This window comes from Bacteroidota bacterium (assembly GCA_008933805.1).
Classification (GTDB): Bacteria; Bacteroidota; Bacteroidia; order UBA8524; family UBA8524; genus SB11.
Map to the genome: position 1 here is coordinate 1 of WBUH01000005.1, position 57,671 is coordinate 57,671.

General features: G+C 43.3%; 63 protein-coding genes (1 of these 63 running past the window's edge). 38 read left to right on the forward strand and 25 right to left on the reverse strand.

Annotated elements, in window-relative coordinates:
- A partial coding sequence (locus F9K23_06205; protein ID KAB2916788.1) for an aminotransferase class V-fold PLP-dependent enzyme occupies nt 1-1,287 on the forward strand: 1,287 nt, incomplete at its 5' end.
- A gap of 143 nt (nt 1,288-1,430) precedes the next feature.
- Here the strand turns inward: F9K23_06205 and F9K23_06210 are convergent.
- A complete protein-coding gene (locus tag F9K23_06210; GenBank protein ID KAB2916789.1) occupies nt 1,431-2,657 on the reverse strand; it encodes an NAD(P)/FAD-dependent oxidoreductase in 1,227 nt (408 codons plus the stop codon).
- Between the two features lie 40 nt (nt 2,658-2,697).
- Here F9K23_06210 and F9K23_06215 point away from each other — a divergent pair, with 40 nt between their 5' ends.
- A complete protein-coding gene (locus tag F9K23_06215) occupies nt 2,698-4,281 on the forward strand; it encodes an OmpA family protein (protein KAB2916790.1) in 1,584 nt (527 codons plus the stop codon).
- Nucleotides 4,282-4,412: 131 nt separating this feature from the next.
- Here the strand turns inward: F9K23_06215 and F9K23_06220 are convergent, their stop codons facing one another.
- The gene (locus tag F9K23_06220; GenBank protein ID KAB2916791.1) at nt 4,413-5,369 is read right to left on the reverse strand and encodes an isopenicillin N synthase family oxygenase; all 957 of its coding nucleotides are present in this window, start codon (nt 5,367-5,369) and stop codon (nt 4,413-4,415) included.
- A gap of 115 nt (nt 5,370-5,484) precedes the next feature.
- On the opposite strand from F9K23_06220, the gene lptB reads away from it, so the two are divergent.
- On the forward strand, nt 5,485-6,210 hold the full coding sequence (gene lptB, locus F9K23_06225; GenBank protein ID KAB2916792.1) for an LPS export ABC transporter ATP-binding protein: 726 nt from the start codon (nt 5,485-5,487) through the stop codon (nt 6,208-6,210).
- A gap of 145 nt (nt 6,211-6,355) precedes the next feature.
- On the opposite strand, the gene F9K23_06230 is transcribed toward lptB, so the two are convergent.
- The 4 genes from F9K23_06230 to F9K23_06245 form a co-directional block, all read right to left on the reverse strand.
- Nucleotides 6,356-8,365 (reverse strand): PKD domain-containing protein, encoded by a 2,010-nt coding sequence (locus F9K23_06230; protein KAB2916793.1) that lies wholly within the window; start codon nt 8,363-8,365, stop codon nt 6,356-6,358.
- A 33-nt stretch (nt 8,366-8,398) separates the two neighbouring features.
- Entirely contained in the window at nt 8,399-10,156 is a 1,758-nt protein-coding gene (locus tag F9K23_06235) for a hypothetical protein (protein KAB2916794.1), read from the reverse strand.
- Between the two features lie 97 nt (nt 10,157-10,253).
- Nucleotides 10,254-11,225 carry a phosphoribosylaminoimidazolesuccinocarboxamide synthase gene (locus tag F9K23_06240; protein ID KAB2916795.1) on the reverse strand — a complete coding sequence of 324 codons (972 nt, stop codon included), beginning with the start codon at nt 11,223-11,225 and terminating at the stop codon, nt 10,254-10,256.
- A gap of 112 nt (nt 11,226-11,337) precedes the next feature.
- Nucleotides 11,338-12,309: a PhoH family protein gene (locus tag F9K23_06245; protein ID KAB2916796.1), complete on the reverse strand. Its 972-nt coding sequence runs from the start codon at nt 12,307-12,309 to the stop codon at nt 11,338-11,340.
- Nucleotides 12,310-12,357: 48 nt separating this feature from the next.
- Between F9K23_06245 and F9K23_06250 the strand changes: the two genes are divergently transcribed.
- The 7 genes from F9K23_06250 to F9K23_06280 all read left to right on the forward strand — a co-directional run bounded on the left by F9K23_06250 (nt 12,358) and on the right by F9K23_06280 (nt 16,776).
- The gene (locus tag F9K23_06250) at nt 12,358-13,185 is read left to right on the forward strand and encodes an SAM-dependent chlorinase/fluorinase (protein ID KAB2916797.1); all 828 of its coding nucleotides are present in this window, start codon (nt 12,358-12,360) and stop codon (nt 13,183-13,185) included.
- Nucleotides 13,186-13,208: 23 nt separating this feature from the next.
- Nucleotides 13,209-13,505: an antibiotic biosynthesis monooxygenase gene (locus F9K23_06255; GenBank protein KAB2916798.1), complete on the forward strand. Its 297-nt coding sequence runs from the start codon at nt 13,209-13,211 to the stop codon at nt 13,503-13,505.
- The gene (locus F9K23_06260) at nt 13,472-14,401 is read left to right on the forward strand and encodes an RluA family pseudouridine synthase (protein KAB2916799.1); all 930 of its coding nucleotides are present in this window, start codon (nt 13,472-13,474) and stop codon (nt 14,399-14,401) included. Before F9K23_06255 ends, F9K23_06260 begins: the two co-directional genes overlap by 34 nt.
- Before the next feature lie 157 nt (nt 14,402-14,558).
- Entirely contained in the window at nt 14,559-14,738 is a 180-nt protein-coding gene (locus tag F9K23_06265) for a hypothetical protein (GenBank protein ID KAB2916800.1), read from the forward strand.
- A 19-nt stretch (nt 14,739-14,757) separates the two neighbouring features.
- Nucleotides 14,758-15,402: a tRNA (guanosine(46)-N7)-methyltransferase TrmB gene (gene trmB, locus F9K23_06270; protein ID KAB2916801.1), complete on the forward strand. Its 645-nt coding sequence runs from the start codon at nt 14,758-14,760 to the stop codon at nt 15,400-15,402.
- Nucleotides 15,403-15,414: 12 nt separating this feature from the next.
- The gene (locus F9K23_06275; protein KAB2916802.1) at nt 15,415-16,137 is read left to right on the forward strand and encodes a class I SAM-dependent methyltransferase; all 723 of its coding nucleotides are present in this window, start codon (nt 15,415-15,417) and stop codon (nt 16,135-16,137) included.
- 192 nt (nt 16,138-16,329) lie between these two features.
- On the forward strand, nt 16,330-16,776 hold the full coding sequence (locus tag F9K23_06280; GenBank protein KAB2916803.1) for a DUF559 domain-containing protein: 447 nt from the start codon (nt 16,330-16,332) through the stop codon (nt 16,774-16,776).
- Nucleotides 16,777-17,396: 620 nt separating this feature from the next.
- Here F9K23_06280 and F9K23_06285 read toward each other — a convergent pair.
- Nucleotides 17,397-17,771, reverse strand: a complete 375-nt coding sequence (locus tag F9K23_06285) for a DUF1304 domain-containing protein (GenBank protein ID KAB2916804.1) — start codon at nt 17,769-17,771, stop codon at nt 17,397-17,399.
- Between the two features lie 228 nt (nt 17,772-17,999).
- Nucleotides 18,000-18,419, reverse strand: coding sequence for a nucleoside-diphosphate kinase (locus F9K23_06290; GenBank protein KAB2916805.1), 420 nt, complete (start codon nt 18,417-18,419; stop codon nt 18,000-18,002).
- Between the two features lie 72 nt (nt 18,420-18,491).
- Here F9K23_06290 and F9K23_06295 point away from each other — a divergent pair, with 72 nt between their 5' ends.
- The 6 genes from F9K23_06295 to F9K23_06320 all read left to right on the forward strand — a co-directional run bounded on the left by F9K23_06295 (nt 18,492) and on the right by F9K23_06320 (nt 23,846).
- Nucleotides 18,492-19,502, forward strand: a complete 1,011-nt coding sequence (locus F9K23_06295) for a bifunctional oligoribonuclease/PAP phosphatase NrnA (protein KAB2916806.1) — start codon at nt 18,492-18,494, stop codon at nt 19,500-19,502.
- Between the two features lie 9 nt (nt 19,503-19,511).
- Nucleotides 19,512-20,882 (forward strand): hypothetical protein, encoded by a 1,371-nt coding sequence (locus F9K23_06300; protein KAB2916807.1) that lies wholly within the window; start codon nt 19,512-19,514, stop codon nt 20,880-20,882.
- A gap of 11 nt (nt 20,883-20,893) precedes the next feature.
- A complete protein-coding gene (locus F9K23_06305) occupies nt 20,894-21,730 on the forward strand; it encodes a hypothetical protein (protein ID KAB2916808.1) in 837 nt (278 codons plus the stop codon).
- 8 nt (nt 21,731-21,738) lie between these two features.
- Complete coding sequence (gene rfbB / locus F9K23_06310; GenBank protein KAB2916809.1) at nt 21,739-22,800, forward strand: dTDP-glucose 4,6-dehydratase; 1,062 nt, start codon at nt 21,739-21,741, stop codon at nt 22,798-22,800.
- A 192-nt stretch (nt 22,801-22,992) separates the two neighbouring features.
- Complete coding sequence (locus F9K23_06315) at nt 22,993-23,295, forward strand: GIY-YIG nuclease family protein (GenBank protein KAB2916810.1); 303 nt, start codon at nt 22,993-22,995, stop codon at nt 23,293-23,295.
- 284 nt (nt 23,296-23,579) lie between these two features.
- Entirely contained in the window at nt 23,580-23,846 is a 267-nt protein-coding gene (locus F9K23_06320) for a hypothetical protein (GenBank protein ID KAB2916811.1), read from the forward strand.
- Nucleotides 23,847-24,040: 194 nt separating this feature from the next.
- Here the strand turns inward: F9K23_06320 and gyrB are convergent, their stop codons facing one another.
- Nucleotides 24,041-25,996: a DNA topoisomerase (ATP-hydrolyzing) subunit B gene (gene gyrB, locus F9K23_06325; protein ID KAB2916812.1), complete on the reverse strand. Its 1,956-nt coding sequence runs from the start codon at nt 25,994-25,996 to the stop codon at nt 24,041-24,043.
- A 264-nt stretch (nt 25,997-26,260) separates the two neighbouring features.
- Between gyrB and F9K23_06330 the strand changes: the two genes are divergently transcribed.
- Nucleotides 26,261-27,688, forward strand: a complete 1,428-nt coding sequence (locus F9K23_06330; GenBank protein ID KAB2916813.1) for a hypothetical protein — start codon at nt 26,261-26,263, stop codon at nt 27,686-27,688.
- Between the two features lie 7 nt (nt 27,689-27,695).
- On the opposite strand, the gene F9K23_06335 is transcribed toward F9K23_06330, so the two are convergent.
- The 5 genes from F9K23_06335 to F9K23_06355 are packed head-to-tail and all read right to left on the reverse strand — an operon-like array spanning nt 27,696 to nt 30,831.
- Nucleotides 27,696-27,926, reverse strand: coding sequence for a hypothetical protein (locus F9K23_06335; protein KAB2916814.1), 231 nt, complete (start codon nt 27,924-27,926; stop codon nt 27,696-27,698).
- A 6-nt stretch (nt 27,927-27,932) separates the two neighbouring features.
- The gene (locus F9K23_06340; protein ID KAB2916815.1) at nt 27,933-28,688 is read right to left on the reverse strand and encodes a hypothetical protein; all 756 of its coding nucleotides are present in this window, start codon (nt 28,686-28,688) and stop codon (nt 27,933-27,935) included.
- Complete coding sequence (locus tag F9K23_06345; protein KAB2916816.1) at nt 28,685-29,449, reverse strand: guanylyltransferase; 765 nt, start codon at nt 29,447-29,449, stop codon at nt 28,685-28,687. Before F9K23_06345 ends, F9K23_06340 begins: the two co-directional genes overlap by 4 nt.
- On the reverse strand, nt 29,439-29,885 hold the full coding sequence (locus F9K23_06350; GenBank protein KAB2916817.1) for an ATP-binding protein: 447 nt from the start codon (nt 29,883-29,885) through the stop codon (nt 29,439-29,441). Before F9K23_06350 ends, F9K23_06345 begins: the two co-directional genes overlap by 11 nt.
- 1 nt (nt 29,886) lies before the next feature.
- Complete coding sequence (locus F9K23_06355; protein KAB2916818.1) at nt 29,887-30,831, reverse strand: hypothetical protein; 945 nt, start codon at nt 30,829-30,831, stop codon at nt 29,887-29,889.
- Nucleotides 30,832-30,863: 32 nt separating this feature from the next.
- Here F9K23_06355 and F9K23_06360 point away from each other — a divergent pair, with 32 nt between their 5' ends.
- The 7 genes from F9K23_06360 (at nt 30,864) to guaB (ending at nt 38,231) form a co-directional block, all read left to right on the forward strand.
- Nucleotides 30,864-31,181: a hypothetical protein gene (locus tag F9K23_06360; protein ID KAB2916819.1), complete on the forward strand. Its 318-nt coding sequence runs from the start codon at nt 30,864-30,866 to the stop codon at nt 31,179-31,181.
- Between the two features lie 829 nt (nt 31,182-32,010).
- Nucleotides 32,011-32,889: an ACP S-malonyltransferase gene (gene fabD, locus F9K23_06365; protein ID KAB2916820.1), complete on the forward strand. Its 879-nt coding sequence runs from the start codon at nt 32,011-32,013 to the stop codon at nt 32,887-32,889.
- A 227-nt stretch (nt 32,890-33,116) separates the two neighbouring features.
- Nucleotides 33,117-33,689 (forward strand): hypothetical protein, encoded by a 573-nt coding sequence (locus F9K23_06370; GenBank protein ID KAB2916821.1) that lies wholly within the window; start codon nt 33,117-33,119, stop codon nt 33,687-33,689.
- A gap of 3 nt (nt 33,690-33,692) precedes the next feature.
- Nucleotides 33,693-34,121 carry a GNAT family N-acetyltransferase gene (locus F9K23_06375; protein ID KAB2916822.1) on the forward strand — a complete coding sequence of 143 codons (429 nt, stop codon included), beginning with the start codon at nt 33,693-33,695 and terminating at the stop codon, nt 34,119-34,121.
- Nucleotides 34,122-34,843: 722 nt separating this feature from the next.
- Nucleotides 34,844-35,653, forward strand: a complete 810-nt coding sequence (locus F9K23_06380) for a DMT family transporter (protein KAB2916823.1) — start codon at nt 34,844-34,846, stop codon at nt 35,651-35,653.
- A complete protein-coding gene (locus F9K23_06385; protein ID KAB2916824.1) occupies nt 35,650-36,531 on the forward strand; it encodes a YicC family protein in 882 nt (293 codons plus the stop codon). The genes F9K23_06380 and F9K23_06385 overlap by 4 nt, the downstream gene beginning before the upstream one ends.
- Nucleotides 36,532-36,761: 230 nt before the next feature.
- Entirely contained in the window at nt 36,762-38,231 is a 1,470-nt protein-coding gene (gene guaB, locus F9K23_06390) for an IMP dehydrogenase (GenBank protein ID KAB2916825.1), read from the forward strand.
- A gap of 83 nt (nt 38,232-38,314) precedes the next feature.
- On the opposite strand, the gene lnt is transcribed toward guaB, so the two are convergent.
- From lnt to F9K23_06430, 8 genes are all read right to left on the reverse strand, one after another.
- Entirely contained in the window at nt 38,315-39,901 is a 1,587-nt protein-coding gene (gene lnt / locus F9K23_06395; protein ID KAB2916826.1) for an apolipoprotein N-acyltransferase, read from the reverse strand.
- Entirely contained in the window at nt 39,882-40,604 is a 723-nt protein-coding gene (rsmI, locus tag F9K23_06400; GenBank protein KAB2916827.1) for a 16S rRNA (cytidine(1402)-2'-O)-methyltransferase, read from the reverse strand. Before rsmI ends, lnt begins: the two co-directional genes overlap by 20 nt.
- Before the next feature lie 53 nt (nt 40,605-40,657).
- Nucleotides 40,658-41,191 carry a hypothetical protein gene (locus F9K23_06405; protein ID KAB2916828.1) on the reverse strand — a complete coding sequence of 178 codons (534 nt, stop codon included), beginning with the start codon at nt 41,189-41,191 and terminating at the stop codon, nt 40,658-40,660.
- A gap of 207 nt (nt 41,192-41,398) precedes the next feature.
- Nucleotides 41,399-42,481 carry an asparaginase gene (locus F9K23_06410; GenBank protein ID KAB2916829.1) on the reverse strand — a complete coding sequence of 361 codons (1,083 nt, stop codon included), beginning with the start codon at nt 42,479-42,481 and terminating at the stop codon, nt 41,399-41,401.
- Entirely contained in the window at nt 42,429-43,529 is a 1,101-nt protein-coding gene (locus F9K23_06415) for a DnaJ domain-containing protein (GenBank protein KAB2916830.1), read from the reverse strand. The genes F9K23_06410 and F9K23_06415 overlap by 53 nt, the downstream gene beginning before the upstream one ends.
- On the reverse strand, nt 43,526-44,047 hold the full coding sequence (locus tag F9K23_06420; GenBank protein KAB2916831.1) for an acetyltransferase: 522 nt from the start codon (nt 44,045-44,047) through the stop codon (nt 43,526-43,528). The genes F9K23_06415 and F9K23_06420 overlap by 4 nt, the downstream gene beginning before the upstream one ends.
- Nucleotides 44,044-44,616 (reverse strand): non-canonical purine NTP diphosphatase, encoded by a 573-nt coding sequence (locus F9K23_06425; protein KAB2917020.1) that lies wholly within the window; start codon nt 44,614-44,616, stop codon nt 44,044-44,046. The genes F9K23_06420 and F9K23_06425 overlap by 4 nt, the downstream gene beginning before the upstream one ends.
- Nucleotides 44,616-45,083, reverse strand: a complete 468-nt coding sequence (locus tag F9K23_06430) for a hypothetical protein (protein KAB2916832.1) — start codon at nt 45,081-45,083, stop codon at nt 44,616-44,618. The genes F9K23_06425 and F9K23_06430 overlap by 1 nt, the downstream gene beginning before the upstream one ends.
- 140 nt (nt 45,084-45,223) lie before the next feature.
- On the opposite strand from F9K23_06430, the gene F9K23_06435 reads away from it, so the two are divergent.
- From F9K23_06435 to F9K23_06445, 3 genes are all read left to right on the forward strand, one after another.
- The gene (locus F9K23_06435) at nt 45,224-46,297 is read left to right on the forward strand and encodes a branched-chain amino acid aminotransferase (GenBank protein KAB2916833.1); all 1,074 of its coding nucleotides are present in this window, start codon (nt 45,224-45,226) and stop codon (nt 46,295-46,297) included.
- A 143-nt stretch (nt 46,298-46,440) separates the two neighbouring features.
- Nucleotides 46,441-47,046 (forward strand): N-acetyltransferase, encoded by a 606-nt coding sequence (locus F9K23_06440; GenBank protein ID KAB2916834.1) that lies wholly within the window; start codon nt 46,441-46,443, stop codon nt 47,044-47,046.
- 2 nt (nt 47,047-47,048) lie between these two features.
- Entirely contained in the window at nt 47,049-47,507 is a 459-nt protein-coding gene (locus tag F9K23_06445; GenBank protein KAB2916835.1) for a RidA family protein, read from the forward strand.
- On the opposite strand, the gene F9K23_06450 is transcribed toward F9K23_06445, so the two are convergent.
- Nucleotides 47,504-48,172 carry a helix-turn-helix domain-containing protein gene (locus F9K23_06450; protein ID KAB2916836.1) on the reverse strand — a complete coding sequence of 223 codons (669 nt, stop codon included), beginning with the start codon at nt 48,170-48,172 and terminating at the stop codon, nt 47,504-47,506. The genes F9K23_06445 and F9K23_06450 overlap by 4 nt on opposite strands.
- 274 nt (nt 48,173-48,446) lie before the next feature.
- Here F9K23_06450 and F9K23_06455 point away from each other — a divergent pair, with 274 nt between their 5' ends.
- Complete coding sequence (locus F9K23_06455; protein KAB2916837.1) at nt 48,447-49,058, forward strand: class I SAM-dependent methyltransferase; 612 nt, start codon at nt 48,447-48,449, stop codon at nt 49,056-49,058.
- 17 nt (nt 49,059-49,075) lie between these two features.
- On the opposite strand, the gene F9K23_06460 is transcribed toward F9K23_06455, so the two are convergent.
- Entirely contained in the window at nt 49,076-49,453 is a 378-nt protein-coding gene (locus tag F9K23_06460) for a hypothetical protein (protein ID KAB2916838.1), read from the reverse strand.
- 128 nt (nt 49,454-49,581) lie between these two features.
- Here F9K23_06460 and purK point away from each other — a divergent pair, with 128 nt between their 5' ends.
- The 10 genes from purK to F9K23_06510 all read left to right on the forward strand — a co-directional run bounded on the left by purK (nt 49,582) and on the right by F9K23_06510 (nt 57,379).
- Nucleotides 49,582-50,742, forward strand: coding sequence for a 5-(carboxyamino)imidazole ribonucleotide synthase (gene purK, locus F9K23_06465; protein KAB2916839.1), 1,161 nt, complete (start codon nt 49,582-49,584; stop codon nt 50,740-50,742).
- 2 nt (nt 50,743-50,744) lie between these two features.
- Entirely contained in the window at nt 50,745-51,263 is a 519-nt protein-coding gene (gene purE / locus F9K23_06470; GenBank protein KAB2916840.1) for a 5-(carboxyamino)imidazole ribonucleotide mutase, read from the forward strand.
- Nucleotides 51,264-51,315: 52 nt separating this feature from the next.
- Nucleotides 51,316-51,696: a glycine cleavage system protein GcvH gene (gene gcvH, locus F9K23_06475; GenBank protein ID KAB2916841.1), complete on the forward strand. Its 381-nt coding sequence runs from the start codon at nt 51,316-51,318 to the stop codon at nt 51,694-51,696.
- The gene (locus F9K23_06480) at nt 51,696-52,091 is read left to right on the forward strand and encodes a VanZ family protein (protein ID KAB2916842.1); all 396 of its coding nucleotides are present in this window, start codon (nt 51,696-51,698) and stop codon (nt 52,089-52,091) included. The genes gcvH and F9K23_06480 overlap by 1 nt, the downstream gene beginning before the upstream one ends.
- Before the next feature lie 86 nt (nt 52,092-52,177).
- Nucleotides 52,178-52,858, forward strand: a complete 681-nt coding sequence (locus F9K23_06485) for an energy transducer TonB (protein KAB2916843.1) — start codon at nt 52,178-52,180, stop codon at nt 52,856-52,858.
- Between the two features lie 142 nt (nt 52,859-53,000).
- Nucleotides 53,001-53,663 (forward strand): energy transducer TonB, encoded by a 663-nt coding sequence (locus tag F9K23_06490; GenBank protein ID KAB2916844.1) that lies wholly within the window; start codon nt 53,001-53,003, stop codon nt 53,661-53,663.
- A 107-nt stretch (nt 53,664-53,770) separates the two neighbouring features.
- Entirely contained in the window at nt 53,771-54,520 is a 750-nt protein-coding gene (gene fabG / locus F9K23_06495) for a 3-oxoacyl-[acyl-carrier-protein] reductase (protein ID KAB2916845.1), read from the forward strand.
- A gap of 17 nt (nt 54,521-54,537) precedes the next feature.
- Entirely contained in the window at nt 54,538-55,182 is a 645-nt protein-coding gene (locus tag F9K23_06500) for an O-methyltransferase (protein KAB2916846.1), read from the forward strand.
- 303 nt (nt 55,183-55,485) lie between these two features.
- Nucleotides 55,486-56,763: an aminodeoxychorismate synthase component I gene (locus F9K23_06505; protein ID KAB2917021.1), complete on the forward strand. Its 1,278-nt coding sequence runs from the start codon at nt 55,486-55,488 to the stop codon at nt 56,761-56,763.
- A gap of 58 nt (nt 56,764-56,821) precedes the next feature.
- Nucleotides 56,822-57,379, forward strand: a complete 558-nt coding sequence (locus F9K23_06510) for a hypothetical protein (protein ID KAB2916847.1) — start codon at nt 56,822-56,824, stop codon at nt 57,377-57,379.
- 76 nt (nt 57,380-57,455) lie between these two features.
- Here F9K23_06510 and F9K23_06515 read toward each other — a convergent pair whose 3' ends face one another.
- Nucleotides 57,456-57,671, reverse strand: partial view of a peptidoglycan DD-metalloendopeptidase family protein gene (locus F9K23_06515; protein ID KAB2916848.1) — the final stretch only. 783 nt of this gene lie beyond the right edge of the window; the window shows 216 of its 999 coding nt (coding positions 784-999); its start codon lies off the right edge, out of view; the stop codon is at nt 57,456-57,458.

The window sequence follows — 57,671 nt, forward strand, 5'->3', positions numbered from 1 at the left end:
CAAGCACAGGGCTATGCACAGGTATTTACTGAATTAGAAAACTACTTGGCAGAGATTACCGGCTTTGCAGCCACATCATTACAACCAAACGCAGGTGCGCAAGGTGAGTATGCAGGTTTGTTGGTTATCCGCGAATACCTTATCAATAAAGGCGAAAGCCACCGTAACATCGCGTTGATTCCTGCTTCGGCACACGGTACTAACCCTGCCAGTGCTGTAATGGCCGGTATGAAGGTGATTGTAACCAAAACCGATGAAAACGGTAACATTGATGTACAAGACCTTCGTGAGAAAGCTGAAGCCAATAAAGACAACCTTGCTTGTTTGATGGTTACCTACCCAAGTACACACGGTGTGTTTGAAGAGACCATTAAAGAAATTACTGCCATTATCCACGGATTTGGCGGACAGGTATATATGGACGGTGCAAACATGAACGCCCAAGTGGGACTAACCAGCCCCGGTATGATTGGCGCGGACGTTTGTCACTTGAACTTGCACAAAACCTTCTGTATCCCTCACGGTGGCGGTGGCCCCGGTATGGGACCTATTTGTGTGGCCGAACACTTGAAACCATTTTTACCCGGCCATGCTGTGGTGAAAACCGGCGGTGATAAAGCCATTACAGCTGTTTCAGCAGCACCTTGGGGTAGTGCCAGCATTTTGTTGATTTCGTATTCTTATATCCGCATGATGGGCGGCGATGGCTTAACCAACGCTACCAAATGGGCGATATTTAACGCCAACTACATTGCCAAACGTTTGGAAGGCCACTACGATGTGCTTTACAAAGGCAAAAACGGACGTTGCGCCCACGAAATGATTTTGGATACCCGTCACTTTAAACAAACTTCAGGTGTTGAAGCAACTGATATTGCTAAACGTTTGATGGACTACGGCTACCACGCCCCTACCATGTCGTTCCCTGTGGCAAATACCATTATGGTTGAGCCTACTGAGAGCGAAACCAAAGCTGAGTTGGATAAATTTATCGACGCGATGATTCACATACGTCGCGAGATTATTGAAATTGAGGAAGGCACTGCCGACCGTAACGACAACGTATTGCACAACTCGCCACACACTGCCGAAGTAGTGATGGCCGATACTTGGAGCCATGCTTACACTCGCGAGAAGGCCGCATTCCCTACCTCGTGGGTGCGTCACGCTAAATTCTGGCCTGCGGTAAGCCGCGTAGATAATACCTACGGCGACCGTAACCTAATTTGCGCTTGTCCTCCGTTGGAAGACTACATGGCTGAGCCTGAAGCAGTGAGCATGAACTAAACCACGACAGGTTAAAACCTGCCGCTATTATTATTACCCTTTCAGTAAAGACTTAAGTCCTTACCGAAAGGGTAATTTGTTTTAGCACGGGGTTTCAACCCCGTACCTTACTAAGGAAATTACATTGTATTATCAGTTGGAAATCACCCCAACATACCCGCCACAAAGCCGGTACTCCATGCTGCCTGAAAATTAAACCCGCCCGTAATACCGTCAACGTCCAGCACCTCACCTGCAAAATATAAATTGGGTATTACGCGGCTTTGCAAGGTTTTCATATCCACATCGTCAAGACTGATGCCGCCTGCCGTTACAAACTCTTCTTTGAAGGTGGTTTTGCCTTGCACCGCATACTCATCGTTAAACAAGGTATTTACCAAACGGTTAAAATCCTGCTTACCCATATTGGCCCATTGCAACGTAGGGGCTATACCCAACCTATGCAAAAAGAAATCCCACAGACGGCGCGGCAATTCATAAGGTGCTAATGTGCCCACCTGTTTCAGCTTGTGTGTTGTTCTAAACTCAGTGAGGTAATTCCGTACCTCGTCCTCGTTCTTCGCCTCGTGCCAGTTTACCGATAGCGTGCATTTGTAGTCCTGCTCAGCCATCCAACGTGCCCCCCACGCCGAAAGTTTAAGCACCGCCGGGCCGCTCATGCCCCAATGGGTAATTAATAAAGGGCCTGTATAACTAAACTTAGTCGCATTTATACGCACCCTTGCATTAGGCACGCTCACCCCCATTAGCTGTGTAACGGGGTTTTTAGGCATATTAAACGTAAACAACGAGGGGACAGGCGTTTCTACCCTGTGCCCTAACTCCTTCAACCATTGCAGGCCGCTTTCTTTAGGGCTTCCACCCGTGGCTACAATCAGCTTTTCAGTGATTAGGTGGTCGTTATTAGTGGTTAACGTGAATCCGTTTTCTATCGGGGTTATTTTATCAATACCCGTATTGGTGAGTATCTCAATTTTTAGTCGGCGGGTTTCAGCCATCAGGCAATCAATAATTGTTTGCGAGTCATCCGTTACCGGGAACATCCTGCCGTCGGCCTCCGCTTTCAGTTTCACTCCGCGTACCTCGTACCACTCAATCGTATCTTTCACGGCAAAGCGGCTAAACACCTGCCGCAGCTCCTTCTCTCCGCGCGGGTAATGGCTGCTTAATTTCTTCGTATCAAAACAGTGGTGGGTAACGTTGCACCTGCCCCCGCCCGATATTTTCACCTTGGCCAGCAGCTTATTGGTTTTTTCTACAATGGCAACCTTGGCATCGGGATGGTGGTATTTTGCAGAAATAGCTGCAAAAAAACCTGCCGCACCACCGCCTATCACAATTACATCGTATTTTGTACCCTGAACTGCCACGTTAAAATTTTTTACAAATGTGCACGTTTACCCATAAAGCATGAAATTAGTTTTATCCCTGTTCTCCTTATTTTTATCGGCAGCACTGTTTGGGCAACTCTCAGAGCAACATTACCCCAACGGAAACCTGCAATGGCGAGGACAGTATAAAACGTACAGGGTAAAAATTACATTTGGTTACGACATCACAAAAGTGAAAAACGGTACTTGGGAGTATTTTTATGAAGACGGTAACCCCGCCCTTACCTCCCACTACAAAGCAAAAAAGAAGGGGGCTATACCCAAGGGAGTTTGGGAATACTACAGCACCGACGGTGAGTTGCTGAAAAAAGAAACCTACAAACACGGCGACCTTACCCACGAGGAGTTTTTTACCACAGGATTATACAAATACACCACCGACAGTTTTAGGCTGGTGCAGTTGCGACCCGATACCATGCTGGTAATAAAATACCTGCGTGGCGACCCCTACAGCGATTTGCTGGTGAACAACGGCAAAGGAGTTTATACCTTCCCTAAACGACTGAACGATGAACGCTTGGCGTATGAAACGCCTGCCCTTGCCGACGATGGTTTTACGTTAAAAGATACGGGCGCAAACATTATTGGCAACTACAGCTTTGAGCTTTGCAAAGACGACGGGTATTTTGATAATGAAATTCGCGGGGTGGCCGATACTTTCATTCATCATTGGTATGTGGCTACGGGCACACCGGATTATTTCAGGGGGATGAAAAATGCAGCCCGCACGGGCGATAAGTTTTGCGGTATCCGTATCTACAGCCGCTCAGAATACCTTGAGTACATGGAAAACCAATTTAAACAGCCCTTGCAGGCAGGCCGAAAATACTGCACGCGGGCGTTTTTCAGGCTGCTGCCCGGTGCAGGATTGGCCACTGATGCCATTGGTTTTAGGTTTGATTCTACGCTGCTCAAATTTTACTACCGTGCCGCAGTATTGCCCATGCCCGATATTATCAACAAACCGGGGCAAATGCTGACGGAGAAAAAGCGTTGGATGCAATTAACAGGACTTTATACGGCTAAGGGTGGTGAACGCTACTTAACCATTGGCGGGTTTAAGGCGTTGGGAGCGCAAAATGCCAAACAAGTGAATGAGAACGAAAAACAGGAAGCCTATTATGTAATTGATGATATTTACGTGTGGGAGGTGGAAAAAGAGAGCGATTGCCCCTGCAATGCTTATACGGTGCCCGATAGTTTAAAAACACAGCCTAAAATAGTTACTACCCGAAAAGACACTACCCAATACACGGTAGGAAAAACTTTTGTGCTAAAGAATATCTTTTTTGATACCGACAAAGCAGAACTATTACCCAAATCGTTTGTGGCGTTAGATTCGCTGGCAACGTTGCTATATGAATATCCTACAATGGAGATAGAAATATCAGGTCATACCGACAGTATGGGCAGCAACGAGCGCAACGTGGTGTTATCATTAGAACGTGCCCAAGCAGTAGTTGAATACTTGAAAGAATGGGGCGTAGAGTCGCACCGACTCACCTTTGCGGGGTATGCCTCTACCCGACCCATTGATACCAACCAAACCGAAGCCGGCCGCCAAAACAACCGCCGCGTTGAATTTAGGGTGATTAAAATGTAATGTGATTATGACACCGGGTTGAAACCCCGTGCTAAAATAAATTACCCTTTTTCGGCAGACTTAAGTCCGCCGCAAAAGGGTAATTGCAAAAGCGATAGGTTTTAACCTGTCGCACCAAAGTAAAAGTACTGTTATTTCGTCAAACCAATCTCGCGCAAGCGTTCGTGCAGGTACTCTCCAGCAGTAATATCATCCCATTGTTTAGGGTGGTTTTCATCAATACAAGAGGGTAAACAATCTAAACGCATGGTACTGCGCGGGTGCAAAAAGAAGGGAATAGAATAACGGCTGGTATGCCACAACTCACGCGGCGGATTCACCACACGGTGGGTAGTGCTTTTTAGCCTGCCGTTGGTATGGCGTTGCAACATATCGCCCACATTCACAATAATATGTTCGGGTAGGGCTGTAACAGCTACCCACTCACCTTTTTTGTTCAATACTTGCAAACCGTCGGCACTGGCACCCATCAACAGCGTAATCAGGTTAATATCTTCGTGCTCACCTGCACGCACACTGTTTTGAGGCTCTTGGGTAATAGGCCCGTAGTGTATAGGGCGCAATATGCTGTTACCGTTCTTTATCTTATCGTCAAAGTAAAATTCGTCAAGACCCAAAAACAACGCTATGGCTTGTAGCATTTGCTTGCCTGTACTTTCAAGCGTGCGGTATGCTTCAATACCGGCTTTGTTAAAACCGGGTACCTCTTCGCACCATACATTCTCAGGGTATTCATTTTTTATCGGGTCACCGTCGGTAACCTCTTGGCCAAAGTGCCAAAACTCCTTCAAATCCGGTGCTGGACTGCCTTTTGCATGTTCCCTGCCAAAACTTGTATAACCGCGCTGCCCGCCCTGTCCTTCAATTTCATACTTACGTTTCACATCTTCCGGCAAGGCAAAAAAGTTTTTCACCTCGGCGTACAAACGCTCGCGTAGTTCATCACTAAAGTTGTGGTTTTTTATGGCCACAAAACCAATTTCTTCGTAAGCATGGCCTAATTGCTGCACAAATGCTTGCTTGCGGGCCTCATCACCCGAAACAAAATCAGATAAATCTACTGAAGGTATCCCCAATGAGTGTAACATATTTTTACTAAAAAGCACAAATATAGCCATTGACTGTTTCTTCAATATGATTAAAATCACCGTAAAAAAGCCTTTGGCATAATTTTTTATAAAGCTTAGGTTTGAAGAATAATTTATGATACTGCGAACCGAACACCTTGTGAAACAATACCGCAAACGCCGTGTGGTGAATGATGTGAGTGTGAATGTGCAACAGGGCGAGATTGTGGGACTGCTTGGCCCTAACGGTGCAGGCAAAACCACTACTTTTTATATGGTGGTGGGCCTGATAAGCCCGGATGAGGGAACTATATTTTTAGAAGATGAAGATATTACCCGTTTGCCCATGTATAAGCGTGCCCAAAAGGGTATTGGGTATTTGCCCCAAGAAGCTTCTGTATTCAGAAGGTTGACGGTGGAAGATAACATTAAGGCCGTGCTTGAGATGACGAAACTAAGCAAGGCCGAACAAAAGGATAAACTGGAGGTGCTGCTGGAGGAATTTAGCCTGAACAGAGTGCGCAAAAACATGGGAAATGTACTAAGCGGAGGTGAACGCCGTCGTACCGAAATTGCCCGTGCATTGGCAGTTGATCCCAGCTTTATTTTGTTGGATGAGCCTTTTGCAGGGGTTGACCCTATTGCGGTGGAGGATATACAAAACATTGTATCGAAATTGAAGCAAAAGAACATCGGGATATTGATTACCGACCATAATGTGGATGAAACGTTGGGTATTACTGACCGTGCTTATTTGCTGTTTGAAGGTAAACTTTTGAAACACGGCAGTCCCCAAGAATTGGCCGACGATGAAATGGTGCGCCGTGTGTATTTAGGACAGAATTTTAAACTGAAACGATAGCTCAGGCATCGGGAATAAATCCCGATGTTATTGATAGAATGATGGGCTATCTATCCGTAGCATTGGGTCTATGCACTTAATGCGCTATAATAAAAAAGCCCCTTGCAAGTATGCAAGGGGCTTTTTGTTTTATGGTTGGCGCAGATTATTCTACTACAACCGTTTTAGAAGCTTTGTTATAACCATCAAACACAGTTACAAAGTACATTCCTTTGGCACGGCCTTCAAGATTTACCTCAAGGGTACCGGGGTTGTTTTGTAAAGTGTTGGTGTAAACAGTTTTTCCGTTAATATCATACACAGCAACAGTAAGTGTATTGCCTACTGGTACACGACCCATATCAATAGTAACTTTACCGGTTGATGTAGGGTTAGGGTACACATTTACCAACTCATCCAACGTGATGGTTTCTATTCCCAATGGGAACACATAAATGTAATTGGCTTTGGTTTTGGTATTATTACCCAATGGGTTGGTTGCTTTTAGGGCAATGGTATAAATACCGGTTTGGGTAAACTTCAGTTTAGGATTTTGGCTGGTTGATGTAGTACCGCTAACGTACTGTGCATTACCGGGGGCAACAGTCCATTCCCATTGGGTAGGGTTGTTGGTGGTAGCATCAGTAATCACCAAGGTATCGCTTGGAGATAGTTTGGTACGGTTTACATTAAAGTCAGCTATTGGAGCATTACCGCCTGTGTTGCTCACTGTAATGTAGTTAGTTACGGTTTTCACATCGCTGCCATACACGTTACCTACTGTTAGTTTCACAGTATAAGTTCCGGTTTGGGTAAATGTTACTTTAGGGTTTTGACTGGTATTGCCTGTGCTGCCGGTGAAGCTAAATCCGGTTGAAGGTGTAATCTCCCACAGGTAAGATGTAGGGGTGTTTTTTGATTTATCTTCAAGGGTAATTTCAACGTTCACATTTACAGTAGTGCTAAAGGTGCTGAAATCAGCAACGGGTTTTAAGGTTATTTTACGGATGGTGTGGTTTAACACATCTGTTACGTACAACTCATCTTTAGCAGCGTTAAACGCCAACGAGCCGGGGAAGTTAAAACGGGCATTTTCACGTTGTCCGTCAGCAGTACCTGATTCGTTAAATTTACCTGCAATGGTAGATACTTGTCCGTTGCTTATTTTACGAATGGTATTAGCTTGTCCGTTACGGCCATCAGCTACATAAATATTTCCGAAAGCATCAACAGCCAAACCGTTGGGCGAAGAGAAGGTTGCTGCGTTTGCAGAACCATCTGTGCCGCCTGTGCTACCGTTTCCGGCCACTGTGCTTACAGTAAGGTTGGTTAAATCAATACGACGGATACGGCGGTTGTTTGCATCAGCTACTAATAGTGATGTGCTGCTTTCCAACTCAACAGCTATAGGCAAATCAAACTTGGCAGAAGCGGCTGCACCGTCGGCAAAACCAAACGAGCCGGGAGTACCCGCTAATAGGGTCACGTTTCCGTTAGCGTCAATTTTGCGGATACAATCGTTAAACGCATCGGCTACGTACATAACACCGCTTGCTTCATCAATAGCTATATCAGTAGGTGAATTAAAACGGGCGGCAGTGCCTTGTCCGTTCACATAATCACCAACAGAATTTCCGTTTTGGTCTTCCCCTGCATAAGTAGTTACCACCTGTCCGCTACCGGCTGAGGTAAACTTGCTTATTTTACGGATAGAGTGGTTTAGCATATCTGCTACAAATACATCTCCGTTTGAGTTAACGGCCATACCCATAGGAGTATTAAAGCGAACGTTAATCCCTGTTCCGTTAATGTAATTGGCATTCATGCCGTTGGCAGGGTCGGCTGTAGAACCCACGCGAGGGTACAAGTTACCGTCGGCAGGGTTGTACATCAATACACGGTGACCGAATTGCTCAGAAACATACATTCTTCCGCTGGCGTCAAAAACAATCCCGTAAGGTTCATTAAATTTTCCATTGGCAAGGGTTACCGTAGAAATACCGGTAGAAGCTGAACCGGCTTGTCCTGCAAAGGTAGTAACGGTTTGTGCGTTAGCAAATAAGGTAATAAAAATACTAAAAGTAAGTACAGCAAGTTTTTTCATCATAGCCTTTAACAAATATTTATGCAATACTAATATAAATAATATCAAAACAGAAAAGGATGCCCGTAGCATCCTTTTCTCAACTTATTATAGCAAAGCCGTTTTCTATTGTTGTATCATCTTCTTTTGGTCAACAACAACATCGTTGATAATAAGCTTATACACCAGTGTATTGGGTATAGCTCCTTGCGCTGTGTATTCCACTTGTCCGTCACCTTTAATACCTGCTACATTGTACGTTGTGATTGCTTTGTTGGTAGCCACATCATACACTTCAATGGTTGCGGTTTTAGCTTGTGCAGGAATAAAGAACTTTATAGTGGTTGAGTTGCTAAAAGGATTGGGTACGTTTTGGTACAACTTTGCTACCTCGGTAGCACTTAAGTTTCCGCTTTCAGGCGATACCACAGTCTCCTTTTTACCCAAACTTTCCAGCAAAGCATCTATGCGTTGATTGGTTTTAACCAGTTCTTCGGTAAGAGCTTTTATTTGTTTGTCTTTCTCCTCAATTTGTGCTTGCTGTTCTTTGATGGCGTTGATGGTAATGTACTTAATAGCATCCCCGTCAAAGCTCAGGTACTCTTCCTTGTTTTCGTTTTGGTCGATATAAGTATGCTTTCCTACCATGTAAGGAGCAACTTCCTTAATTTCTTGTGCCAATACACCCACAAACTCTTGGTTGGTACTGATGCCTGCTGCGCCATTATATTTAAACCAAACAGGATTGATTTTATTAATTGTGCTCAAACCTTCGGTAAAGGGTTTAATATCTTTTTTCAAACGTTGGTCTGATACTATTACCCATGAACCGCTACCTACTTTAGCACCATCGCTGGTAGAAAGTTGCAATTGATGGGTAGGGGCATTGGTACCAATACCCACGTGGTAAGTTCCGTTAACGGTAGTATCACCCAATACCATGCAGCTATCACATAGCACCGTTCCTTTGTGCGCTATAACAGCTCTGTTTACACTATTATCAGGCAACGCAGCATTGTTTCCTATTACTATGTTGTTATCAGAGTTATCACTAGCTGTTGAGCCTGAACCTATACAAATGTTACTATCGGAACTTAGAGAGTTTGAACCCGCATCAGAACCTAAATATGTATTTTCATAGCCTGATGCATTATATCCTGTTGAGTAACCTAACAAGGCGTTGTTTGAACCTTGAATTGAATACCCTGAACCGTAACCGATAAAAGTATTGAATTTCCCTATCGCGTCAAACCCCGTAGCACTGCCAATAAAAGTGTTATTCTCAGCCAAAGAATCTTTTTTACCTGCATTATTGCCCACATAAACATTACTCCTGCCGGTAGTTAAACCGTACCCTGTTTCATGTCCCATCACCAAGTTGTTACTACCTGTCGTATTATTATACCCTGCGCTATAGCCTATAAATGTATTTCTTGAATATGTATTTGTGCTTGTGTTACACTTATAACCTGCATAGGCACCTATAAAAGTGCTGCCTTTTGAGATAGTACTGCTGTAACCGGCATTATAACCGATAAAAGTGTTGTACTCTCCGGTTGTGTTTGAATAGCCTGCTCCGATACCAAAAGCTGACCCGAATTTACCTGAGGTATTGCTCTGACCTGCTTGCATTCCTACAAACAAGTTGTTAGAAGTTTGAACCACAAACGGGGTATCGTTGTAGCGGAATACGCTGCCTGCCGATATATTAAAATCACCTGCAAGGTCTAGTTTCCAAACCGGGGTTACTCCAATACCTACTAAATCGGTTGAGGTTTGCAAAACAGTGGTTCCTGAACCACCAGAAATAAATTGTGCTGAAAGTTGCTTTTGAGCAGATAACAGTAAAATACCGCCTGCGACTAATAGTTTTAATGATTTCATTTATTCGATAGATAAGTGTACTGCAATATAAAAACGCAAAAGGGGGCTTGCGCCCCCTTTATGTAAATTTTATATTTCTTTTCGATAAACTTTTCTATCAGGCAAACAATGGGTTTGAGTTGATATAGTCGTTCACATTACCTTCAATATCATCCAAGATGTGCTCATAACTGCGTTTCTCAAATTTATCGCCGGTAATTTTTTCAAACAGCTCAATGTAGCGTTCAGTAATACTGTTCACCACTTCATCGGTCATATCGGGCAGCTTTTGATCTTTTTCGCCGTAAAAGCCGTTTTCCATCAACCACTCGCGCACAAATTCTTTTGAAAGTTGCTTTTGCTCCTCCCCTTTCTTTTGGCGCTTTTCATAGTCATCTTTATAAAAATACCTCGATGAATCAGGGGTGTGCACCTCATCAATCAAGATTATCTTTTTCTCGTCGTTAAAACCAAATTCATACTTGGTATCCACAAGAATAAGTCCCCTGTCGTTTGCAATTTCGCTACCCAAGGTGTACAATTTCCGTGTGTACGCTTCAAGTTGCTCCAGGTCTTTCTTCTTAAGCAACTTTTGGGCAAGGATATCCGCCATTGAAATGTCGGTATCGTGGCCTACGTTGTTTTTAATGGTAGGGGTAATGATTGGCGCAGGAAGCGGGTCGTTTTTCTTTAACCCTTCGGGCAAAGTAACTCCGCAAATCTCGCGACCGCCTTTTTCGTACACGCGCCAAGCGTAGCCCGCCAAGTATCCACGTATTACAAACTCAATCAAAATAGGTTCGCATTTAATACCTACCGTCACGTTAGGATCGGGGGTGGCAATTTTCCAATTGGGCACCTCGTGTGCGGTAGCATCTAAAAACTTAGCAGCTATTTGGTTAAGTATTTGTCCTTTATAAGGTATCGGACGTGGCAGCACGTGGTCGAACGCCGAAATACGGTCGCAAGCAACTACTACAAGGTGCTTGTCTTTAATGTTGTAAATGTCGCGCACCTTGCCCCTGTGAAACGATTTCTGGTTTTTCAGGAAGAAGTTGGTGGCTATTAGTTGTGATGTGGTAGTATTCATAAGATTGCGGTGCAAGTATAAGCACTTTCTATTAAAGCTATAAAAAACAGTAAGTTAAAAAATACCCACAAATAATCAAGGGACACCCCTTAATTAATTGAATAATAATTTATTAACGTTTATTCTTTCCTTCCTCTTCGTGGCTCTTATCGTAGGCTTTCACAATTTCTTTCACAATTTTGTGACGCACTACATCATTAACGGTAAGGTAGGCTATTTTAATCCCCTTAATCTTATCCAAAATTTTAACCGCCTTTATCAAGCCTGATGGCATGTTGCGCGGCAAATCTACTTGAGTAAGGTCGCCGGTGATAATTACCTTAGCATGAGGCCCCATACGAGTAAGGAACATTTTTAACTGTGAGTCGGTAGCATTTTGTGCCTCGTCCAAAATCACATAACAATTGTCCAGCGTACGCCCGCGCATAAACGCCATCGGAGCAATCTCGATGATGCGGTTCTCAATCATGCTTTTCAGCTTATCAGGGGGCAGCATATCATCCAACGCATCGTACAAAGGGCGCAAGTAAGGGTCTATCTTCTCCTTCAAATCACCCGGTAAAAAGCCAAGGTTCTCCCCTGCTTCTACCGCGGGACGCGCCAGTATAATGCGTTTAATTTCTTTGTCCTTCAAAGCCTTCACCGCACAAGCAACCGCAGTGTAGGTTTTTCCCGTACCCGCAGGCCCTATGGCAAACACCACATCGTTCTTGGCCACATACTCCACCATTTTGCGTTGGTTGGCCGTACGTGCCCTCACAATTTTACCGTGGTTACCATATACCAGCACATCGTCTTTGCCGGGGGGCAATACATCTGCTATATCTGCTTCTTGTGCATCCAAAATTTCGTGTACTGTGGTTTCTTCCAGTTTACCCGACCTTTTAAGCGCAAGCAACAGTTTATCAAATTTTTCGCTAAAGTCGGCGATATCTCCGGCCTCACCGTTCAACTTCACCGCATTTCCCCTCGAAACAATTTTTATCCCGGGATATTTTATTTGTAACAATTTAAGGGTGCTGTTGTTAGCTCCCCATAGCTCCACGGGGTTTACCCCGTCAAGCAGAATGAATTTTTCGTTCAACAGATTTAAAACTAATTTTGCTGCTAATTTAACTCATATTTACCCACTGTGCCAATATTTACACTCACTACCGACTTAGGAAAAGATACGCACTTATTGGCAAAGGCAAAAATGAGGTTGCTGGCAGCCTTGCCAACGGCCACTATTATTGATGTTGCACACCACATCACACCTTTTTCTATCGATGAAGCCGCTTACATGATGCGCACCTGTGTAGATGATTTTGAACAGGGAACCATTCACCTTATATCGGTTGATGTAGATTTTAAAAAGTATCCCAACTTATTGGCTTGTGTGTACAAGGGTCAGATTTTTATTACTGCCGATAACGGATTGCTCACCCTTTTTGCCCCAGCCGACGAAACGGTATATTATAAATTGCCCTACGAAGAGATGCCCGAAGGTAATTTCTTCCCCCTTAAGCACGCACTGGTGCCTGCTGCCATTGCCATTGCACAAAATGGTATTGAGAAGGTGGGTAAACGCATTGACCACGTGCTTGAAAAATTATTAGAGCAACCGCTGGAGAGCAAAGACAAGTTGCGCGGACATATACTGTATGTGAACAACTACAACAATGCCATTACCAATATTACCCGTACCATGTTTGATAATGTGAGGGCTGGTCGCAATTTTGAGGTGGTGCTGAATTACTTTGACAGTATTAATAGCATCAGCGAACACTACAGCGATGTGGAAGAAGGCGAGAGCCTTTGCTTTTTTAATGAAGACGGTTTGCTTGAAATTGCTGTGAACCGTGCCGAAGCCAGCCAACTGTTGGGACTTGAAAAAGGCAAACGGGTAACAGTAGAGTTTTTTGACAGCAACCCGTCTAGTAGTGCTGCCAAAACCCCCAAAACAGGAAGTTTGTTATAAAATCAGAGAGTGTTTTTTAGGATATGATTACCCGTATAGTTAAAATGACGTTTAGGCCGGATGCCACGCAGGATTTTTTGCAGGTGTTTGAAGAATCAAAAGAGTTGATACGCAACTTTGAAGGCTGCCAATACCTTGAGTTGCTGCGCGAAAAACCCGATGGTAATGTGTTTTTTACCTACAGCCGCTGGAATGCTGAGGAAAACCTTGAAACGTATCGACACTCTGAATTGTTTGCTACCACCTGGGCACGCACCAAAGTGTTGTTTGCCGGTAAACCGGAGGCTTGGACGGTGGACGTGCTGCACAGCCTGAAATAAACACCCCGATGCACATCCGCGAAACCATTGTTGTTGAAAACCTTGCTCGCCCAAAGGGATTAGAGCAATACCTGCTACACAACCGCAGGGGGTTTAAAAAAGAGCGGGTGTTATTGCTGTTTCATAAAAACTGGTTACTGCTGAATGATGCGCAACCCAATGAGGAGGATTTGGTGAAAAACGGGGACGTGATAAAAATCTTATCGCCCTATACCTCTCACGAAAAAATATTTGCCGAAAACATTCCCCTTGAAATAATTGCCGAAAGCCCACATTGGATTGTGATTAACAAGCCATCCGGCATGGCCTGCCACGGGGGATTGGGCACCTATTACGGGACTTTATTAAATGCCTTGGCCTATTACTACCAAAGCACGGTGCAAACTACCGAGCTGGAAAACGGCTTAGTACATCGTTTGGATAAACATACTTCGGGCTTGATTGTGGTAGCCAAAACCATTGAAGGCAGGGAATTACTTATTCCCCAGTTCAGGGAAAAGGTTGCATTACGTAAGTACACCGCATTGGTGCATGGCATTGTAAGTGCTGATGAAGGCACGGTGAATATTCCTATCGGTCGCAATCCCGATAATCATTTAGACATACGTGCTTACCCTGACGGTAGCCACGGCAAAGAAGCTATTACCCATTACACCGTTCTTAGCCGCAATACGGATACCTCTTTGCTTGAATGTGTGTTGGAAACCGGCCGCACCAACCAAATACGCATCCATTTGCAATTTACCGGCCACCCCATTGTGGGCGATAAACGTTACCCGCCCCTCAATTACGAGGTAACCGAACCCCGTTTAATGTTGCATGCTCATTTACTCCGCTTTAATGGTGAAAACGGAAACCCGCTTCAATTTGAGGCAGCTATGCCTTTTACGGTATAACCTGAATATAAAATCCAGGGCTTTTGCGATGTAACATCGCGAATGGTTTAAAACCATTCGCGATGCACCCCTACAATAGCGGCGGGCTTTATGCCCGTCGGGGGGATGAGATGCCCATCGGGGTTCGACAGGTATAAAACCTGCCGTTATTGAGAGTTTGCAGCACAAAAAACACGGCGTTTGCCCCAATATTACCCTGAATATAAAATTCAGGGCTTTTGCGATGAACATCCCGAATGGTTTTAAACCATTCGGGATGCAACCCTACAATAGCGACGGGCTTTATACCCGTCTTCCCTACCAAGTACAAAATATTCTTTCGTCAAATACACGTTAATTAGTTATTTCGCAGCAAAATGGGTAAGAATAAATTAAAACGCTGGGATTTACTGCTCACCTTTCCGCACGTGTTTCAATTCCCCGAAGGGATGCAAGGCACTTGGGGCGAAAAGGTATTTAAAAACAACAATCCCATTGTGCTTGAGCTTGCTTGCGGCAAGGGCGAGTACACGGTGAATTTGGGCAAGGCTTTCCCCAAAAAAAATTTTATTGGAGTAGATATTAAAGGCCACCGTATGTATAACGGGGCTAAACTGGCGTTGGACGCAGGAATGGGCAATGCAGCATTTTTGCGCACCGACATTGAAAAGATTGACCAATACTTTGCCCCTGAAGAGGTGAGCGAGATATGGATTACCTTCCCCGACCCGCAGCCCCAACTGAGCCGTGCCAAGAAACGTCTTACTCACCCTCGTTTTCTTAACCTTTACAAAAACATTTTACGTAAAGGCGGCACTATACACCTAAAAACAGATAACACACCCTTGTACGAGTTTACAATGGAAGTGATAGAAGAGCTTTGCCTGCCTGTGATACGCAACACTGCCGATTTGTACAAAGCACCGTTTTTGGATGATTACCTATCCATTAAAACCACTTACGAAAAGATATTTACCGAAAAAGGTGAGGTAATTAAGTATGTGCAGTTTGTGCTGCATTAAAAGCAAAACACTGTGAGCGTAAAACACCACTACGACAGCCATTTGGGCAACTTTTACAGTTGGATGGCCGGCGATTTTGCTGCCCAGCAGCAAGCACAGCAAGCCATCTTTAAACAGTTTAAAATAAAGCCCCCTAAAAACAACATTGCGGTTGATTTGGGTTGCGGGCACGGTTTGCATGCTGTTTCGCTGGCCAATTTGGGTTTTAGTGTGGTAGCTATTGATTTTAACAAGCAATTACTGCAAGAACTTAAAAGCAATAAGGGCGGGCTGGATATAGATGTTATAGAAGACGATTTCACCAAGTTTAAAACCCGCATACTCACAGCCGGGTTGGCTGTTTGTATGGGCGATACCATTGCCCACCTGCCATCGGTTGAAGTGCTGTTGCAATTTTTTAAAGATGTATACGAGCGGCTTGAAAAACGGGGGAAATTTATTGTTTCGTACCGTGATTACGGCGTTGCACTTACTGATGAACAACGGTTTATCCCCGTACGTAGTGATGAAAACCAAATACACACCTGTTTCTTAGAGTATTTTGCCGATAGGGTTCGGGTGACTGATATATTGCACCAAAAAGACGGGAAAGGCTGGAAACAGTCGGCAAGTTCGTACTACAAACTACGCCTTGACAGGGCATTGGTGGATGAATTGCTTGAAAAAGCCGGCTTCACTATTGATACCACTGAAAACATCAACCGTATGTGGTATTGCGTGGCTAAAAAGGGATAGCTTTCCGATACTATCTACCCCGACTCCGGGGGGACATGGAACGTCGGGCAAGTTTAGATACCAGCAGAAATTTTGAATAAAGCTTGCTCCCCAATGTCCTCCTCGAGAGGAGGATTTAGGAGGAGGTTATTGAGTTTCAACATAATTCACAATCTTCATTTACAATCCGTCAATAAAACGAAATAAACGGCTATGAAAATAGCTGATAAAACAAACAACTATGCTTACAACAAAAAACTGAAGCCTTTTGCTAACTCACTAAGGAAGAACATGACCAAAGCTGAAGCCTGCTTATGGAAGTATGTTTTGCGTGCAAGGAAAATGAAAGGGTATCTATTCAGACGGCAGCGACCTGTTTCAACTTACATAGCTGATTTTATGTGCAAGGAGTTAAAATTGGTAATTGAGGTAGACGGGTGGACACATACAAGAGATTATGTTTATCGAAAGGATATCGTTAAGCAACAAGAACTGGAAAGACTTGGATTTACATTAATACGATTTACGGATAATGAAGTACTTAACGATATTAATAACGTTGCATTGTATATCGAACGATGGATTGAGGATAATGAAACCCGGATTTTCCACCCCCTACCCCCGCCTGCGGGGGACAATCAACGTCGAACAAGTGTTTGATACCCAAGGAAATTTTGAATACGGTTTGCACCCCAATGTCCTCCTCGGGAGGAGGATTCAGGAGGAAGAAAACAGAAGCAAGTCAAAAAGTGAAATCAAGCCCCGACTGCGGGGGACAATGAACGTCGAACAAGTATGTGATACCCAAGGGAATTTTGAATACGGTTGGCACCCCAATGTCCTCCTCGGGAGGAGGATTTAGGAGGAGGAAAACAGAAGTAAGTCAAAAAGTGAAATCAAGCTCTCGGCTACGGGGGACAATGAACGTCGAACAAGTATATGATTCCCAAGGAAATTTTGAATACGGTTTGCACCCCAATGTCATCCTCGGGAGGAGGATTTAGGAGGAGGAAAACAGAAGTAAGTCAAAAAGTGAAATCAAGCCCCGACTGCGGAGGACAATGAACGTCGAATAAGTGTTTGATACCCAAGGAAATTTTGAATACGGTTTGCACCCCAATGTCCTCCTCGGGAGGAGGATTTAGGAGGAGGAAAACAGAAGTAAGTCAAAAAGTGTAATCAAGCCCCGACCCGCTTAGGAGAACGAACGAATCTTAACAATCGAAAACGCTACTCAAAAAGTTTGCTCCTTCGAGCGTGGTGATTATTGCGTAAAGACTTTACGCCATCAAGACAAGTATGAATCCGACCAATGCCGGAACTCCTTGTTTGAAAAATATACTCTTATCGGCTGAAATGGCTCCGAAAATTGCAGCCACAATAATACAGCCAAGGAAAAATAATGCAATATTATGTTGCCATATACTATCTGTGATGAGTAGCGACCAAATAAGACCCGCAGCCAAAAAACCGTTATAAAGCCCTTGATTAGCAGCTAATCCTTTTGTGTCGTGAAATAAATGTTCCGGCAAGGACTTGAATGTTTTTTTGCCTTTGGTTTCCCAAGCAAACATTTCAATCCATAAAATGTACAAGTGCTCAAGTGCTACTGCTCCAACAATTATTTTTGCAATAATTCCTACGGTTCCTTCCATAAATACATTGATTATTGAAACAAATTTACAAAATATCTTTTGCCCTGAGCTAACAGAAACATATTGAAAATCAAATCAATAAGCTACCCTACTAAATCACGCCTTCACTTTTTTTGATGCCCTTCATAAAAGCCTAATTGTCAACCGACAACGCCTTTTATAAACACTTTAAAATAAAAAAGCACCCTTGTGGGGTGCTTAGTATCTTAAAAAGGCAAAAGCCTTAAATTAAAACCTCTCTAGTTGTGAGAAGAAGAAATTACCTTCAATAGCGGCATTTTCGTCGCTATCGCTACCGTGTATTGCGTTAGCATCAATGCTTTTTGCATACAGGTTACGGATAGTACCGGGTTCAGCTTTTTGAGGGTCAGTGGCGCCAATTAGCTTACGGAAATCTTCAACTGCGTTGTCTTTTTCCAAAATTGCAGCTACAATAGGTCCGCTGCTCATAAAATCAACCAACTCTTTGTAAAAAGAGCGTTCTTTATGCACCTCGTAAAATTGTCCGGCCCTTTCAGGGGTAAGGTAGGTGTACTTCATGGCTTTGATAGCAAAGCCGGCTTCAGTAATCTTGTTCAAAATGTTGCCTATGTGGCCGTTCTTCACGCCATCAGGCTTAATCATTGTAAATGTCTGGTTGGTAGCCATTCTTCTTAAATTTTCCGCGAAATTATGATTTAATCTTCATTTTAGCGACATTTGCGCCAAATTTAAAATTACGTGAACGCCGCATCGAGGGTAAAAGAAATTCTAGAAAAAACGCGCTCGCCGCGCATTGTTATCACCACCCACCACAAACCCGATGCCGACGCATTAGGCTCATCGCTGGCCTTGTATAACTTTTTCAAAAAGCTGGGGTACTTCACCACTGTTATCTCGCCTACTGATTATCCTTCGTTTTTAAACTGGATGCCGGGCGAAGAAAAAGTTTTTGTGTACGAGTTTCATCCTGAAAAATGCCGCGATTTTGCATTGAACGCCGATATCATCTTCTGCCTTGATTTTAACTCTTTAAAACGTATTAACGAGTTTGGTAACGATGTGCGTGAAAGCAAAGCGGTAAAAGTGCTTATTGACCACCATCTTGAAAAAGAAGGTTTTGAAGATATTGACCTTTGGGACACTACTGCCAGCTCTACCGCTGAGTTGATATACCGCTTTATTGTTGATTTTGGCGGTAAAGAGCACGTAGATAAAGACATTGCCGGATGCTTGTATGCTGGTATTATGACCGATACAGGTTCTTTCCGTTTTGATAGTGTTAAACCCAACACCCACCGCATTGCGGCTGAATTGTTGGAAACCGGTGTTGAGCACTGGAAAATACACAACCACATTTTTGATAGTTTCACGGCATCGCGTTGGCAATTTGTAGGCTATATCCTTAGCAACAAAATGGAAGTGCTGGAAGGATTGAACACAGTAATAATAACAGTTACTGCCGAAGAGTTGAAACAATACAACATAAAAACGGGTGATACCGAAGGATTGGTTAACTTTGGCCTGAGTATTAAGGGCATCGAGTTGGCCGTGTTGATAGTTGACCGTACTGTGTTGGTGAAGATGAGTTTTAGAGGCAAGGGACGTTTCCCTGCCAATAAATTTGCCCGTGAGTTTTTTGAAGGCGGCGGCCACTTTAGCGCAGCAGGCGGACAATCAAGCCTGTCGTTAGAAGAAACCGTTGCCAAGTTTAAAAACGCAATTGTTAGCTACAAAGAATATTTAACTTAAACCGCATAAATGAAAATTAACACCCTTGCAGGCCTTTTTGCAGCACTGCTTATTGTTGTTACAAGTGCTTGTAACAAAGGTTTTAGAACCACCGACGAAGGTCTGAAATATATGTACCTTGTAGAATCTGACACCAGCGAAGTAGCCGGTGAAGGCGGGTACTTAAAATTCCATTTCGTAATTAAAAGTGCTACCGATTCATTAATCAACAGCACTTACCAAAATGGAGCTTTGCCAACTGAAATGTTGGTGCCTCCTCCTACTTACGATGGATGTTTGTTTGGCGGTCTTGCTTTGCTAAAAGGCGGTGATAGCGTTCAGTTTAAAGTAGTGGCTGATTCATTCTTCTCTAAAACAGCTCGCGGCACAATGCCTCCGTTTGTAAAAGCAGGTGAAGAAATTACCATTACTGTAGCAGTAGTAGCCAGCAAAAGCAAAGAAACTTTTGATAAAGAACAAGCTGATAAAAAGCAAAAAGAAGTAGAAGAAGCTCAAAAAGTATTGGTAGCTGAAACTAAACAACTTGAGCAAGCTGCTAAAATGTATGGTGTTGCTGATAAATTACAGCGTACTCCTAGCGGTTTGATGTATGTGAAAATGAAAGAAACCACCGGCAAAACTGCTATAAATGGTGATGTTGCAGGGTTCTTCTACCGTGGTACATTCTTAGACGGTAAAGAGTTTGACAGTAACATTGGCAAAGAAGCCTTTACGGTAGCAGTTGGCCAAGGCGGTGCTATTGCAGGCTGGATGGAAGTAGTTGATAAGATTAAAGTAGGCGAAAAATGGATGCTGTTTGTACCCTCAAGCCTTGCTTATGGTAAAGAAGGTGCTGGTCCGATAGGTCCAAACACCCCGCTTATTTTTGAAATGGAGTTGAACAGCATTAAAACTGCTGAGCAAATACAAAAAGAACGCGAAGAGAAAGAAAAGAAACTGAAAGCCGAAGAAGCTCAAAAAATTTCATCTTTCTTAAAGAAGAAAAACTACAAAAACCTTCAAAAACTAACCATTGGTGAAGGTACAGTACATTACGTGATTGAGAATGCCGGTATTGGCGGTTTGCCAATGGAAGGCGATAACATCAGCGTAAAAGTACGTGCGTTTGATTTGGACGGTAAAGCAATTGCTGACCTTACTATGGAAAACCCTCCTGTAAATGGTCCGTTAAGCAAAAACATGTTGCCTCCTGCTATGTACGAAGTAATGCTGAAAATGAAGAAAAGCGGCACTGCCCGTTTTGTTTGTGCATCTGAGTACTTCCAAGGCAGCCAAGGCGGCGGTGCAATACCTCCCTTCACTCCTGTAATGGTTGAGCTTGAATTGTTAGACATTTCAAAAGAAGCTCCCAAAGGTGCTGCTCCCCAACATGGTAACTAATTAAAATCTCTATGATACTTAAAAAAGGCAGGCTACTACTAACCCTCGGGTTGCTGCTCAGTAGCCTGCCTTTTTTTGCTCAAGATACTATCAGCGGCAGTGCTGGCATACAGGTAGTTTTTAAAGAACACGGCTCAGGCCTTAGCCTTGCCGGAAAAAAATTTGCCAATTGCCATTTTGTAATAAAAACCCAACAAGGTGTTGAGATTAAAAACACCTATAAACAAGGCAGCGCTCAAGTAATTTCGTTAGTTGACGACCCCTGGAAACAGGCATGGATAAACACCCTACGCTTGCTTAAAGTGGGCGACGATGTGCGCATAAACATCCCCGATACAACAGTTGTAAAATACTGGCAGGCGTTTTTACCTACCCAGCCTTTTAAGCCATTCCCGCTTCAAATACGTTTTTTGGTGTTAGGCACTTATGATGAATTACCCCCCGATGTAGTGGTGGTTGATGATAAACAAACCAAAATACCGCCTCCGTTTAATATTATCGGTAAAGACACCATAAAGCTAAAAAGCGGGTTGAAATACATAATAGCGCACGATAACCCCGAAGGCGATCAAGCCTACAACGGGCGTACGGTAGAGGTGCATTACACAGGCTATTTTGAAGACGGCAGCGTTTTTGATGCTTCGTACCCTACGGGGCATACGTTTAAATTTATACTGGCAAACGCCCATGTAATTGCAGGTTGGGATGAGGGCATACGTTTGATGAAAACCGGTGATAAATTCCGCTTTATCATTCCGCCTAAATTGGGTTACGGTGATAAAAAAGAGGGCTTGATACCGCCCAATAGTACCCTTATATTTGATGTTGAACTGATTTCTGTTGATTAATACCTTTTATGGCTGATAAAAAAATATTGATAACCGGTGGTGCCGGCTTTATAGGCTCACACGTAGTGAGGTTGTTTGTAAACAAATACCCTAACTACCAAATTTTTAACCTTGATAAACTTACTTACGCAGGCAACCTTAAAAACCTGACGGATATTGAAAACAGCCCTAACTACACGTTTGTAAAAGCTGATATTGTTGACGGGGAAGCCATGAAACGTTTGTTTGAAGAACATCGTTTTGACGGGGTACTGCATTTGGCTGCCGAATCGCACGTTGACCGCTCTATTACGCATCCTTTGGATTTTGTGAATACGAATGTAATTGGTACGGTTAATTTGTTGAACGCTGCCCGCGATGTATGGAAAACCGACGGTATGGAAAGCAAACTGTTTTACCATATTAGTACGGATGAGGTATACGGCTCGTTAGATGAAGGTGGATTTTTTTACGAGACTACCGCCTACGACCCGCAATCGCCCTACTCTGCTTCAAAAGCCAGCAGCGACCATTTTGTACGTGCCTATAACAATACCTACAAACTGCCGATTGTAATTACTAATTGCAGCAATAACTACGGCCCTAACCAGTTTCCTGAAAAACTGATACCCCTTTGTATTAACAACATTCTTAACAATAAGCCATTGCCCATTTACGGTAAGGGTGAAAACGTACGCGATTGGTTGTACGTGGTTGACCACGCCCGCGCTATTGATGTGGTATTTCACCATGGAAAAATGGGTGAAACTTATAACATCGGCGGTTTTAACGAGTGGAAAAACATTGATTTGGTGAAGGTGATTTGCCGCGTGATGGATAAGAAACAAGGCAATCCTGAAGGTACGGCTGAAAAGCTGATTACCTACGTTACCGACCGTGCCGGCCATGACCTTCGTTATGCGATTGAAGCCCATAAAATAATGAACGAACTGGGCTGGCAACCATCATTACAGTTTGAAGAAGGGATTGAAAAAACCATTGATTGGTACCTTGCCAACAAACAATGGATGGAAGAAATTACCAGTGGTGATTACATGAACTATTACGAGAAGATGTACTCTTCTCGATAAGATACAGAGAGACCGCTTTAATGTCTTTCTGAGCGATAGCGAAGAACCTTATTACAACTGTGTTAACAAAACTGGATAAAATGCTTCCTTCGTCGGCATGACAGCGGCAAGTGCGGCTGCCCTGTCCTGAGCCTGTCGAAGGAGTGCGGCTGGCTAAGATTTACAATTACCAATAACTGCGTATTAACGGCTATGAAACAATACGTTGTTTACATATTACGATGCGCGGATAACTCCTATTATATTGGGTTTACAACAGATGTTGAGAGACGGCTTGCCGAACACCAAAATGGCAAGTACGAACGTGGTTATACATTTAGTCGCAGACCTGTTAGGTTGTTATATTTTGAATATTACGCAACCAAGCTACAGGCTACTTTGCGTGAAAAACAGTTGAAAGGTTGGAGCAGGGCTAAAAAGCAGGCTTTGATTGCTGAGAGCTATGAGCGTTTAGAACGCTTATCAAAAAACTATACCCAATTTCTAAAACTGTAAAATCATGGAGAGCTAATTGAGTCACGCCAGCCGCACTCCTTCGGCAAGTTCAGAACTTTGCCGCGTACTCTTCGGCAGGCTCAGGACAGGGCAGCCGCACTCTTTTGGAAAGCTCAGGACTTTGTCGCCGCACTTGCCGCTGTCATGCTGACGAGGGAAGCATCTTATCCAGTTTTGTTAACACAGTTGTAATAAGGTTCTTCGCTATCGCTCAGAAAGACAGGGAGGGTACTGATAGCATTCCGTCATTCCCGCGCAGGCGGGAATCTATCCACTAAAAAGTTGTGTATGATAACAACCAACCGCACTCCTTCGACAGGCTCAGGACTTTGCAGCCGCACCCTTCGGCAAGCTCAGGATTTAGCAACCGCACTCTTTTGGAAAGCTCAGGACTTTGCTGCCGCACTTACCGCTGTCATGCTGACGAAGGAAGCATCTTATCTCGCTTTGTTAACACAGTTGTAATAAGGTTCTTCGCTATCGCTCAGAAAGACAGGGTGGGTGCTGATAGCATTCCGTCATTCCCTCGCAGGCGGGAATCTATCCACTAAAAAATTGTGAATGACAACAACCAACCGCACTCCTTCGGCAGGCTCAGGACAAGTCAACCGCACTCTTGGCAGGCGTAAGGTAAAGCGGTTGCGAAGGCATTTGTGAAAAGAAGCAAATAAAAAACCCCGTTGCTACTGATGAGCAACGGGGTTTTAGTTTTATACGGATTAACTAATTTCTGATAACCTGATAATTAGGCATCAATCTTAGCGTACTTAGCGTGGCTTTCAATAAACTCACGGCGGGGGGGTACTTCATCACCCATCAACATACTGAAAATGTGGTCGGCCTCTGCAACACTTTCCAAAGTAACCCTTTTCAAGGTACGTTTTTCAGGGTTCATGGTAGTTTCCCACAACTGTTCAGCGTTCATCTCACCCAAACCTTTGTAACGTTGCACGTTCACGCTTTCCAGCTTACCGTCTTTGGCTATTTCGCGCACCGCAGCTTCGCGTTCAGTCTCAGTCCAGCAGTAACGCTCTTCTTTACCTTTTTTCACAAGGTATAGCGGTGGAGTTGCAATGTAAATATGCCCAAAATCAACCAACGCCTTCATGTAACGGAAGAAGAAGGTCAATATCAGTGTACGGATGTGGCTACCGTCCACGTCAGCATCCGTCATAATAATCACTTTATGATAACGCAGCTTCTCAATATTCAGTGCCTTTTCATCGTCGGGAGTACCAATGGTTACGCCCAACGCTGTAAACATATTCTTTATCTCCTCGTTCTCGTAAATCTTATGTTCAAGGGCTTTTTCAACGTTCAAAATCTTACCACGCAAGGGTAAAATTGCTTGGAAGTTACGGTTACGGCCTTGTTTAGCTGTACCGCCTGCTGAATCACCCTCAACCAAAAATATCTCACATTTTCCGGGGTCCGATTCTGCACAGTCTGATAATTTACCGGGCAAACCTGCACCACTCATAGCACCTTTACGTTGTACCATTTCGCGGGCTTTACGGGCCGCATGACGGGCAGTAGCTGCCAACACCACTTTATTAATAATAATACGGGCTTCTTTGGGGTTTTCCTCAAGGTAATTGTTCAGCATATCGCCCACACATTGGTCAACAGCTCCCATCACCTCGTTATTACCCAGTTTGGTTTTGGTCTGACCTTCAAATTGAGGTTCAGCCACTTTTACTGAGATAACACCGGTTAAACCTTCGCGGAAGTCATCCCCGCTAATTTCAAATTTTACGTTTTTAAGCAAGCCTTCTTTATCGGCGTATGCTTTTAGGGTACGGGTAAGCGCACGGCGGAAACCCGCAACGTGTGTACCGCCCTCAATGGTGTTAATGTTGTTTACATACGAATGCAGGTTTTCGCTGTATCCGTTGTTGTATTGCAACGCTACTTCAACAGGCACGCCTGCTTTTTCACCTTCCACATATATCGGTTCCGGAATCAGTTTTTCGCGGGTACCGTCAAGGTAGCCTACAAATTCTTTCAAACCTCCTTCTGAGTAAAAGGTTTCTGATTTTACAGTACCGTTTTCGTCTTTTTCACGCTCATCGCTGATGGTAATGCGTATGCCCCTATTTAGGTAGGCAAGCTCACGCATACGGGCACTCAGCGTATCAAAATTATATTCTGTACTGGTAAAAATTGAGCCATCGGGTTCAAAATAAACCTCAGTACCGCGTTTTTCGGTATCCCCGATTATTTTTACATCGTATTGGGGTCTACCCTCGTTGTATTCTTGTCTCCAAATCTTACCATCACGATATACAGTGGCGCGCAACAATGTACTTAGTGCGTTTACGCAACTAACACCCACACCGTGCAAACCGCCCGATACTTTGTATGTATCTTTATCAAACTTACCACCGGCGTGCAATACCGTCATTACCACCTCAAGGGCGCTGCGGTTTTCTTTTGTGTGTATTCCTGTAGGAATACCGCGACCGTCATCAAGTACGGTAATCGCGTTGCTTTCATGTATGGTAACAAAAATGTTTTTGCAATACCCTGCTAATGCCTCATCAATAGAGTTATCTACTACTTCATATACCAAGTGGTGCAATCCCCTTACTCCGGTATCGCCAATGTACATCGAAGGGCGCTTACGCACCGCTTCTAAACCTTCAAGTACCTGAATATTATCGGCACCGTAATCTTTTTTTTCCATAGCTGCTTCACTCATATCTCTTTTATTGAAAAATAGTCTGTAAAAATACCTCTAAACGCTGAATATTCAAAGGTTTGCAAGGGTTTTAAGTACCCAATTATCCACGCGCTTGTGGATATGTTTTGGCAGTCAGTAATAGCACCGCCCTATACATGCAAATGTTATGCTAGAAATGTACTTATGAAAACTTATGCCATATCCGTAAAGTGTAAAATTATGATGGTCATTTCTTAAAATACCCTGCAATTTTCTACCTTTCGCCTCAGGTTTTATCGTGGTATGAAAAAAACGGTTTTTAGTTTCTTCTCAATAGTTTGTTTCTTGGGGGCTTTTGCACAAAACGACTCCATTATTACGGTGCATGAATGGGGTACTTTTACTTCGCTTACCACTTCGGGCGGAAAACAACTCACAGGGTTGTACCTTGACGAAGAGGCACTACCTCCTTTTGTATATAATTTGGATATGCGCGGTGCTACGGATTCTCAAGCCAAAATAATCACCCCGAAAAACTGCGAGTTGAAAAACGTAACCGTGAAAATGGAAACGCCAGTGCTATACTTTTATTCGCCCAAAGAAATGGATGTGAAGGTAAAAGTTGGGTTTAAGGGCGGGCTTATCAGCCAATGGTACCCGCAACGCAGCGGGGGCAGCGAAGGTATTACTAAATGTACTAAACCCATTGATTTTACAGGCGGTGCGCAAGAAGGATTTATTGAGTGGGCCGGACATTTACAAAAACCGGGCATTGCTGAAAAATATACCGAACCGGCACTAAACAATCCGGTATGGATGAGCCCGAGGGCTACAAAATCAAACCTGATAACTACAAAAGACACCCTTGCCCAAACTGAAAAGTACTTGTTTTATAGAGGCATTGGCAATTTTGAGGTGCAAATGAAAACCTATTTTAACGAGCACGGTTTGTTTGCAATTACTAATAACAATAGTAACGATGAGGTTTTGTATGCGATGGTATATCACAAACCTATGAACGGCCCTGCTGAAATTTGGTGGGCTGGCAGCATGGGCAAGGGAGTGATGGTAACCATGTACCCCAAAGCGGTGCAAGGATTGACGGTGGAACGGGTGAAAACCAACTTTAAAAATGCGTTGGTAGCTGCTGGTTTGTATAAGGATGAAGCGGAAGCAATGCTGAAAACATGGCAACACAGCTATTTTGATGTACCCGGCTTAAAGGTATTTTGGATTGTACCCCGCCCTGTTACCGATGCCATTTTGCCGCTACAAATAGAGCCGTTGCCGCTTAGTACACAACGGGTGCTGGTAGGCCGTAGCGAGGTACTTACTCCCAATTTTGAAGAGTTTATCTATCAGGTGTACCAAAATGCAAGTGAGGATGTGTTTTTTGGCGACCGATATATTGCAGCTTACCGTGAGTGCCATGAGCAACAAAAAACCAGAACCCGCATGGAGGATAAAACCACCGAAAAGTTGTATGCCTATCCCAACTACTTAAACGGCAAGGTGCATGTGATTGCAAAGGTGGCGGCCCCCGAAGGCGACAGTGTGCAGGTGGAAATGCAAACCGTAGCTGGGGTATCTGTAAGTAGCCAAATGGTTGCGCTGAACAAGAAAGGGTACTTTTATCACCCATTTTATTACCTTGGCCAGCCTGCGGGTGAATACGTTGTAAAGGTGCGCTACAAAGACCGCATGCTTACCGAAAAAGTATTGATTAAGTAGTGGGTTGCTAAAAGCCCCCGTACTTAATGGTTACTATTAAACCTATGTAAGCCAAAACTATCAACATGGCAATTATAAAGACTGTTATAAGGGTAATACGCAACCAAAACAGTTTTTGCGGATGTATATCTTTACCTAAAGTAAGGTACTTATAACCTGCAAACAAGAACAACGCTATTATGAGTCCTATAAATACCATTGTATAAACAATGGATGCGTATGGGTTAACAATTTCCATTGTGTATTAATTAGAAAAGTAAGTAAAATAGCTGTTGGGCTTGCGATACGGGTATGCATAATCAACGTAAGTTGCATCCGCATCTTCAACCAAAACTGGCATCCCCTCGTATTGCTTTTTAGCCATTATTACTGATTGAGATACCCAAAATTGGTGATCCACATAAAACTCCTCTGAGAAATCATGCTTAAGGGATAGCGTTAGAAAGTTTCTGAAACTAACCGGACTGTTTTCTTTGGTAAATGCCACCTCATGCACCTTTGTTGTCCCCCTTTTTTTATAGCTTTTACTTACTACTTTCTCATTCGTGCCTTTGGCGTGGATAGGAGGACTGATATTGAATTTAGACATTGTAACAGCTGTACGAGGCGGGATAAAAGTTATCTGCTCCTGTTGGGTCATTACGCCTTGGGTATAGTATTTTCTTTGTGAATACGCAGATAACCACGAAATATTATAGTCGGCCGTGGTTTGTGTGTTGATTATTATATCGCCGTCCCAATAATCCTGTTTTTGCATACCACGGATAAACGCGCTACGTTTCCAGTCTATGTACAAGGGTACATTTGATTTGTTAAACACAATAAACGATAGTTGTCCGTTTTTGCCATAGGTGTTATACACTATTTCAAACGTATCGTTGCTATAGCGCAGTAAGGTATCTTGTTGGGCGAAATCAGCGTTTACGGTTAATACCTGCACCTGATAGCTGCAAGCCGACCAAACCAGTGCGGCAGTGAATGCTAATAATAGGTTTTTCATTTTTGCGCAGTTAAAATACTCCCTATAAATTTATTATAGTCGTCCTTCATTGGCAGCTCAAAATCAACTTTAATCCTTTTCTTAATCGAGACCACTTTGTCCTTAGTTTTAGGATTATAACCTTCCTTTTCAAATTCCTCCCAATACAATCCAGTGCCTCTTTTTTGCCAATTTGGTAGTGTATTGAAGTTTATTCCCCCATCAAACAACAGCTCATTCTTTTGGGCGGTTGTTAGTCTCTCAATTTGCTTCGTTGCTTCGTTTTTTGTTTTGTTTTGCCCGCGCAACATCCAATAGCAGTGAGCATTAAGTGCATTCCTATGCGCATCCTCATGTCTCCATCTAAAATAATCTATCACTAGTTGCTCATTGGGAAACTCGCACACCCTACAATCAAAAGTTGCCAGTGTATTCATCAGTAAAGAGAATTTTGCACTTGCTTCACCAGCCAATATAGAGTTTATTTTTCGATGTTTCCTGCCAAAAGATGCGTCCCCGAGGTCAAACAATAATGATATTTCATCGCTTTGTGTATAGCCATATATCACTTTAAACCCGCTCTCCATAAGGTGTTGAACGGTAGCAACCATTGCGTCCCTAAACCTACTGTCAAAAGGGGCGTCTAGTTCAAGAGTTTCTTTGGTTAATTTGGTAAATCCCCTGCCATCAATCCTTGCAACAATATACATATCCGGCAATACACATACATCGTGAGCGGTTTCATATACCCGCATCTTTTTATCTAAATCATCAAACTTCATTACTCCAATCCGATATAATAAATTCGTTATTCTTTAATTCAACGTAATATAATTCATCAAACCCCTCATCAAATGAAGGCGTCTCAAGCTTTGAATATGTGCCCCGCAAACCTGCGTCCGGTATCCGTTGCTTCCCCTCTCTGGTAGCATTTCTTTGTAAAGCATCAACTAATTTTGATTGAAAGTAATACCCTACCACTCTGTAGGATTTTTGCTTAGCCCTGCCTATATATAGCTCTCTCTCCTTTACTGTAGGGTTTGTATTATCTACTACAAAAGGCATTTGTGTACTTAAACAATACTCTAACAATAAGTTTTCCCTGTTTCTTGTTTTGAGCAAATCAAGCGATATACGTAAATGTGTATGGAAAAATCTTTCTTTGAAGAAAGATGATTTTCCTGTTGCCTGAAGACCGCAAAATAGTATTGCCTGCATATCAATAGCCAAAATAGAAATCTTCGGCCAGTTTTAGTTCATAGCTGCTGATAAAATTCGACAAATGAGGGATAATAGGGTATTCTTTTTTCCAGCGGTACTTCTTCCATCGGTATTTGTCTACCCATTCTTTTACAGGATAATCGCGATAAGTGACTTTTTTTAGCAAGCCGTTGCACTTGTACTTCATTGCCCACGTTTCGTACTTCTCTACGTTTTCGTGTTTGCGGTTGGCTTGCAACATCCGCCCCTTTTTATCATAGTCAAAAGCCATCACAATTCTTTTGCCTGCATTGCCAATAAACACCGTATCAATAAGTCCTTGCGCGTTTCGGTGGTAGTTTTCAGTATACTCCCGTTCTGGTAGTGCATTAAACTGTGAATAGTAGTAGGCAAACCTCCGTCCGGTAATATTCCCCGCAGGGTCGCGGTAAAAAGTAACACGCTCAAAACAGGTAGTATTTTCGGGCAATTCAACGCCCTTTTCAGCAGGCTTTTGATTGACAATCTTACACACCGTACCCAAATACACCTTCTCAACGCTTTGTAACAGCTTATTTTGATAGATGTAGGTAGTAGTCAGCCCGTAATCGCTACGATGGCTTATCAGGGTATCATCCCCTTCCCAACCGTACAAATAATTATAAATATGCCGCACGCCTGTTGCCAGTTGTAACGATACCTCGCGGGTTACATGACCTGTTATACTGTCATAAAAAAACTCCGATTTGGTAAGCCATCCGTCGTTGGCAATTACCACATAGCGACGTCCGACGGTATCTATTCTAAATCCCAAGCCCCATCCGGGGGTTTCATTCTGTCCGCCGTTGCTGTAGTTGTATTTTACCAACGCCTCCAAATAAGGGCCATTGTAGGCTGCTTGTCCCATGCAGCACACCGTAAACAAACTAAAAATAAGCAGGTAAAAGGTCTTTGTCCTGTTCATTGCATTTTCAAACGTGGCAAATATGCAGTTTGTTGCCTTTAAAACTTACTTACCCTGAATATAAAATTCAGGGTTTTGCTAATACCATCCCCAATGGTTTAAAACCATTCGGCCTGCACCCTATCAATAGAGGCGGGTTTCATACCCGTCGTGATACCCGTTTGGTTGCGACAGGTATAAAACCTGCCGCTATTGAGAAAGCGCAGCGCAAGAAGCATCTTTTTTTGTTTTTGCCACGAAGTCGCAAAGTCACAAAGTTCCCTAATTTATATCTGCTTCGTGTCTTTGCGCCTTTGCAGCATAAGATTAAAGCGCAGCGGCCGGAATGGTTTAATACCATTCGGGGCTAACCATATCAATAGAGGCGGGTTTTATACCCGTCGGGAATGCCAACCTTAATACCCGTTTGATTGCGGCAGGTATAAAACCTGTCGCTATTGAGAAAGCGCAGCGCAAGAAGCATCTTTTTTTGTTTTTGCCTCGAAGTCGCAAAGTCACAAAGTTCCCTAATTTATATCTGCTTCGTGTCTTTGCGCCTTTGCAGCATAAGATTAAAGCGCAGCGGCCGGAATGGTTTAATACCATTCGGGGCTAACCATATCAATAGAGGCGGGTTTTATACCCGTCGGGAATGCCAACCTTAATACCCGTTTGATTGCGGCAGGTATAAAACCTGTCGCTATTGAGAAAGCGCAGCGCAAGAAGCATCTTTTTTTGTTTTTGCCACGAAGTCGCAAAGTTCCCTAATTTATATCTGCTTCGTGTCTTAGTGCCTTTGCGGCATAGGAAAGAAATAACAAATGGTTTAAAACCATTCGGGCTGCACCCTATCAATAGAGACGGGTTTTATACCCGTCGTAATACCCGCCTTAATGCCCGTTTGGTTGCGACAGGTATAAAACCAGTCGCTATTGAGAAAGCGCAGAGCAAGAAGCATCTTTTTTTTGCCACGAAGTCGCAAAGTCACAAAGCTCCCTAATTTATATCTGCTTCGTGTCTTAGTGCCTTTGCGGCATAAGAATAAAGCGCAGCGGCCGGAATGGTTTAAAACCATTCGGGACGAGCCTCTATCAATAGAGGCAGGTTTTATACCCGTCGTGATGCCCGTCGTTTAAACCTTCGGCGCTCCATGATACACAATACCGCAAAATGCCTAATTTTGCCATCAAATTCACACCAATGAAAAAAGCATACGTTTTCCCCGGCCAAGGCGCACAGTTTGTGGGCATGGGCAAAGATTTGTTTGAGACCAACGACTTAGCCCGCAACCTTTTTAACGAGGCTAACGGCATATTAGGCTTCCGTATTACCGATGAAATGTTTGAAGGTACCGAAGAGGCGTTGAAAGAAACCCGCGTTACCCAACCCGCCATCTTTTTGCACTCAGTAATATTGGCAAAAACCTTGGGCGAAAGCTTTAAACCCGATATGGTTGCCGGTCACTCATTGGGCGAATTTTCAGCCCTTGTAGCCAACGGTACATTGAGTTTTGAAGACGGTTTGGCATTGGTTGCCAAACGTGCCTTTGCCATGCAAAAAGCTTGTGATATTAAACCTAGTACAATGGCTGCCATTTTGGGGTTAGACGATGCCAAAGTTGAAGAAATTTGTGCAGGGATAAACGGCGTGGTAGTACCCGCTAACTACAACTGCCCCGGCCAATTGGTAATATCAGGCGAGGTTGAAGCCGTGAACGCCGCTTGCGAAGCCCTAAAAGCAGCAGGTGCAAAACGTGCATTGGTACTTAATGTGGGGGGTGCGTTCCACTCACCGTTGATGGAACCTGCCCGCGAAGAATTGGCGGCTGCCATTGAAAGTACCCGTTTTAGCAACCCTATTTGTCCTGTTTACCAAAACGTTACTGCAAGTGCAATTTTCAATCCTGACGAGATTAAGAAAAACCTTGTGGCTCAATTAACCGCTCCTGTACGTTGGACACAAAGCGTACAAGCAATGGTGATTGACGGTGCTACCCACTTTACTGAGGTAGGTCCCGGCAAAGTATTGCAAGGCTTGGTGAAAAAGATTGCCCCCGAGGCCGAAGCAGCCAGCGCATAAACATTATTTATAGCTACTATTTGCTGTTTGGGCAAACATCAGTGTTGCCCAAACAGTTTCTTTAAAAAACCGACCCAAGGATGCTGATTTTAGACGATTGGGTAATTGCATTGTAACCATACTTGCCCAAAATCCCAGCTCGGACATGCCGGGTAAATTTCATCAACTAACACACAATTTTATTTTACAATCTTATCTTCACGACAGAATTTTTACCCGTTCTGAACATGGATATTAGAATGTTAACCGTTGCTTGTTTACTATTGCTACTGGCTGCCTGTGGCAATAATAATCGAACAAAACCCACCGGCGAAAGCGCCGCCGCCTATAACGAGAAGTTAATCGACAGGCAACGTGCATTCATTAATGCGGTGAATGATCTAAATGCCGCCATAGGAAATTATGAATACGAAGAGGCTGAAAAGAACCGCGTGCGTTGCATAGCGCTTTGCGATAGTGCCATTGCCTCACTAAAAGCAGAAGGACCGTATGCCAACGATGAGGAGTTTTGGATGTCTGCATTAAAGTACTTTGAGGCCGAACGTAAGCTGTATATTTTTCATTGGAAAGAAGCGTTTGAAATTATAAGCAGTCTTAAAAATCAGCAAGGACATGATAATGAACTGGATATAAAGCAAAAACGGTTGGATGAACTTGCTACTGAAATTGACCGCAAAAACATAAAGTATCAAGATGATTTAATTGCGGCACAAAGAGCTTTTGCAGAAAGACACCAGTTTTTACTTTCTGATAATACTGACAGCTTGCCTGTACTTGAAGATATTGAACAAGAAGAATAGAAAATGATGCTGCGCAAAGCTTTGCCCGCCGATATGGATAGGGTAAATAACATTTATAAGCAAATTGAGTTTTTACCTTCGGTATATGAGAAGGAGTATGTAGCCGTTGCCGAAGAAGGCAACAACTTGTTTGGTGTAGGAAGGCTGATAACCCTTGCAGACGACAGCTACGAACTTGGGGGGATGTATGTGGATGAAAGCCTACGTGGCAAAGGCATTGCACGAGCTATTGTAATGCACTTGCTGCAACAAGCCCCCGAAGGGAGAACCGTGTATTGCATTCCCTTTGCACACCTTGAGGGATTTTATAAAAGTTGTGGTTTTGGCGATGCTGAAATAAGCGACGCCCTGCCTGCTGAAATCAAACAAAAAATAGGGTACTGCAACCAAACATTTGCTGCTAAAACATTGCTGTTGAAATTGATACGCTAAACCGTATTTGCAACGGATTAAAAACCACTGCTTTTGTAATTACCTACCTGCAAAGGACTTAAGTCCTTTGCAAGTAGGTAATTTTGATAGCATGGGGTTTCAACCCCTTGTTTTTAACGCCGAATGGTTTTATACCATTCGGGGGTAACCCCACTAATAACGGCGGGCTTTATGCCCGTCGGGGAAACGGAATGCCGTCAGGGTTGCGACAGGTATAAAACCTGTCGCTATTGAGAGCGTGCAGTACAAGAAGTATCTTTTTTGTTTTTGGCACGAAGCCACAAAGCTCCCTAATTCATATCCGTTTTGCGCCTTAGTGCCTTCGTGGCATAAGAAAGAAACCCCAGCATTCTGGATGGTTTAATACCATTCGGGGCGAGCTCTATTAATAGAGGCGGGCTTTATGCCCGTCGGGGAAACGGAATGCCGTCGGAGTACGACAGGTATAAAACCTGTCGCTATTGAGAGCGTGCAGCACAAGAAGCATCTTTTTTGTTTTTGCCACGAAGTCGCAAAGCTCCCTAATTCATATCCGTTTTGCGTCTTCGTGCCTTCGTGGTAAAAGAAACAACGTCGGGCTTTATGCCCGTCGTGAACGTTAGTTATTTACTGTACCCCGCACTATCTTCGCACCCGTTTTGGGTACACGGCTAAAGGTTCATATATCACTTTTCATCGTCTCGTTAATATACGGGGCCACCTTCTCCTTAGCCAAAGAAGTAATGCCCAAATACATATCACCGCTCACGTTCATCGTACTGAGAGTAGGGTGTGCCTTGATACTTTTCCTTATTTTTCATTCCCTTTTTATCCGAGAAAAAATTGAACGTAAAGACATAGGCGGTTTGGCGCTTTCGGCCCTGTTTGGGGTAGCTGCCAATATGCTGATGTTTTTTGAGGGATTGGCCAACACCACGCCCATCAATGCCTCAGTGCTAATGATGGTTACGCCCGTGTTTGTGTTTGTCATCCATACCGTAGTGAATCGCCAAGGTATAAACGGAGTAAAAGCCGCTGGCATCGTTCTCGCAGCAGTAGGGGCAATGATGCTGATGGGCGGTAAACGCCTCAGCTTTAGTAAAGATACCCTGTACGGAGACGTTTATATAATCCTGAATGCCCTAAGTTACGCCGTGTATTTGGTGTACGTTAAAAAGTTTATCAAAAAGTACAACCCTATCACCGTAAGCAAGTGGAACTTTATTTTCGGTTTCCTTTTTGTGTTACCCTTTGGTATGGGCGGTCTTGAGCCGATTGATTGGGCAAGCTTTACCCCTTTTATATGGTTTTGCTTTTGGTTTGTGCTGGTAGCCACCACATTTATTACGTATTTACTTAATGCGTGGGCGTTGCAGCACGCACCTTCAACGCTTGTAGGCTCATACATATACCTGCAACCCGTTATTGCAACCATTATAGCCCTTGCCAGCCAAAAAGACGTACTTACGTCAGAAAAGATTATATTTATCCTGTTAATATTTACGGGGGTGTATTTAGTATCCCTCACACCTAAAAAAACAATCACTGAATGATGAAATTACGCTCGATGACGGGGTTTGGCGGTGCCGAGGCAGCCAATAACCGAATAGCAGTGAAGGCCGAGTTAAAATCGCTGAACGGAAAATTTATGGACCTTAACCTGCGTATGCCCCGCAATGTGCAGAACAAAGAAATAGCCTTACGCCGCGAACTAAGCAAACGCATTGAACGCGGAACAGCTACCTTGTTCTTAAACATTGAGCGCAACGTAACAGGGGCGGATGCTCCGCTAGTAGATGGCGAAATGGCTAAAAAGCTGTTTGGTGAGATTGAACAACTGCAACAGACTTTGAATTACCAAAGCGGTAATATTTTAGATAGAGTACTGGCGTTTCCCGGTGTGATAAATACCGATGATACCGAAGAGTTGGACGAAGACGATTGGAAACTGGTGGAAGCTACTATCGACCAAGCCTTTGATGCGTTTGACGCTTTCCGTTTGCAAGAAGGGGATGCCTTGAAGCAGGATTTACAGAAGTTTGTTGAAAACATACAGAACTGCCTGCCAGAGATTGAAAAGTTTGAAGGCGAACGTATTACTGCGTTGCGCGACCGTATTTATAACCAGTTGCAAGCCACCCTTGACGATGAAAAGCTGGACAAAGACCGCTTTGAGCAGGAAATGATATATTACCTTGAAAAAATTGATTTTAGCGAAGAAAAATCGAGGTTGATACAGCACTGCCGCTACTTTACCGATACCCTTGCCAAAGAACCCGGAGGTAAGAAACTGGGCTTTATCGCGCAAGAAATGGGTCGTGAAATAAATACGTTGGGTGCCAAAGCTTCTCACTTCAACATCCAACAACTGGTGGTAGTGATGAAGGACGAGCTTGAAAAGATAAAAGAGCAGGTAAACAACGTTTTGTAGGGGCCTTACCTATGTTCAGAATATAAAATTCTGTCTGTTATTATATAGAGCGTCGAATGGTTTTAAACCATTCGACGCATATAATTTCCAAGCGGGGGACTTCATGTCCTTCGCTAAATACAGTAACTCTAATTTTCTTCTTGTTTCCGTTATAAAATAACCCTACTTTTGCACCGCAAATAAGAGTAACAACACACTATTCTTATCTCGTTAGTAAATCCTTATTTGCAATGTATAATACAAGTAAACTAAAGGGCGAAGCCCTTACTTTTGACGATGTTCTCGTCGTTCCCGGTTACTCAGAAGTACTTCCACGCGACGTAGATACCTCTACCCGCCTTACCCGCAACCTCCGCATCAATGTTCCTATTGTTTCATCAGCAATGGATACCGTTACCGAAAGCCGTTTGGCTATTGCCCTTGCGCAAGAAGGAGGTATAGGCATACTGCACAAAAACATGAGCATTGCAAGGCAGGCCGCCGAGGTTCGCAAAGTGAAGCGCAGCGAAAGCGGGATGATATTAGACCCTATTACTCTTAACTCAGAAGCTACCATTGCCGACGCGTTGCTGATAATGAAGGAGAATAAAATCGGCGGTATTCCTATCATCGACAGCGAAAACAAATTGGTAGGTATATTAACCAACCGCGATTTACGCTTTGAAAACAATACCTCACGCCCTGTGCGCGAAGTAATGACCAAAGAGGGTTTGATTACTGCCCCCGAAGGTACTACGCTTAAACAAGCTGAAAGTATTTTGCAAGAACACCGCATTGAGAAATTGCCGGTGGTGAGCAACGACGGTAAACTTACCGGACTGATTACATATAAAGATATTTTAAAGCACCGCGACCACCCCAAAGCCTGCAAAGACGCATTGGGTCGTTTGTTGGTAGGTGCTGCGGTGGGTATTACCGCCGATACATTGGAGCGCGTTACCGCTCTTGTGAATGCCGGAGTAGATGTTGTAGTTATTGATACTGCACACGGTCATTCAAAAGGGGTGATTGACGAAGTGAAGAAAGTAAAAGCAGCCTTCCCTAAATTGGAAGTGATTGCTGGAAACATTGCTACAGGCGATGCTGCCAAAGCCTTGGCCGAAGCCGGAGTAGATGCAGTGAAAGTGGGAGTGGGCCCCGGTTCTATTTGTACCACACGTATCATCGCTGGTATAGGGATGCCGCAACTAAGTGCCATTTTTGAAGCAGCCGAAGCAGTAAAACCGTATGATATTCCCGTAATTGCTGATGGCGGTATCCGCTACAGCGGCGATTTGGTAAAGGCTCTTGTGGCCGGTGCCAGCACCATCATGGCAGGTTCGTTGTTTGCAGGGGTTGAAGAATCTCCGGGCGAAACCATTTTGTACGAAGGACGTAAGGTGAAATCGTACCGTGGTATGGGCAGTATTGAGGCGATGAAAGAAGGCAGCAAAGACCGTTACTTCCAAGATGCCGAAGAGGAAATCAGCAAACTGGTACCCGAAGGTATTGTCGGTATTGTTCCCTTCCGCGGCACACTAAGCGAAGTTGTTTACCAATACGTTGGCGGTTTGCGCGCAGGTATGGGTTACTGCGGTGCCCGCACTGTTGAAGAATTGCAAAAAGCACAATTTGTGCGCATTACAGGTGCAGGTGTGCGCGAAAGCCACCCGCACGATATTACCATTACCAAAGAGGCTCCTAACTATAGCCGCAGGTAATTGGTTTGCAAAAGGATTATTAAAACAAAGGCCACACTTGCGTGTGGCCTTTGTTGTTTTTGGAGTCTAATGTGTAATATCTTTTAATGCCCTTTGCGTACTATTCTTTTCACAAAGGTTGAAAGGAAAATAATAATGCCTATCCAAGCACCTATTTTACCAATATAGTCGCCGTTTTGGGCATACCATGTCATATCCTGCTTCAAATAAGTAGTTCTGTTTAATTGGGCAGGTACCCACCAGTTGGTGTGTTCTTCAATCTCACCCTTATAATTTATAAAAGCAGAGATACCTGTGTTTGCACTACGAGCAATATTCCGGCGCATTTCTATGGCACGCAGGCGGGCGTAGTGCAAGTGCTGACGGTAGCCGGGTGTATTGCGCCACCATCCGTCGTTGGTAATAATGCACAGCAAATCAGCCCCCTGGCGAACGTATCTTCCCACCCAATCCCCATAAACGCTTTCGTAGCAAATAATCGGGGCAATGTGCATGCTATCGGCAGTAATAAATACTTCGGCATCGTCTTGTATGCCCAAACTGCCCGATGTTCCCCCCAAGTCAAACAGCTTTTCAATTGGACGGAAAACAGACGGGTAGGGCAAAATCTCAACTCCCGGCACCAGTTTACTTTTGTGGTATATCTTCACACTATCCGTGCTATCAATCAGCAAGGCAGTATTATAAGCATCAAAATACACATCCGCGTCACTGTATTTTCTTGCCGTAGCTGTTAACTTTTCTCCTTCTTTAAAGTGGTGTCTTGTATCAGCTCCCGTTAAAATGCTCACTTTGTGCTTGCGGCAAAACTCACGCAATTGCAGTATGGCTGATGAGTTGTTTATTTCTTCTTCCTCAATAGGCTGTGTTAGTGATGTTTCAGGAAACATTACCAACCGTGTTTTCGGGGTAACGCTCTCCTCGGCCAGTTGCAGCATAATCTGTACCTGCTCCTGCGGGGTTTTCCCGCCAAATTTATCCGTGTACGGGTCGATATTGGGTTGTATTACACTCACGTTGGCTACATCTTGCTCGCGTGTGCCGTCGGTTGTGGTTAATGCATTTAGGATGATGTACGACGAAATCAGTGGCAACAACACAGTAACCGCAAGGTTAATTACCCGTGGGCGGGTATAACTTTGAATGAGTTTAAACACCAAAATATTGGTAAGCAACACCCAAAGGCTGCCACCCAAAAATCCTGTAAACTCATACCATTGCACCATGTTGGGCAGGGTAGCAAACACATTGCCCAGCGTGAGCCAAGGCCACGATATTTGCCAGTTGAGGTGTAAATATTCAAACGCCAGCCAATAGCAGATAAAAGCAGGGTAAGCCAGTTTATCGCCAAAGACTTTACGCGTGAGGTGGAAACCTAACCACGGTAACGTCATTAGTAGTGCATTGAGAACAAATGCCGCCACCGCCGCGGGCGAAGCATGATATACCCACCACGTAGTGGCTAAGTTCCACATCAGCATGGCTACAAATACATAAAAGAAAAGCACGCGGTTTTTAAGGTTATTTTCTTGTATTTGCTGTTGCAGCATAAACAAGGGTACAAAACCTATGAAAGCCAAAGGGGCAGTAACAAACGGCGGCCATGCCAGCCATAATAAGAGGCCGGCGGCAAGACTTAAAAACAAGTAGTTATTCGTCAGTTTCTTCATGGGTTTGCGGGGCGTTGGGTTGATAGCCTTTTCCGGCAATTACAAGTACCAGTTCTCCTTTAACGGGCTTTTTGGTAAAATGTGTATGTAGTTCAGCCAATGTGCCGTTTACAGTTTCTTCGAACATTTTGGTAAGCTCCCGCGATACGGAAGCGGGTCGGTCATCACCAAAATAGGCAGCAAAATCTTTCAGAGTTTTAAGCAACCTGTATGGCGATTCGTAAAAAATCATGGTACGCTCTTCGTTTTCCAATGCTTTCAAAGCCGTTTGGCGGCCTTTCTTTTGGGCCAGGAATCCCTCAAAACAAAAGCGTGTGGCAGGCAAGCCGCTTTTTACCAAAGCAGGTACAAACGCGGTAGCACCGGGCAAGCATTCAACTTTTACGTTGTGTCGCAGGCATTCTCGCACCAATAAAAAACCGGGATCGCTGATAGCGGGTGTTCCCGCATCGGTTACCAAGGCCATTTTTTCGCCCGCAGCCATGCGGTGTACCAATCCTTCCAACTCGCGGTGCTCGTTGTGTTGGTGGTAAGCTTGCAGTTTAGCAGTTATACCGTAATGTTTCAGCAGCAAGCCGCTGGTGCGGGTATCTTCTGCCAATACTACGTCAACGGTTTTTAAAATCTCCAGTGCGCGCAGGGTAATATCCTGCAAATTGCCGATGGGTGTAGGGACTAAATAAAGCAAAACAGGTGTTTGCATACCTACGCGAAGGTAGGTTTTTTGGAGGTTATGGACTTTATGTCGTTTATTAATTATTGGCGCGAGAAGGTATAGGCGGCTGTTACGGTGTTTTGCACTAAGTTCAAGTTGTTTTCTCCTTTTATAAACTCATGTCCGTAGTACAATGAGAATTTACCGTATCCCAATCCGGCTTGCGGCCTCAAAGCCCAAATACCCGAAGCAGCGTTTTCGTAGCGAAGTCCCTTTATACTGCTTGTGATGTAAAAGCCTTTACCGATAAATAGGTTATTCCATACCGCTATACTGCTTGCAAAACGCTTTTCATTAAATAAACGACCTACAGAAAGGTTGCATCCGTAACTTAAAGGTAGTTGTGGGGATAATACTATTAATGAAGCACCGATGAAACCGGCTTCGTTACCCGATTGCAATTCAGCAATAAGACCTAAGAACCGAGTTTGGGTACATCTGATTGAACCTGTACCACACTGAGGCCTGAACCACATTGATTTTGAAGAAACAAAAAGAGGCTCTGCGCTTCTTTGTGCATTTAATGCAGTTACTCCCAATAGGATTACAACAGCAAGGGCGGTTAGTTTTTTCATAAAGACCTCTTAACCTTATAACGGCAAAGAGCATTTTTTATTAGGCTTTTTTATCGAAAAGATAATAGTGGTGTGGTGGGGGTATACCAAAAGTCTTGGGGTTGAAACCCCATGCTACCAAAATTACCTGCTTGCAAAGGGCTTAAGTCCTTTGCAAGCAGGTAATTTTAACAGAGACAGATTTTAATCTGTCATAAAAAATGCTGTTTACAAAACCAAGCCTTCAAACAAACCGTCTGTCGTGCGGATTTCTCCGGTTACATACTGGTTAAAGTTTTTCAGCTCTTCGCGCTCGTAGTGTTTTAACGGAGCCAGTTGTTCAGGGGTGAAAATGCCTGTGGCTTCAATAAACCGTTGTGCCACGTTGTATTGAGGCAGCATTTCGCCGTCATCAATTTTAATGGCAACACCAATTTTTTCTTCGGTCAATCCCATGCAAAAAACCCCTTCGGCACCTGTTTTACCAATAATACGCGGAGCACACACCTGCATCATTTCAGTGCAGTAGCGGTTACGTCCGGCCACCATATAGGGATATTTACTCACTGCTTCAATAATTGTGGCGCAGGCTTTTTGTCGTTCAGGACTGAATTTTACAGGATGTACCAAGTTTTTATACCCTACCGCCTGATGGTACACCGATATGGAAAATATAGGTGCCGAACATCCGTCAAGTGCCACCACCATACTTTCTTTAGGATATTCGTACAACTCTGAAGTAGCCTGCATAATGGCCTGCTGTGCAGGGTGATTAGGGTTTATATAATCTTGTACCGGCCATCCCATAAACACACAATAGGCCAAAAATCCGGCATGCTTACCACTGCAATTATTGTGGATGTGATGCGGCTTGCCGCTATCTTTTATTAACTGGTTGGCTGTTTTTCGGTCGGTGGGGTATTGCGGGCCGCAAAACAGGCTTTCTTTATCCAACCCTATCTTAGTCAAAATAGAGTTTACCACCCGTTGATGTTCCTCCTCACCGTTATGGCTGCCGCACATAATGGCTATTTCTTCTAAAGTGAAACCAAAATGCTCAACTGCACCACTCTCAAGCAAGGGTAATACTTGGATTAGTTTTAATGCCGAGCGGGGGTAGCATATTTGCTGCACATCGCCTTCGCTGTATATAATATTGTTATCCCTGTCTACCACACATACCACCCCGCGGTGAAAGCTCTCAAGCACATTGTTGCGGTATATTTCTACTAAAATCGGGTTTGTCATTGTTGTTGGTTTAATACGGTTGTATCGTCTCTTCGGGTTTTTCGTCCACCCAGTGCACTTCATAATCCTTTAGCACTCTAAGTCCTAATATACCCCTCTTAAAGTAAAGGGTTGCTTGATTACCCATCTTCACCTTATCATAGCTGGCAAAAGTGCGCAACCCGTGATAATTGGAATATTCACCTTTCACAAAACGCATGGTACTGCTTCGCCTGTAAGAAAAGTCGGCACTATCGTCAACTTTAGAAATATACCTATAAGTTTCCGTATGCGGATTAAAACTGACTAAGTAATTAATTAAAAACAAACTATTTAGCAACAAAGGAGCAAACAAAAACCCATAAATAGATTGTATATGACGGTCGTATATCTTTTTTCTGTAAGCCCACCAATAGCCGCCTACAATAGCACCTATGTACAAAGGCACAATAACAAAAGTGGGCAGTACTGTACTAAGGGTGATTTTAAGTATAATCGCGCCGTTTACAAGTAATGAAAACCCCATAAGATAAACAGGGTTCTCTTTGATAGAATCGAGCCAAGTAAACTTAAGTAGGTATTTAACTGCTGAGGGAAAATTACGTACAGACTCGCGCAGTAATTTGGTTTGTATCAGCACGGCAAGACTTAGCGGCAGCGTAACTAATATTACTACTACGCTTAAAAAAAATCCAACCCAGCCGTGGGTAATAACGGCCCATACCGGTGCTATAAACAGTATGACTACCGTGAGAGCAGTAAAAAAAACATTGGTAAGGGTGTCTTTAGCGGTTTCAAGCTTATACTCTTCTGAGTTTACAAACTCTTCGTAGCGCATACGGGCACGTTCTTGTGCTTGGCGACGTGTGTTATCCTGCTCGCGCTGCCACCAGCGGGCAAACTCTGCCTCTTGGGTGCTGCCGCTTTGTGCAACTTTCCCTTCTTTTAAATTCTTAAGGTATTTATATGCTTCTTCTAACAATATAAACTGTTGAGTAGCATCAGGGGCAGGGTTACGGTCGGGGTGCAGCTGCATCGCCTTTTTGCGGTATGCACGCACAATCTCCTGTATTGAGGCATTGGGGCTTACCCCAAGTATATCATAGTATTGCTGTACGGTTGCCAATTCTATTTCTTATTTAGGGCTTCCCAATCATTGCGCGTTATTTGATGTATGGCACAATAATCTTCTTCAAACCAGCGGTGTTCAGTAAACACAAATCCCATTCGTTGATAAAAGCGTATGGCATTGGTATTACTTGCCAATGGGTCAATAATTACAGCCGTAACCTTTGGATTGCTAAAACACCGTTCCAATGTTTGTTGCATCATTTGTGTGCCGTAGCCTCTGTTCAGGTCGGTACTTTCACCAATCCAAATATCCAATGCCCGCAAATTAGGCGGTGCATCACCCCAATAGTGGGTTTCCTCTTTTTCAGGGTCAATTACCATTATAAAGCCCACCGGACGGCCATTTACTTCGGCTATCAATAACTCGCGCCAATCGTGTATACGGGGCAATTCATACTCCCAATCCCATACGTCGTTGGGTGAAGATTCTATCACATGGGGCTGTTCGTCCCAACTGCGCAATACATCAATATCGGCAATAGTGGCTGGCCGTAATATTACTTTTTCACCGGAACTCATCGCTTCAAATGTTCTTTCATTTTAGCAAATGCCTTAGCGCGATGACTCAACTCGTTTTTTTCATCCAAAGTCATCTCAGCAAATGTGCGGGTATGCCCGGCAGGTACAAACACAGGGTCGTAGCCAAAACCTTCTTCTCCCCTTTTGCTGCTTATTATTTCTCCTTCGGCTATACCATCAAACGTGTATTCTTTACCTTCTATTATTAAGGCTATCACTGTTCTAAAACGGGCTTTGCGATTGCTGTGCGGTTGAAGCTTTTCAAGCAGCAAGCGTATATTATCCTCAGGATTTTTTTGAAGGCCGGCATAGCGGGCACTGTAAACACCCGGTTCACCGTTTAGGGCTTCTACTTCAAGTCCTGTATCGTCTGCAAAACAATTCCTGCCTGTTTTTTCATACACGTAGCGGGCTTTCATCAGCGCATTACCTTCAAGTGTGGGCGCAGTTTCAGGTATTTCTTCAGTAATACCCAGTGTATCTAAACTTATAATTGTAAACCCATCGCCCAGCTTTGCCTCAATTTCTCGGGCTTTGTGGGGGTTTTGGGTAGCAAAAACCAATTCCATCATTGTAAAAAATGTTGTTTCAAAATGCTCCACAGTTTCTTCTTCAACTCGTCGTTGCTTTCAATCTCCGGTAAGCTGTCTAAGCAAATCACCTTCACCTTATCAAACAGTATAGGTTCATATTTATTAGCCTTTATGCCCAACGTTTGCGGTTCAATCCCCCACAAAAACAAAGCTGCGGGCACAAAATATCCCTTCAAATCTTCAAACGCTGGTTGTGTATTGGCAATGTTCATCATAGCCACATCCTTAAAAGTCATTTTTACCGCTCCCAAAATCTTTTCTAAAAAAGGTTTGTTCTTAGCCGGTAATGCCCCTTTTTCTCCGTGGTTAAAGAGCATTAGTATATACCGGTTGTTCTCTCCTTCGTACTCAAAAGCAACCCCTTCGGCCTTTTTTTGCTTGGGCACATACAAGGTGGTTCCTTCAAAAAACAACCTCACTGCACCTTCCTGCATTTTTAGCATAATATCAATTTGTTTGTATTGGAAAATATGTAAACTTGCACGCAAATTATAATGCCGCTGCGTAAGGTTATACACAGTTTTTACTTGTTACCCCGCCGGCTTGTTCTTTGTATTACCTGTGTGTTTAATTTTTTATTGAAATGAGCGAAAGTGCAACAAGGCTTCCTATTGCAATTACCCGTGTTACCGAGTCTAATATCGGAAAGGTTGACTTTAACAATATTCAATTCGGTAAGGTTTTTTCTGACCACCAACTGATTATTGATTACCAAAACGGTGTTTGGACGGATGCGAGGATTTTGCCTTATGGGGAAGTGCCTATGAGCATGGCTATATCGGCCATCCACTACGGACAAGCAATTTTTGAAGGGATGAAAGCGCAAAAGGGGCCTGATGGAGCGCCACTTTTGTTTCGCCCGACGGATAACCTGAAACGGCTAAACATATCGGCAGCCCGTATGTGTATGCCTGAATTGCCCGAAGATTATTTTATGGAAGCCCTTACTGCATTGGTGAAAACCGACAGTAATTGGATACCAACAACTGAAGGCAGCGGTTTGTACATTCGTCCGTTTATGTTCGGTACCGATGCGTTTATTGGGGTAAAACCTAGTGAAACTTACCGTTTCAGCATTTTTACCTGCCCTGTTAATGCTTATTATCTGCAGCCGTTAAAGGTAAAAGTAGCTACCCAGTACTCACGCGCTTTTAAAGGCGGTGTTGGGTTTGCAAAATGTGCCGGTAATTACGGCTCGCAAATGTTGGCAACTCGTGAAGCACAAGCTCAAGGATACATGCAGGTGTTGTGGACAGACGCTGAGGAGCATAAGTATATTGAAGAAACTGGTACAACCAACGTGTTTGTGCGCATAGGTGATAAGGTAGTTACACCTAATCTTGACGGTACAATATTGGCAGGTATTACCCGCGACAGCGTGATACAGTTATTGAAAAGCTGGGGCGTGGAAGTGGAGGAAAGACCTGTTTCAATCATTGAGATTATTGAAGGGATTGAAAACGGCACTGTAACAGAGGTGTTTGCCACAGGAACTGCTGCAACACTGGTGCCTATTATTGTTATTAATTACAACGACAAGGATTATACCCTAAACGGGCATGAGACTTGGGAATACTCAAACAAACTGAGCAAAACGCTTACCGATATAAAAACCGGTAAAGCTGAAGACCCGTTTGGTTGGGTAGTGCGTATATAAATTACAGCCCCTAAGGGGCTTTTCAAGATTTTCGGTACGTGTGTGTAGTGTATGGATTTTAGATTATTGCCCTTGCTTATGTAAAGGTGCAAAGCCTGTATATTTATTAACGTTGATAGTTTTTAACCTTTTAGTTTTTATTAATGATTAGCCTTAGAGTTGCCCGAAAAGAGGATGCTGAAGGAATTTTGGCCATTTATTCACCATTTGTAAAAAACACAACAGTTTCATTTGAATATGAGGTGAGCGATGTCTCCAACTATGCAACGAAAATAGAAGAGCTATTAATTAATTTTCCTTGGCTGATTGCCGAAGCAGACGGTGTGATTGTGGGATATGCCTATGCAAGCAAACACCGCGATAGACCGGGGTACGCATGGAGTGCCGAAAGCTCAATTTACGTACACGATGATTTTATGAGAAAAGGTATTGCAACAGTACTATACAATGCCTTGTTTGAAATACTTGCAGCACAAAATTTTATAAACTTATACGCCGGTATTGCCCAACCTAACGAGGGCAGCACCATGTTTCACGTTAAAATGGGTTTTACACCTGTGGGCGTATATAAAAAGGTGGGATACAAAAACGGTAACTGGGTTGATGTAGTATGGTTGCACCGCACCTTACTGAAACACCCAGCCGAACCTAAAGCTACCATTGCTTTTTCAAGCCCTGCTATTCAATCAAACACCCAAGAAATTCTTTTAGCTGCAACAAACCTGCTTAATCAAAAAGGACAATCCTAAGTATGAATATTGCTGTAAAGCTTACTGAACTCGGTCTGGAACTTCCGCAAATATCAACTCCGGGTGGTTCATACGTTTCAGTAAACGTGAGAGGAAATATTGCCTATGTGGCCGTTCAGTTTCCAATATTTAACGGAAACTATTTGTATCAAGGCAGACTGGGGAATGAAATTACTACCGATGAAGGCTATAAAGCTATGCAACTGTGCGCTTTAAATGTGATTGCACAAGTGCACGAGAAAATAGGCTTTGATGCTATACTTGGGCTAAACCATATTGAAGCGTTTTACCAAAGTACCGACGATTGGGACGATGCCCCGATAGCTGTTAACGGTGCCTCGGATTTATTCTTAACTGTATTGGGAGATAAAGGCAAGCACACCCGCACTATTTTCGGCGTTCACAAACTGCCCCGCAATTTTTGCATTGGGCTTACAGCCTCCTTTACCCTAAACCCTTAATTAACGTTGATTGAAATTTGACCGCGTACTTTAAACAGGCGTAGTATAGAGTCAACGGGTATCTCCACATCATCAAACGAAGGGTTTTCACTGCACAATAATACTTTGCTCACATCACCGGGATGCTTGCGTATGTATTTCACTGTGCGGTAATCTTCGGTTATCACCAAGTAAATCTCGCCGTACAATATCACCCCTTTGTTTTTCACCTCTTTCACTGCCACAATGTGCCCGTTCTTAATTTTGGGGTACATGCTATCGCCGTATATAGGCACTGCAAAATCGCAATCTTTAAAGGCCGGAATAGAAATAAAATACTCGGGTTCTTCGCGCTCATCAGCAAACACAGGAAATGCCGAGGCTGTAACGTCAACATTATAATAGGGTATCTGTGGCTCGTTTACCGTTAGTCCGGTTTCTTCAGCCACGGTATAGGGCTTGCCCTTTTTGTTTTCGGGATGACGTTGAGAAAGGATTTGCAGCAATGTATCAACAGGTTCGTTGATGGCTGATGCCAGTTTTTCGGCTTGCGATAGCTTAATGTCTTTAGCTGTAAGTAAGCGGTTAAGGTTTTGATAGCTCATGCCCAACCGTTGGCTAACATCCTGCAGGGTTAGCCCTTTTTTATAAGCAAGCTCTTTGTATGCTTTATTTAAGGCTTCCATTTTATTTCTATTTCAGCAACAAATGTAATGATACATTTAGCGGATTTTCAAATTAATAAACATTTTTATTTCTTTTTAAAGAAACATATTTGTTTATAAATCGTTGAAAAAATCGAGAAACAGAGTCAACTACCTGTTATTAAGACACTTAAAAATGTATAGAAATGATTACAATGGTATTGCATGCTTTTATGAACAAAAAACTGCCATGAAAAGTAACTTTTATACTGTATTCGGCTGTATGCAAAGAGAATAGCCCCTGTATCTTTGTGGCATGGATATGAAAACCCACTGGGAAACAGTGTACGCAACCAAGCAGCCCAATGAAGTAAGTTGGACACAGGAAAGGCCACAAACATCGTTAGATTTAATTAACGGACTTAACTTGCCCGAAAGCGCAGCCATAATTGATATTGGCGGCGGTGATAGCAAACTTGTTGATTGTTTGCTTGAAGCCGGATATGAAGATATCACGGTGCTTGATATATCGGCAAATGCTATTAAAAGAGCCCAACAACGTTTAGGTAAAGACGCAGAGAAGGTTACATGGATTGTATGCGATATTAATGAGTTTAAGCCTACAAAAACTTATGATGTATGGCACGATAGAGCCGCTTTCCATTTTCTTACCACACCTGAAAATATTGCTGCATACATAGCCCTGACAAGTAAATGGGTGAATGAACAGTTGATAATCGGTACATTTTCAACCGAAGGACCCAAAAAATGTAGTGGTCTTGATATTACCCAATACAGTAAAGAAGAGTTGCAACACCTGTTTGCCGCTAATTTCACGCCGCAGGAGTGTTTCACTATAAACCACACTACCCCGTTCAATACTGTTCAAAACTTTGTGTTTTGCAGTTTCAAACACAAAGCAGTGTAACTTAAAATAATGCGTACTTAATATATAATCTGCGATTTGGATGAATACCCTTTAAAAAACTGGATGGCCCCCCAAATAATAGCTCCGTAGGTTACCACATAGCGCCCGCCACCTGATGCAGCAGCATATGTAAATATAGTAACAGCAATACCTCCCACGCACCATAAAGCCCCAAAGAGCATATCTTTATTGGCCTTTTTAATAATCATCGAGTTGAATCGCTGTTTAGCTGTATCTACTACTTTAGCAGCGGCTTCAGGGGTTGCACCTTGTTCAACCAGCATATTTTTTACTTCCCATGTTTTCTTCTTCTCAATCACCAGTAGATTTAAAGTATAGTCAAACAATGTTTCTACCGATTGCTCTTGCGAATTGTTTGTGTTATTGTTTTCCATCAATAACAAATCTATTAAAGACTTATCTAATCAAATAGTTAATAAATATTTATTCGATAAAAGGCCCAATAAGTATTGCTCACACTTCATCCCTACAAGATTAAAAACTGTTTATTTACCTTTGCCGCATGCAAGCCGACTTGAATACCCGCATAGGGATAATTGGAGGAGGGCAATTGGGTAAAATGCTGATAGAAGCAGCCCAACCCCTTAATATATATTGTAATATTTTAGAAAACGATGCCCATGCCCCTGCATCACGCATAGCCGATGAACAAATAGTGGGCACCCTTACCGACGCGGATAAAATACGTCAACTTGCTGCCATAAGTGATGTGCTTACCTATGAAATTGAACACGTAGGAGTTGACACCCTGCACCAATTAGAAGCAGAAGGAAAACTGATTATCCCATCACCCAAAATACTTGAGATTATAAAAGACAAAGGACTGCAAAAGCAGTTTTATGCCAATAATAATATACCCACTGCACCTTTTGTATTGGTAAACTCTCCCGCCGATTGGAAGGAAGCCCTTACCACATCAGGGTTTACAAAATTTGCAGCCAAAAGCCGCACCGATGGGTACGATGGCAAAGGCGTAGCCCTTTGCAATGCTGCCGATATTCTGAGCGGTGCCGCTTCCATCCCTTTTGACAGCCCCTGTATGCTGGAGCAATTTGTGGAGTGCGAAAAAGAACTGAGCGTAATTGTAGCCCGCGACCGTGAAGGAAAAACAACTACTTTTCCCTTGGTTGAAATGGAGTTTGACCCAATTGCCAACCTTGTTGAGTATTTGGCCTGCCCTGCACAAGTGAGCAACGCCGTTGAGGACGAAGCCCGCCGCATAGCCACGCTAACCATTGAAAAAATGCAGGGCATAGGCATTTTTGCGGTGGAGATGTTTTTAGACAAGGCAGGGAATATACTTGTAAACGAAGTAGCGCCCCGCCCGCACAACAGTGGCCACCATACTATTGAAGCCTGTTATACCTCGCAGTATGAGCAATTACTTCGCATTTTAGTAGGATTGCCTTTGGGCGATACTACCCTTATCCAGCCTGCGGTTATGCTCAATCTTTTAGGTGCCGAAGGCTTTAGCGGAAAATACCGCTTAAGCGGCATTGAAGAAGTAATGGCAATGCCGGGCATTTACATCCATTTATACAATAAAAAAGAAAGCCGCCCCATGCGTAAAATGGGGCACGTGAGTATTATAGCCCCCACATTGGAGGAGGCAAAGCAAAAAGCTACCTTTGTTAAAAACACCCTTACCTTTATACCTGCCTAATCATGAGTGATACCCCTATAATTGGAATAATAATGGGCAGCGACAGCGATTTGCCTGTAATGCGTGCTGCTGCTGAAATACTTGACGAGTTTAATGTACCGTACGAAATAAGCGTAGTAAGTGCCCACCGCACACCTGAGCGTATGTATATCTATGCCAAAAATGCACATTCACGCGGGCTAAAACTTATTATAGCCGGTGCCGGCGGTGCTGCACACCTGCCCGGTATGGTAGCTGCCATTACTCATGTGCCCGTTATTGGCGTGCCTGTTCAATCAAAAGCAATGAGCGGTATCGATTCATTATACTCTATTGTACAAATGCCGGGGGGCATACCTGTTGCTACCGTTGCCATCAACGGTGCTAAAAATGCCGGGTTATTGGCTGTGCAAATACTTGCCACTACCGATAGTGTGTTGAATGATAAAATGGTAGAGTACCGCCAACAAATGAAACACGAGGTAGAAGAAAAGGCTGGCCGCTTAGAAAAACTAGGCCATAAAAATTATTACGAAGGCTAACATTTGTTGGCACTATTATTTTAAATTTGACCGCTTCTTTAATTAAAAACGAATGAATATACCTGATACCCTTAAGTACACCAAAGACCACGAGTGGGTTAGCATTGAAGGAAACATTGCTACCGTAGGCATTACAGATTTTGCACAAGGCGAACTTGGCGATATTGTGTATGTTGAAATTGAAACTGTTGGCGAAGGATTGAACCAACACGATGTTTTTGGTACAGTAGAGGCTGTAAAAACCGTTAGCGATTTGTTTTTGCCCCTTAGCGGTACTGTAATTGAAAAAAATGACGGGCTTGATTCAAACCCCGAAAGTGTAAACCAAGACCCTTACGGTAGTGGTTGGATGGTGAAAATAGAAATGAGCAACCCTGCTGAAGTTAGCGATTTACTTACCGCTGCCCAATACGCTGAACTTATAAACGCGTAATGCGTAACTTTTTTAAATATTATCGAAATGCCCTTATATGGGCATTTTTGATTTTAGTGCTGTGCACTATGCCTGTTAAAGGTATAGTTACCTTTAAGCTCATTGATTTAATATCGTTTGATAAACTGGCCCACATGGGATTGTTTGCCATACAGTTTTGGTTTTTGGCAATAGCCCACCTAAAACAGTATGTGTTTTCGTATAAACGTAACGCTGTGGGCATAAGAGCCTTTATCATCACTGTTTTATACGGTGGCTTTATTGAACTTTTGCAGGGCTACGCACTTAGCGGGCGTACTATGGATATCATGGATATGCTGGCAAACATAATAGGTGCTATAGCCGGGTGGCTGGTGTTCTTTTATTTCAAGCAACGCGCAAAAAAAAGAGACTGATTTAAACTTTTCACTAAAAAAAATCGTTTACCATTTACCCTTCACTGTGTATTAACAAAAAGGGTTTATATTTGAAACGTAATTTTATGGAACTAAAAAAGAATCCGAAATACGATTTAAAGAGGTACGTATCTACCTTTTTTCTTGCAGGGTTTCTGATAGCAGAGCTTATTACGCTGTATGCTTTCACTTTCACCCAATACGAAGAAGTTGTAGTTGAAGAGGCGACATACGACGTTCAGAGCGATAACGAAGAATTACCCGATATTACTCAACAAAACGAGCCTCCCCCACCGGCTCCTCCCCCACCACCGCCAACAACCGTTGAAGTGGTAGAAGATGACGTTGAAACACAAGATATCGACTTAGACTTGCCTGAAGACACTGAATATCAAACAACTACCTACGCTGCTCCTCCTACTCCTGAGCCGGAGCCTGAAAATACAAATGAAAATGAAGTTTTTGAAATTGTTGAGAAGCCAGCTGAATTTCCGGGTGGTGATGCTGCAAGGCAAGCCTTTATTGTAAAACACCTTGTTTACCCTCCTTTGGCGGTTGAAAACAACAAACAAGGAACTGTAGTACTACAGTTTATTGTTGAGAAGGATGGTTCACTAAACGATATTAAAGCAGTAAAATCATTTGATGATGATTGCGCAGCTGAAGCTATCCGTGTTGCCAAAATGATGAGGTGGACACCGGGCGAACAAAGGGGCAGACCTGTAAGGGTAAAAGTTTCTATGCCTGTTAAATTCCGTTTGAAATAATACTAAGAGAACAATAAAAGAAAACCCCGCTAGGATTTACTAGCGGGGTTTTCTTTTTATTGACATATACCAACTTCTTCTTTAAACTTTTCGTTAACTATGTAAACCTACTAAAAGTCCGACTATTTAAACGGATATACCTATGAAAACAAATAAAGGTAGAACTGCTATTATTACTCTAAGTCTGCTTTTAATAAGCTTGGTATCGCTATATTTTTATCTTAGGCAAGAAAACAAATCACTTGCAGAGAAACTAAATACAGTAGCTGCCCCCCATTTGTATTCCGGTATTGATACTTTAAAAAAAGAAAGTAAAACAACGCTGGATACTACCGACACGACTTCAAAAGACAAAAAGAACAAGGAAAGGGTAGTGATGGATATTTTAGATCCTCTTTATGATCCATCTGACCCGCTTTATCCGGAGCCTGATTCTATATACTCTGAGCCTGTATTATACTCTGAACCCCCTGTTGATAATAGTAATAACATTTTTACCATCGCTGAACAAATGCCTGAGTTTATTGGTGGTGAAACTGCCTTTAAGACTTTTATAGCCCAAAAAATAGTGTATCCTGAAATTGCTGTTGAAATGGGAGTTGAGGGAAATGTTTTCTTGGGGTTTGTAGTTAACAAGGATGGTAGCATTAGTGATATAAAAATGTTGAAAACCCCTCATGAGTCTTTAACAAACGAAGCTATCCGAGTGTTGAAACTGACCAATAAGATGTGGAATCCCGGAAAACAAAACGGCAACCTTGTTCGCGTGGAAATGCGTGTCCCCATAAAATTCAGATTAAATTAATACCGTCTGTCTTTCGCCAAAAACTAAAAACCCGCAAAGGTTTTTACCGTTGCATTTATATCTTTTGCAATAATTAAATTAGGTTTGCTGCGCCACAAACTACTACTATGAAATTATTGGAAAATAAAGTAGCCCTCATTACAGGTGCTTCTCGCGGGATAGGACGCGGAATTGCTGAAAAATTTGCCGAGCAAGGCTGCAATATTGCTTTCTCGTTTGCATCAAGTGTTGAAAAAGCCCGTGCTTTTGAAGCAGAGCTTGCCGAAAAATACGGTGTAAAGGCCAAAGGCTACCAAAGCGATGCTGCAGTATATACACAAGCCGAAGAGTTGGTGAACAATGTATTGGCTGATTTCGGTCAATTGGATGCACTGATTAACAACGCAGGGATTACCCGCGATACCTTGTTGATGCGTATGACCGAAGAGCAATGGGACGAGGTAATAAACACCAACCTTAAATCAGTATTCAACCTTACCAAAGCTTCATTAAAACCCTTCTTAAAGCAAAAGAAAGGCTCAATCATTAACATGACCTCAGTAGTAGGTGTGATGGGTAATGCGGGACAAGCCAACTATGCCGCCTCAAAAGCAGGTATGATTGGTTTTACCAAATCAATAGCCAAAGAATTAGGCAGCCGCAACATCCGTTGCAATTCGGTTGCTCCCGGTTTTATTGAAACTGAAATGACTGCTGCGCTTGACCCCGAAGTAGTAAAAGGCTGGGCCGATGCAATTCCTTTGAAACGCGGCGGAACTACCGAAGATGTAGCCAACCTGTGCCTGTTTTTGGCCAGCGATATGAGTACGTATATTACCGGCCAAACCATTAACGTGGACGGTGGTATGCTGATGTAATTAAGGGATAACACACCATGGATTTCTTAGACCCAAAAATCAACCAGTACGCCGAAGACCACACCAGCCCTGAGAACTCAGTATTGCAGGCGCTGAACCGTGAAACGTATGCCAACGTACTGATGCCCCGTATGCTTAGCGGGCACATACAAGGCCGCATACTTGCTATGATTAGCAAAATGCTGCGTCCCCGCCGTATTTTAGAAATCGGCACCTACACAGGTTACAGCGCTTTGTGCTTTGCCGAGGGACTTACCGAAGACGGTGTTCTGCATACCATTGATATCAACGAGGAGTTGGAAACAATGGTACGTAACTACATAAATCAAGCAGGTTTAGAGAATAAAATCAAGTTTCACATCGGCAATGCGTTGGAGATTATTCCTACGCTTGATGAAACGTTTGATTTGGTGTTTTTGGACGCTGATAAAGAAAACTACGCCGCGTATTACGATTTGGTAATTGATAAACTTAGTACGGGCGGCATAATTGTGGCTGACAACGTATTGTGGAGCGGAAAAGTGCTGGATGAAAAAGAACTGGCAAAAGACGTTGAAACCAAAGCCCTGAACGAGTTTAACAAAAAAGTGCTGGCCGACCTACGTGTAGAAAACGTGTTAATGCCTGTGCGTGACGGGTTAAACGTTATCCGCAAAAAATAACTGTAGTTTTTAGCAAGCGTAGCTTGTTATACCTATTTATTACCTGCCCAAAGGATTTCACAGTCCTTTAGGCAGGTAATTTTTTTATGCTCTTGAAGGGTTGACATGGGTAGAAAGCTTAAATTTGGTTTTCGTGGTGGGCTTTTTGTTTACTTTTTGCCCAAACAAAAAGTAAAAGACAGTAATAGCCTGCTTTACTGCAATCCTTGCCAATGCTATACCCAATGTCTTTAGTATTGTTTACTATCCTGTTGTTATGTATGATTGCAAAAAGAAACTCACTGCTTGGCACAGCAAACCTTTATAGTATCTACGGAAGTACTCACTACCTTTAAACAGCGGTTGTATGCCTATGCAAACCGTTTTGAGACCTCGGTGTGTTTGGATAGCAACAGCAACAAAGCTGCCTGCAACTATAACCGTTTCGAAATGCTGGCCGGCATAGGAGCCAAAGCAATATTGAAGCTGGAAAATACCGAGGGGGCTTTTGAACAGCTAAAACGGTTTCAGACACAGCACAACGATTGGCTACTGGGTTATTTAGGCTATGACTTAAAAAACGGCTTAGAAAAGCTATCGTCAGAAAATGCCGATGGGTTGGGCTTCCCTACTCTCTTCTTTTTTGTACCGCAGCAATTAGTCTCCATTAAAGGAAACGAAGTTGAAATTATGGCCGATGCCCCCCAAGCAGTGTATGATGCCATAATGGCGAGTGAAGTTGGCTACGAAAGCAACCGACAGCATATTACGTTTACCCCCCGCATCAGTCAAGAGAATTATATTAAAAAAGTAGAGAGCGTACGCCAACACATTGAAGAAGGTGATGTGTATGAGATGAACCTGTGCATGGAGTTTTTTGCTGAAAATGCTTCTATAAGTCCCCTGCACACCTATTTAGATTTACTTGCCATCTCACCCGTACCCTTTGCCGCCTTTGGTAAGTTTGAAGGCGAACGATACGCACTAAGCGCCAGCCCCGAACGATTTTTGATGAAAGACGGCAGCAAACTTATTTCACAGCCCATCAAAGGGACGGCCAAACGTGGCAGTACTACCGATGAAGATGAAACGATGAAGCGAAACCTGCGCAATTCTATCAAAGAGATGGCTGAAAATGTGATGATAGTAGATTTGGTACGCAACGATTTCGCCCGCAGTGCTGTTGCTGGTACGGTGAAAGTAGAAGAACTGTTCGGCATTTATACCTTCCCCCAAGTACACCAAATGATTTCAACCGTAACTGCACAACTGAAAGAAGGTGAACATTGGGCAGATGCCATTGCAAGGGCTTTCCCGATGGGCTCTATGACGGGTGCGCCCAAAGTAATGGCCATGCAGTTGATTGAACGGTACGAAGAAAGTAAAAGAGGCTTGTTTTCAGGAGCAATGGGCTACATCACCCCGCAAGGCGATTTTGATTTTAATGTAATGATACGTTCATTGCTGTATAACGCCGCTAACGGCTATTTATCCTACCACGTAGGCGGTGCTATTACCTACGATTCTATTCCGCAAGAAGAATTCGACGAATGCATGTTGAAGGCTTTGGCAATTAACAGTTTGTGGGGTGGGAAAATTTAATTAGTTACTTTTAGGTGAAAGTTTATTTTTGTCACACATTAAATACCTCTTTCTCACAATGAAAAAATATTTATTAATAGTACTTGCCTTTACGGCTTTGGCATCAACTGCTGTAGCCCAAAACGGCGCAAAAAACAAGAAAGCCGCTCCTCCGGCTTCTGAAACCTACTCATTGCCGGGTTTCAGGGATATCTTATGGGGAACGCACATAGATTCAGTATTTGTTGACGGGGTGAAACTTACCTTTGAAAAATCAACCCAATACAGCGATAAAAGTAAAAACGCTTACTTTATTGCCAATGATGATATGATGGTGGGCACTGTGTTGCTAAAAACTTTGTACTATGTATTTAATAACAACGACCGCTTTATTGGTGTGATAATGACCGGCGAAAGCAAGCAATTTGGCGAGATGAAGTACATTTTGCTAAACAAATTCGGTCAACCGACTAAAGAAGAAGACGCGGTTTCGGGCAAACAATACTACTGGAATATTGACGATGTGCGCATTTCACTAGTTAATGAAAGTATCAACCAGTTGTTTACTGTAGATTTTACCAGCGATTACGAATTGAGCGAAAGCAAGAAAGTAAACCGCAATGTGGATGATTTTTAGTACAAAATATTAATTATACACAAAAGGCTGCCCAAGGGCAGCCTTTTGTTTTTATATCCTCACAGGATTTTGTGTTTTACTTGACTCGGAGCCGCTTTCCCGGTCGCAGGATAGAGTTTTTCTTTATCCCGTTCAGCTGGCATATTTTGGTAATAGTAGTACCATGTTTCACCGCTATGGATGATAAGGTATCGCCTGAACGTACCGTGTAATATTTTGCTCCGCCCTTCTCGGTTGATTTATCTTCCCCCTTTTTCTTCTTCTTATCTTTTTTATCCTTGCTCTTTTTTGA

Bases quoted from the DNA above. Each gene is read 5' to 3' on its own strand.
- F9K23_06215 (KAB2916790.1), top strand. From the start codon at position 2,698: ATGAAATTAGTTTTATCCCTGTTCTCCTTATTTTTATCGGCAGCACTG.
- F9K23_06220 (KAB2916791.1), bottom strand. From the start codon at position 5,369: ATGTTACACTCATTGGGGATACCTTCAGTAGATTTATCTGATTTTGTT.
- lptB (KAB2916792.1), top strand. From the start codon at position 5,485: ATGATACTGCGAACCGAACACCTTGTGAAACAATACCGCAAACGCCGT.
- F9K23_06230 (KAB2916793.1), bottom strand. From the start codon at position 8,365: ATGCTACGGGCATCCTTTTCTGTTTTGATATTATTTATATTAGTATTG.
- F9K23_06235 (KAB2916794.1), bottom strand. From the start codon at position 10,156: ATGAAATCATTAAAACTATTAGTCGCAGGCGGTATTTTACTGTTATCT.
- F9K23_06240 (KAB2916795.1), bottom strand. From the start codon at position 11,225: ATGAATACTACCACATCACAACTAATAGCCACCAACTTCTTCCTGAAA.
- F9K23_06255 (KAB2916798.1), top strand. From the start codon at position 13,209: ATGATTACCCGTATAGTTAAAATGACGTTTAGGCCGGATGCCACGCAG.
- trmB (KAB2916801.1), top strand. From the start codon at position 14,758: ATGGGTAAGAATAAATTAAAACGCTGGGATTTACTGCTCACCTTTCCG.
- F9K23_06280 (KAB2916803.1), top strand. From the start codon at position 16,330: ATGAAAATAGCTGATAAAACAAACAACTATGCTTACAACAAAAAACTG.
- F9K23_06285 (KAB2916804.1), bottom strand. From the start codon at position 17,771: ATGGAAGGAACCGTAGGAATTATTGCAAAAATAATTGTTGGAGCAGTA.
- F9K23_06290 (KAB2916805.1), bottom strand. From the start codon at position 18,419: ATGGCTACCAACCAGACATTTACAATGATTAAGCCTGATGGCGTGAAG.
- F9K23_06300 (KAB2916807.1), top strand. From the start codon at position 19,512: ATGAAAATTAACACCCTTGCAGGCCTTTTTGCAGCACTGCTTATTGTT.
- F9K23_06305 (KAB2916808.1), top strand. From the start codon at position 20,894: ATGATACTTAAAAAAGGCAGGCTACTACTAACCCTCGGGTTGCTGCTC.
- rfbB (KAB2916809.1), top strand. From the start codon at position 21,739: ATGGCTGATAAAAAAATATTGATAACCGGTGGTGCCGGCTTTATAGGC.
- F9K23_06315 (KAB2916810.1), top strand. From the start codon at position 22,993: ATGAAACAATACGTTGTTTACATATTACGATGCGCGGATAACTCCTAT.
- gyrB (KAB2916812.1), bottom strand. From the start codon at position 25,996: ATGAGTGAAGCAGCTATGGAAAAAAAAGATTACGGTGCCGATAATATT.
- F9K23_06330 (KAB2916813.1), top strand. From the start codon at position 26,261: ATGAAAAAAACGGTTTTTAGTTTCTTCTCAATAGTTTGTTTCTTGGGG.
- F9K23_06335 (KAB2916814.1), bottom strand. From the start codon at position 27,926: ATGGAAATTGTTAACCCATACGCATCCATTGTTTATACAATGGTATTT.
- F9K23_06340 (KAB2916815.1), bottom strand. From the start codon at position 28,688: ATGAAAAACCTATTATTAGCATTCACTGCCGCACTGGTTTGGTCGGCT.
- F9K23_06345 (KAB2916816.1), bottom strand. From the start codon at position 29,449: ATGAAGTTTGATGATTTAGATAAAAAGATGCGGGTATATGAAACCGCT.
- F9K23_06350 (KAB2916817.1), bottom strand. From the start codon at position 29,885: ATGCAGGCAATACTATTTTGCGGTCTTCAGGCAACAGGAAAATCATCT.
- F9K23_06355 (KAB2916818.1), bottom strand. From the start codon at position 30,831: ATGAACAGGACAAAGACCTTTTACCTGCTTATTTTTAGTTTGTTTACG.
- fabD (KAB2916820.1), top strand. From the start codon at position 32,011: ATGAAAAAAGCATACGTTTTCCCCGGCCAAGGCGCACAGTTTGTGGGC.
- F9K23_06370 (KAB2916821.1), top strand. From the start codon at position 33,117: ATGGATATTAGAATGTTAACCGTTGCTTGTTTACTATTGCTACTGGCT.
- F9K23_06375 (KAB2916822.1), top strand. From the start codon at position 33,693: ATGATGCTGCGCAAAGCTTTGCCCGCCGATATGGATAGGGTAAATAAC.
- F9K23_06380 (KAB2916823.1), top strand. From the start codon at position 34,844: ATGCCCAAATACATATCACCGCTCACGTTCATCGTACTGAGAGTAGGG.
- F9K23_06385 (KAB2916824.1), top strand. From the start codon at position 35,650: ATGATGAAATTACGCTCGATGACGGGGTTTGGCGGTGCCGAGGCAGCC.
- guaB (KAB2916825.1), top strand. From the start codon at position 36,762: ATGTATAATACAAGTAAACTAAAGGGCGAAGCCCTTACTTTTGACGAT.
- lnt (KAB2916826.1), bottom strand. From the start codon at position 39,901: ATGAAGAAACTGACGAATAACTACTTGTTTTTAAGTCTTGCCGCCGGC.
- rsmI (KAB2916827.1), bottom strand. From the start codon at position 40,604: ATGCAAACACCTGTTTTGCTTTATTTAGTCCCTACACCCATCGGCAAT.
- F9K23_06405 (KAB2916828.1), bottom strand. From the start codon at position 41,191: ATGAAAAAACTAACCGCCCTTGCTGTTGTAATCCTATTGGGAGTAACT.
- F9K23_06410 (KAB2916829.1), bottom strand. From the start codon at position 42,481: ATGAAGTGCACTGGGTGGACGAAAAACCCGAAGAGACGATACAACCGT.
- F9K23_06420 (KAB2916831.1), bottom strand. From the start codon at position 44,047: ATGAGTTCCGGTGAAAAAGTAATATTACGGCCAGCCACTATTGCCGAT.
- F9K23_06425 (KAB2917020.1), bottom strand. From the start codon at position 44,616: ATGGAATTGGTTTTTGCTACCCAAAACCCCCACAAAGCCCGAGAAATT.
- F9K23_06430 (KAB2916832.1), bottom strand. From the start codon at position 45,083: ATGCTAAAAATGCAGGAAGGTGCAGTGAGGTTGTTTTTTGAAGGAACC.
- F9K23_06435 (KAB2916833.1), top strand. From the start codon at position 45,224: ATGAGCGAAAGTGCAACAAGGCTTCCTATTGCAATTACCCGTGTTACC.
- F9K23_06440 (KAB2916834.1), top strand. From the start codon at position 46,441: ATGATTAGCCTTAGAGTTGCCCGAAAAGAGGATGCTGAAGGAATTTTG.
- F9K23_06445 (KAB2916835.1), top strand. From the start codon at position 47,049: ATGAATATTGCTGTAAAGCTTACTGAACTCGGTCTGGAACTTCCGCAA.
- F9K23_06450 (KAB2916836.1), bottom strand. From the start codon at position 48,172: ATGGAAGCCTTAAATAAAGCATACAAAGAGCTTGCTTATAAAAAAGGG.
- F9K23_06455 (KAB2916837.1), top strand. From the start codon at position 48,447: ATGGATATGAAAACCCACTGGGAAACAGTGTACGCAACCAAGCAGCCC.
- F9K23_06460 (KAB2916838.1), bottom strand. From the start codon at position 49,453: ATGGAAAACAATAACACAAACAATTCGCAAGAGCAATCGGTAGAAACA.
- purK (KAB2916839.1), top strand. From the start codon at position 49,582: ATGCAAGCCGACTTGAATACCCGCATAGGGATAATTGGAGGAGGGCAA.
- purE (KAB2916840.1), top strand. From the start codon at position 50,745: ATGAGTGATACCCCTATAATTGGAATAATAATGGGCAGCGACAGCGAT.
- gcvH (KAB2916841.1), top strand. From the start codon at position 51,316: ATGAATATACCTGATACCCTTAAGTACACCAAAGACCACGAGTGGGTT.
- F9K23_06480 (KAB2916842.1), top strand. From the start codon at position 51,696: ATGCGTAACTTTTTTAAATATTATCGAAATGCCCTTATATGGGCATTT.
- F9K23_06485 (KAB2916843.1), top strand. From the start codon at position 52,178: ATGGAACTAAAAAAGAATCCGAAATACGATTTAAAGAGGTACGTATCT.
- F9K23_06490 (KAB2916844.1), top strand. From the start codon at position 53,001: ATGAAAACAAATAAAGGTAGAACTGCTATTATTACTCTAAGTCTGCTT.
- fabG (KAB2916845.1), top strand. From the start codon at position 53,771: ATGAAATTATTGGAAAATAAAGTAGCCCTCATTACAGGTGCTTCTCGC.
- F9K23_06500 (KAB2916846.1), top strand. From the start codon at position 54,538: ATGGATTTCTTAGACCCAAAAATCAACCAGTACGCCGAAGACCACACC.
- F9K23_06510 (KAB2916847.1), top strand. From the start codon at position 56,822: ATGAAAAAATATTTATTAATAGTACTTGCCTTTACGGCTTTGGCATCA.